51 protein-coding genes and 1 pseudogene are annotated in these 43,722 nt (G+C 60.9%); 14 read left to right on the forward strand and 38 right to left on the reverse strand.

From position 1 onward, the window contains the following. Window positions 1–470 precede the first annotated feature (470 nt). The 6 genes from BMY36_RS12720 to BMY36_RS12745 are packed head-to-tail and all read right to left on the reverse strand — an operon-like array spanning window position 471 to window position 6,185. Window positions 471–1,637 (reverse strand): hypothetical protein, encoded by a 1,167-nt coding sequence (locus tag BMY36_RS12720; protein WP_050519533.1) that lies wholly within the window; start codon window positions 1,635–1,637, stop codon window positions 471–473. Further along, window positions 1,630–4,107 (reverse strand): phage tail tape measure protein, encoded by a 2,478-nt coding sequence (locus BMY36_RS12725; protein ID WP_050519534.1) that lies wholly within the window; start codon window positions 4,105–4,107, stop codon window positions 1,630–1,632. Before BMY36_RS12725 ends, BMY36_RS12720 begins: the two co-directional genes overlap by 8 nt. 14 nt (window positions 4,108–4,121) lie before the next feature. Further along, window positions 4,122–4,448, reverse strand: a complete 327-nt coding sequence (locus BMY36_RS20960; RefSeq protein ID WP_419186867.1) for a DUF7697 family protein — start codon at window positions 4,446–4,448, stop codon at window positions 4,122–4,124. After that, on the reverse strand, window positions 4,358–4,795 hold the full coding sequence (locus BMY36_RS12735) for a phage-derived protein YdaY family protein (protein WP_050519536.1): 438 nt from the start codon (window positions 4,793–4,795) through the stop codon (window positions 4,358–4,360). The genes BMY36_RS20960 and BMY36_RS12735 overlap by 91 nt, the downstream gene beginning before the upstream one ends. A gap of 3 nt (window positions 4,796–4,798) precedes the next feature. After that, window positions 4,799–5,737 (reverse strand): phage tail tube protein, encoded by a 939-nt coding sequence (locus BMY36_RS12740; protein WP_050519537.1) that lies wholly within the window; start codon window positions 5,735–5,737, stop codon window positions 4,799–4,801. Between the two features lie 25 nt (window positions 5,738–5,762). Beyond that, complete coding sequence (locus tag BMY36_RS12745; protein WP_050519538.1) at window positions 5,763–6,185, reverse strand: hypothetical protein; 423 nt, start codon at window positions 6,183–6,185, stop codon at window positions 5,763–5,765. Window positions 6,186–6,336: 151 nt separating this feature from the next. Between BMY36_RS12745 and BMY36_RS12750 the strand changes: the two genes are divergently transcribed. Continuing rightward, a complete protein-coding gene (locus tag BMY36_RS12750) occupies window positions 6,337–7,566 on the forward strand; it encodes an MFS transporter (RefSeq protein WP_050519539.1) in 1,230 nt (409 codons plus the stop codon). A gap of 84 nt (window positions 7,567–7,650) precedes the next feature. On the opposite strand, the gene BMY36_RS12755 is transcribed toward BMY36_RS12750, so the two are convergent. From BMY36_RS12755 to BMY36_RS12785, 7 genes are read right to left on the reverse strand one after another with little or no spacing between them, the layout of a single operon-like run. Next, window positions 7,651–8,283, reverse strand: coding sequence for a DUF6441 family protein (locus tag BMY36_RS12755; protein ID WP_050519540.1), 633 nt, complete (start codon window positions 8,281–8,283; stop codon window positions 7,651–7,653). Then, complete coding sequence (locus tag BMY36_RS12760; RefSeq protein ID WP_050519580.1) at window positions 8,280–8,591, reverse strand: head-tail joining protein; 312 nt, start codon at window positions 8,589–8,591, stop codon at window positions 8,280–8,282. Before BMY36_RS12760 ends, BMY36_RS12755 begins: the two co-directional genes overlap by 4 nt. Then, window positions 8,591–9,604 carry a major capsid protein gene (locus BMY36_RS12765; RefSeq protein ID WP_050519541.1) on the reverse strand — a complete coding sequence of 338 codons (1,014 nt, stop codon included), beginning with the start codon at window positions 9,602–9,604 and terminating at the stop codon, window positions 8,591–8,593. The genes BMY36_RS12760 and BMY36_RS12765 overlap by 1 nt, the downstream gene beginning before the upstream one ends. A gap of 47 nt (window positions 9,605–9,651) precedes the next feature. After that, entirely contained in the window at window positions 9,652–10,023 is a 372-nt protein-coding gene (locus BMY36_RS12770) for a head decoration protein (RefSeq protein ID WP_050519542.1), read from the reverse strand. Between the two features lie 6 nt (window positions 10,024–10,029). Further along, window positions 10,030–11,232 carry a head maturation protease, ClpP-related gene (locus BMY36_RS12775; protein WP_082224831.1) on the reverse strand — a complete coding sequence of 401 codons (1,203 nt, stop codon included), beginning with the start codon at window positions 11,230–11,232 and terminating at the stop codon, window positions 10,030–10,032. Continuing rightward, window positions 11,162–12,715: a phage portal protein gene (locus BMY36_RS12780; protein WP_050519544.1), complete on the reverse strand. Its 1,554-nt coding sequence runs from the start codon at window positions 12,713–12,715 to the stop codon at window positions 11,162–11,164. Before BMY36_RS12780 ends, BMY36_RS12775 begins: the two co-directional genes overlap by 71 nt. A gap of 3 nt (window positions 12,716–12,718) precedes the next feature. Continuing rightward, on the reverse strand, window positions 12,719–12,934 hold the full coding sequence (locus tag BMY36_RS12785; RefSeq protein ID WP_050519545.1) for a phage head-tail joining protein: 216 nt from the start codon (window positions 12,932–12,934) through the stop codon (window positions 12,719–12,721). Window positions 12,935–12,999: 65 nt separating this feature from the next. On the opposite strand from BMY36_RS12785, the gene BMY36_RS12790 reads away from it, so the two are divergent. Beyond that, window positions 13,000–13,893, forward strand: a complete 894-nt coding sequence (locus BMY36_RS12790; RefSeq protein WP_139194042.1) for a DUF1186 domain-containing protein — start codon at window positions 13,000–13,002, stop codon at window positions 13,891–13,893. 22 nt (window positions 13,894–13,915) lie between these two features. On the opposite strand, the gene BMY36_RS12795 is transcribed toward BMY36_RS12790, so the two are convergent. Then, complete coding sequence (locus BMY36_RS12795; RefSeq protein WP_050519547.1) at window positions 13,916–15,919, reverse strand: phage terminase large subunit family protein; 2,004 nt, start codon at window positions 15,917–15,919, stop codon at window positions 13,916–13,918. Next, complete coding sequence (locus BMY36_RS12800; protein ID WP_050519581.1) at window positions 15,867–16,469, reverse strand: hypothetical protein; 603 nt, start codon at window positions 16,467–16,469, stop codon at window positions 15,867–15,869. Before BMY36_RS12800 ends, BMY36_RS12795 begins: the two co-directional genes overlap by 53 nt. Window positions 16,470–16,582: 113 nt before the next feature. On the opposite strand from BMY36_RS12800, the gene BMY36_RS12805 reads away from it, so the two are divergent. The 4 genes from BMY36_RS12805 (at window position 16,583) to BMY36_RS12820 (ending at window position 18,039) form a co-directional block, all read left to right on the forward strand. After that, window positions 16,583–16,801, forward strand: coding sequence for a hypothetical protein (locus tag BMY36_RS12805; RefSeq protein WP_050519548.1), 219 nt, complete (start codon window positions 16,583–16,585; stop codon window positions 16,799–16,801). 11 nt (window positions 16,802–16,812) lie between these two features. After that, on the forward strand, window positions 16,813–17,127 hold the full coding sequence (locus tag BMY36_RS12810; RefSeq protein ID WP_050519549.1) for a hypothetical protein: 315 nt from the start codon (window positions 16,813–16,815) through the stop codon (window positions 17,125–17,127). A gap of 72 nt (window positions 17,128–17,199) precedes the next feature. Next, window positions 17,200–17,424, forward strand: coding sequence for a hypothetical protein (locus BMY36_RS12815; RefSeq protein ID WP_050519550.1), 225 nt, complete (start codon window positions 17,200–17,202; stop codon window positions 17,422–17,424). A gap of 99 nt (window positions 17,425–17,523) precedes the next feature. Continuing rightward, a complete protein-coding gene (locus BMY36_RS12820; RefSeq protein WP_050519551.1) occupies window positions 17,524–18,039 on the forward strand; it encodes a DUF3489 domain-containing protein in 516 nt (171 codons plus the stop codon). A gap of 25 nt (window positions 18,040–18,064) precedes the next feature. On the opposite strand, the gene BMY36_RS12825 is transcribed toward BMY36_RS12820, so the two are convergent. From BMY36_RS12825 to BMY36_RS12920, 21 genes and pseudogenes are all read right to left on the reverse strand, one after another. Then, window positions 18,065–18,508: a hypothetical protein gene (locus BMY36_RS12825; RefSeq protein ID WP_050519582.1), complete on the reverse strand. Its 444-nt coding sequence runs from the start codon at window positions 18,506–18,508 to the stop codon at window positions 18,065–18,067. 122 nt (window positions 18,509–18,630) lie between these two features. Then, window positions 18,631–18,999, reverse strand: a complete 369-nt coding sequence (locus BMY36_RS19960; protein ID WP_050519552.1) for a hypothetical protein — start codon at window positions 18,997–18,999, stop codon at window positions 18,631–18,633. Then, a complete protein-coding gene (locus BMY36_RS12835; protein WP_050519553.1) occupies window positions 18,986–19,237 on the reverse strand; it encodes a DUF7220 family protein in 252 nt (83 codons plus the stop codon). Before BMY36_RS12835 ends, BMY36_RS19960 begins: the two co-directional genes overlap by 14 nt. Further along, entirely contained in the window at window positions 19,234–19,716 is a 483-nt protein-coding gene (locus BMY36_RS20475) for a hypothetical protein (RefSeq protein ID WP_050519554.1), read from the reverse strand. The genes BMY36_RS12835 and BMY36_RS20475 overlap by 4 nt, the downstream gene beginning before the upstream one ends. Window positions 19,717–19,924: 208 nt before the next feature. Beyond that, a pseudogene (locus tag BMY36_RS20480) lies at window positions 19,925–20,428 on the reverse strand (DNA cytosine methyltransferase); the annotation flags it as partial. Window positions 20,429–20,431: 3 nt separating this feature from the next. After that, complete coding sequence (locus tag BMY36_RS12845; protein ID WP_050519555.1) at window positions 20,432–21,685, reverse strand: site-specific DNA-methyltransferase; 1,254 nt, start codon at window positions 21,683–21,685, stop codon at window positions 20,432–20,434. 634 nt (window positions 21,686–22,319) lie between these two features. Beyond that, entirely contained in the window at window positions 22,320–22,748 is a 429-nt protein-coding gene (locus tag BMY36_RS12850) for a DUF6362 family protein (protein WP_050519556.1), read from the reverse strand. After that, a complete protein-coding gene (locus BMY36_RS12855) occupies window positions 22,741–22,950 on the reverse strand; it encodes a hypothetical protein (protein ID WP_139194043.1) in 210 nt (69 codons plus the stop codon). The genes BMY36_RS12850 and BMY36_RS12855 overlap by 8 nt, the downstream gene beginning before the upstream one ends. After that, window positions 22,947–23,900 carry a crossover junction endodeoxyribonuclease RuvC gene (locus BMY36_RS21025; protein WP_462498439.1) on the reverse strand — a complete coding sequence of 318 codons (954 nt, stop codon included), beginning with the start codon at window positions 23,898–23,900 and terminating at the stop codon, window positions 22,947–22,949. Before BMY36_RS21025 ends, BMY36_RS12855 begins: the two co-directional genes overlap by 4 nt. Beyond that, on the reverse strand, window positions 23,897–26,200 hold the full coding sequence (locus BMY36_RS12865; protein ID WP_050519557.1) for an AAA family ATPase: 2,304 nt from the start codon (window positions 26,198–26,200) through the stop codon (window positions 23,897–23,899). Before BMY36_RS12865 ends, BMY36_RS21025 begins: the two co-directional genes overlap by 4 nt. Beyond that, on the reverse strand, window positions 26,197–26,964 hold the full coding sequence (locus BMY36_RS12870) for a PD-(D/E)XK nuclease family protein (protein WP_050519558.1): 768 nt from the start codon (window positions 26,962–26,964) through the stop codon (window positions 26,197–26,199). Before BMY36_RS12870 ends, BMY36_RS12865 begins: the two co-directional genes overlap by 4 nt. Further along, window positions 26,964–27,164 carry a DUF6511 domain-containing protein gene (locus BMY36_RS12875; protein ID WP_050519559.1) on the reverse strand — a complete coding sequence of 67 codons (201 nt, stop codon included), beginning with the start codon at window positions 27,162–27,164 and terminating at the stop codon, window positions 26,964–26,966. Before BMY36_RS12875 ends, BMY36_RS12870 begins: the two co-directional genes overlap by 1 nt. Before the next feature lie 224 nt (window positions 27,165–27,388). Beyond that, complete coding sequence (locus BMY36_RS12880) at window positions 27,389–29,080, reverse strand: DEAD/DEAH box helicase (protein WP_050519560.1); 1,692 nt, start codon at window positions 29,078–29,080, stop codon at window positions 27,389–27,391. A 12-nt stretch (window positions 29,081–29,092) separates the two neighbouring features. Next, the gene (locus BMY36_RS12885) at window positions 29,093–29,764 is read right to left on the reverse strand and encodes a hypothetical protein (RefSeq protein ID WP_050519561.1); all 672 of its coding nucleotides are present in this window, start codon (window positions 29,762–29,764) and stop codon (window positions 29,093–29,095) included. A gap of 13 nt (window positions 29,765–29,777) precedes the next feature. After that, a complete protein-coding gene (locus BMY36_RS12890; RefSeq protein WP_050519562.1) occupies window positions 29,778–30,665 on the reverse strand; it encodes an ATP-binding protein in 888 nt (295 codons plus the stop codon). Next, entirely contained in the window at window positions 30,662–31,144 is a 483-nt protein-coding gene (locus tag BMY36_RS12895) for a hypothetical protein (RefSeq protein WP_050519563.1), read from the reverse strand. The genes BMY36_RS12890 and BMY36_RS12895 overlap by 4 nt, the downstream gene beginning before the upstream one ends. Further along, window positions 31,137–31,907, reverse strand: coding sequence for a hypothetical protein (locus tag BMY36_RS12900; RefSeq protein WP_050519564.1), 771 nt, complete (start codon window positions 31,905–31,907; stop codon window positions 31,137–31,139). Before BMY36_RS12900 ends, BMY36_RS12895 begins: the two co-directional genes overlap by 8 nt. Further along, window positions 31,904–32,392: a hypothetical protein gene (locus tag BMY36_RS12905; RefSeq protein WP_050519565.1), complete on the reverse strand. Its 489-nt coding sequence runs from the start codon at window positions 32,390–32,392 to the stop codon at window positions 31,904–31,906. The genes BMY36_RS12900 and BMY36_RS12905 overlap by 4 nt, the downstream gene beginning before the upstream one ends. A 29-nt stretch (window positions 32,393–32,421) precedes the next feature. Next, window positions 32,422–32,766: a hypothetical protein gene (locus BMY36_RS12910; protein WP_050519585.1), complete on the reverse strand. Its 345-nt coding sequence runs from the start codon at window positions 32,764–32,766 to the stop codon at window positions 32,422–32,424. Further along, window positions 32,766–32,978 carry a helix-turn-helix transcriptional regulator gene (locus tag BMY36_RS12915; RefSeq protein ID WP_050519566.1) on the reverse strand — a complete coding sequence of 71 codons (213 nt, stop codon included), beginning with the start codon at window positions 32,976–32,978 and terminating at the stop codon, window positions 32,766–32,768. The genes BMY36_RS12910 and BMY36_RS12915 overlap by 1 nt, the downstream gene beginning before the upstream one ends. Window positions 32,979–33,176: 198 nt before the next feature. Continuing rightward, a complete protein-coding gene (locus tag BMY36_RS12920) occupies window positions 33,177–33,860 on the reverse strand; it encodes a hypothetical protein (protein WP_074818795.1) in 684 nt (227 codons plus the stop codon). A 108-nt stretch (window positions 33,861–33,968) separates the two neighbouring features. On the opposite strand from BMY36_RS12920, the gene BMY36_RS12925 reads away from it, so the two are divergent. Both BMY36_RS12925 and BMY36_RS12930 read left to right on the forward strand, forming a co-directional pair. Beyond that, window positions 33,969–34,646 (forward strand): LexA family transcriptional regulator, encoded by a 678-nt coding sequence (locus BMY36_RS12925; RefSeq protein WP_050519586.1) that lies wholly within the window; start codon window positions 33,969–33,971, stop codon window positions 34,644–34,646. A gap of 4 nt (window positions 34,647–34,650) precedes the next feature. Beyond that, window positions 34,651–34,896, forward strand: coding sequence for a hypothetical protein (locus BMY36_RS12930; protein ID WP_050519568.1), 246 nt, complete (start codon window positions 34,651–34,653; stop codon window positions 34,894–34,896). 393 nt (window positions 34,897–35,289) lie between these two features. Here the strand turns inward: BMY36_RS12930 and BMY36_RS12940 are convergent, their stop codons facing one another. Next, window positions 35,290–36,183, reverse strand: coding sequence for a LysR family transcriptional regulator (locus BMY36_RS12940; RefSeq protein WP_050519569.1), 894 nt, complete (start codon window positions 36,181–36,183; stop codon window positions 35,290–35,292). Between the two features lie 88 nt (window positions 36,184–36,271). Between BMY36_RS12940 and BMY36_RS12945 the strand changes: the two genes are divergently transcribed. The 6 genes from BMY36_RS12945 to BMY36_RS12970 are packed head-to-tail and all read left to right on the forward strand — an operon-like array spanning window position 36,272 to window position 43,149. Continuing rightward, window positions 36,272–37,723 carry an aldehyde dehydrogenase family protein gene (locus tag BMY36_RS12945; protein ID WP_050519570.1) on the forward strand — a complete coding sequence of 484 codons (1,452 nt, stop codon included), beginning with the start codon at window positions 36,272–36,274 and terminating at the stop codon, window positions 37,721–37,723. After that, window positions 37,720–38,733, forward strand: coding sequence for a membrane dipeptidase (locus tag BMY36_RS12950; RefSeq protein WP_050519571.1), 1,014 nt, complete (start codon window positions 37,720–37,722; stop codon window positions 38,731–38,733). Before BMY36_RS12945 ends, BMY36_RS12950 begins: the two co-directional genes overlap by 4 nt. Before the next feature lie 34 nt (window positions 38,734–38,767). Beyond that, on the forward strand, window positions 38,768–40,357 hold the full coding sequence (locus BMY36_RS12955) for a BCCT family transporter (RefSeq protein ID WP_050519572.1): 1,590 nt from the start codon (window positions 38,768–38,770) through the stop codon (window positions 40,355–40,357). A gap of 23 nt (window positions 40,358–40,380) precedes the next feature. Next, window positions 40,381–42,057 (forward strand): hypothetical protein, encoded by a 1,677-nt coding sequence (locus BMY36_RS12960; RefSeq protein ID WP_050519573.1) that lies wholly within the window; start codon window positions 40,381–40,383, stop codon window positions 42,055–42,057. Beyond that, complete coding sequence (locus BMY36_RS12965) at window positions 42,054–42,773, forward strand: DUF3726 domain-containing protein (RefSeq protein WP_050519574.1); 720 nt, start codon at window positions 42,054–42,056, stop codon at window positions 42,771–42,773. Before BMY36_RS12960 ends, BMY36_RS12965 begins: the two co-directional genes overlap by 4 nt. A 16-nt stretch (window positions 42,774–42,789) precedes the next feature. Further along, on the forward strand, window positions 42,790–43,149 hold the full coding sequence (locus BMY36_RS12970) for a RidA family protein (RefSeq protein ID WP_050519575.1): 360 nt from the start codon (window positions 42,790–42,792) through the stop codon (window positions 43,147–43,149). A 190-nt stretch (window positions 43,150–43,339) separates the two neighbouring features. On the opposite strand, the gene BMY36_RS12975 is transcribed toward BMY36_RS12970, so the two are convergent. Next, on the reverse strand, window positions 43,340–43,722 hold a 383-nt coding region (locus BMY36_RS12975), incomplete at its 5' end, for an integrase core domain-containing protein (protein WP_139194044.1).

Here is a 43,722-nt window from a genome sequence, read left to right on the forward strand (position 1 = left end):
AATTATCAGCCAACGTTCAGTTTTAAGGGTGCGTAAACTCAAAAAGCCTTGAGCTGCTCTGAATTCCAGCAGAGTCGAGTAGGCTAAAAATGGCTTTGCTACAGGTTCCAAAAACGCTCGTATGGGCCGATGACACAAACGTTGGATTCTGACCTGATTGTTCATTACGGACCTTGGCTGCGGTGTAAAACGCTAGCTTTTTGAGGCGCAAGCTCTTGAGTTTTCACTCGCTACCAGCAGTCGTTAAACCGCATCTATCTTGGGACAATCACCTCATCAACGTTTGATTGCGGAAGCGGACCTTGGTCCGCTGTGCAGCATCGGTCAGATTGGGCTCGAACCTGCCGTTAGCCGCACCGTCCACGAAGGTCCGAATTGGAAGCCGCGGCGCTGTGTGCAGACACGCCTAAGACCCTTTTTATCGAACGAATCTCGTATTGTTCCGCTTCCTTCCAGACGGTTACTGGACCTCACCCTGCAACCTCCACAACCGGCAGGGTCACTTCGCTCGCCACCGCCGCATGCCTGATCTCCATCCTGTCAGCGTCAGAGCGGACCAGCGTCAGGAAATGCACTTTTGTGCCTAATGGAACCGGCTCACCGAGGCTGGAGGAGATCGTCAGGCGGTGGTCGATCCCGTCGGCGACGGCTGAAGTGATCGTCCGGAACCGCAGCGCCCCGGGCATCTCCAGCAAGATCGGCCGTCCCACATAGCCAGCCAGTGCCGCGACAGGCGCCACGCGCATCAGCGTCGATCCCGAGGTCATCGCGGCCCGCAGCTGCAGCTCGCGCCCCCAGGTTGGCAGCCAGAAGCTCGATTGGCGGCCACGCAACGACCAGAGCCAACGGCGCTGCGCCCAGCGCGCGGACGCGCCTTGGGCCTTTAGCGTGATCGCCTCACCGCGCTCAAACACATCGCGCAAGGGCTCGACCACAACGGGGCCGAAACCATTGTCGACATATTCCACTGCACGGCGGAAGCTGGCGCTGAGCGGGCTGCGCACAAGGCTGGGGTTGGTCTGGACCGGGCGACCGAGATAGCTCGGCAACACGGGGGCCGTGAGGTCGGAGGCATCCCGCAGCAGGAAGGTCGCTGTGACCATGCTATCACTCTGGCGACGCCGCGTGATCTCGATGGCAGCGGCGAGAGCGCCCTGCCGTACAGGGGCGACGGCGATGCGCGCAGCAGCGACAGATGGTGCGGGCAGCTGCGTGCCCAGCGGTTCTTCCAGAAAGATACGATCCGCCGCCACGCTGGCAATCTCGACCAGAACGGCTTCGCGCCCATCGATGGCAATGGCTGCAAACTCTGCCGCCCGCAAATCCGACACAGTGGTATCGAACAGGATCTCGGTTGCCCCCTGTGCGAGATCAGCGGTCGGCTGCAGGGCCATATGCCAAAGCGGCACCCGCCAATCGGCTGCAAACCCCGCGCGGGCCAATTCCGCGGCGCGTGCCATGCCAAGGGCATCACAGCGATGTTGGAGCGTGATGATCTCGCGCGGCCGAGGCCGCAGCGCGATGCGCTGTTCGCCCGCCTGCGCTGACAAGATATCGGTGCGCCATTCCAGAACTTCGGTAATTTGCGTCGCTGCGGGGAAGGCCCAGAGCGGTGGTCGGTCATACAGCTCAGGCATTGATGGCCCCACGATTGCGGCGGATGACGTTCAGGATGGCGCGTTCCCCTGAGGGCGTGGCGAGATAATCGCCAACGACGCTGGGGTCGAGCACGTTGATGATGCGCGTGGACATCTGGGCTGCGGGGGCCGCTCCATCGCCATTCATCTCGACGCCAAGCCGTCCGCCACGCCCGCGCTTCAACGGCATGATGGCCTCTGGCCCGGCCTCGCCCATCAGCCCGATGCCCGACGCAAAGGGAAACACCGTGGGTCGGTTGACGACCCCACCACGCGCGAAGGCGGTCATCTCTGAGCCGCCCGCAAACACCCCACCCTTCGCAAATCCAAAGAGGCTCGCAAGAAAGCCACCGCCGCCGCTACCACCCCCGCCAGAAAACGCATTGATCAGCGCGTTCTCGATCGGCTTGAAGGCCAGATCGATTAGCCGGGTGGCGAGGTTTTGGGCGATGCGCGAGATTGCCCCTGCAAATGTCTCCCAGGTGAACTCGCCGGATTTGAGCGCGTCTTTGATTGGGCCAGTGATATCTTGTGCCAGACCTTGCGCGATCTCGCGGGACCGTTCTTGTGCCGCGCGGACAGCCTCGGACGTGGCCTCCCAGGCGTTCTTCGCGCTGTCGGCAGCGTCACGCAGCGCATTGCCTGCAGCACGGCCTGCACCTCCGGCACCCGCAGCGGCCTCGCTTGCGCCATCCAGTGCAGTCTTGAGACCCGTCGTCGCGCTCTGCGCCGCCGTGAGGCCGGTTGCCGCCTCAGCCGTTCCCGCAGCAACCGCCGTGCGCAAGGCCGCCACAGATTGCAGGGGCGCTGTCGCCGCCGTCGCAACCTCGCCCATCATCTCTCTGAGGCGCGCCGCCTCGCTCCTGGCCGTCTCGGCGGCGGCGGTGAGCCCCAGATCAGGTGGCGCAATCGGATCATTTGAGAACGCGGCCTGAAACGCCGCGCGCGCCTCGGCACCGGCATTCGCCGCCGCTCCGGCAAAGGGATTCTCTATCCCGCCGAGTTCGATCGTGCCGATAAGGGGCACACGCTTCTCGATGCCAAGGACATCAAGACCGGCATTGATCCCCTCCAAAAACCCGTCGATCCGCTGAGCTACGCCGTTCAGCATGGCTTCGACACCACCGATCATTGCGTTGGCAGCGCCATAAGCAAATTCCCCGATAGTTGCGGGCAGTGCACCCCAGAGCACTTTGATCGCATCAAAAGCCCCTTGGAATGTGTTCAGCGTGGCATTGCCAAAGCCGACCACGGCTTCAAGCCCGGTTTGCAAGGCGGCAGCGATGCTCGCGCTGATCTCTGCCCAGCCTGATACAATGGCGAGGCCTAAGGCCACCATGCCAAGACGCATGCGATCCCAGACCTCGCGGGCAAGATCCCCCAGAAGGCCGAGAGCGGCCCCCACGCTGCCTGCGCCTTGCACCAGGCGCCCAAACTGAAATACCAACTCGCCCGCGCCAACGATCAGCGCGCCGATCCCGGTTCGGATGAGCGCGCCTCGAAGGATCACAAGGGCGGTCGCAAGGCCTCGGACGGATAGGGCGGCAGCCGCCAGCCCTGCGACCCAGCGCCCCGCCATGAGACTGGCGAAGGCCGCGGCGTAGGAGGCCAATCGCCCCATATTGGAACTCAACGCCTCAAGGGCAGTCCGGAGCGCGCCGCCGTCGCCTGCCAGTGCCACGAAGACTTCGGCCAGCCAAGTCACCGCCGGGGCCACGGCCACAGCGATCTGGTTGCGCAGCCCATCGAACACCATCGACAGGCTGCCCAGCGCAATCTGCGTCTGGCGCAGGGAGGCCAGCGCCTCACCGTCCAGAACAGCGCCGACCGCGCGGGCCTGATCGCCAAAGCGCGTCATCTCGGCCCCGCCGTCGCGCAGGATGGGCAAAAGGCGGGTGGCATCCGAGGCCATGGCTTCGAGATAGTAGGTCATCTCTTGCTGGCTCAGACCGGCGCGGTCGAGAGAGGTCACATAGAGCTGCAGGGCTTCTGGCCCCGAAAGTCGGGCGAACTGATCGGCTGTGACGCCTACGCGGGGGGCCACCTGTTCGAAGAAATCCTTCATCGGCCCGCCGCCCGTCTGCAAGAAATCCCCAACCCGGTCGTTCACGTCCTTCAGGATATCTGCGAGCTTTTCCTGCTCGACCCCGACCGTGCGCGCGCCTGCCGCCCAGCGCTGGAAGCTCTCGGGTGTGGCATTGGCCACTTGTGCGAACAGCCGGATTTGATCTGCGCTCTCGGCGGCATTGCGCACAATGATCCCGAGCCCTGCGGTTGCGGCAGACGCTGCCGCCGCCATCGCGATGCCAGCCCGCCGCGCAAAAACGGCAAGCCGGGTGTTGGCCGCATCCATCTCGCGCGACAGACGCCCAAAACCCCGTTTGCCCGCGTCGCCAATGCCCTCCAGCTCTGCACGCACCTGGCGGCCGCCGACTGCTGCGAGGCGGACAGAGACGCGTTTTTCTGCCATGGTGGGATGTCCTTTTAATCGCCAGATATATCAGCCTGGCTGTTTTGTTTTGTCACGCCGCGCACCATCGCGGCCTCGATCACGGGCAGAAGCTCAACGACCGCCCGCGGAGAAATGCCCAGCGCGGTTGCCATGGCCAAAGCTGCGGTCATGTCCCAGCCAAGGATGGCACCGGGTATTGCGCGGATTTGGCCGCCAAGACGTTGTGCCAGGTCCCAGACCTGCCAGCCTTCGTGGGTATGGGGGGCGTTCAGGATTTGCGGGCAGTCTTCGCAATGCCCTTCGCAGGCTGCACAGTAGCGCTCGCCCCCACCGAAGACCCAATCGGCAAGGGCGGTGATCCGTTTTTTTCGGCCTCGAGCTCCAGACCCTTGGCGACATAGGCTGTCTGGAACTTCTCAAAGATCGGCCAGAGGTCCAAAAGGGCGTCGATGGCCTCAGGGCTTGCGGGGATAGGAACACCGTTCTCGTCCCCCACGCCCTCCCAATCGACAATGGCGTGGGTGGCGATGGATTTGGCAAAGACCACCGCGATGCTATCGTCGGGGGTGCCGGGGGCAATATTGCGCACCCGGGGATCGGTGCGGGCGGCGACCATGATCGCCGTCGTGAGGGGCTCGACCTTGATGCGCACGCCAAGGGCCAGATCGAGCCACTCGGCTTTACGGGTGAGGTTCAGGCGCAGCATGGATCAATACTCCTCAATGTCGTTGATAAGGGTGGCGGTGCACATCCGGCCCAATGTGGTGTCACGGGCCGCTTGCCAATCAAAACTGGCCTGTACGCCCTGCGGACCAGAAATCTCAATCCGAGGGCGCGGCAGATAGACGGCATGGGCGGTGAAGGTGAAACTCTCGCCGGAGGGCAGGACGTAAGCAAACTCGAGCGCACAGGGATCGCCTGCGATGGCCTGGTTGACCAGCACCTGATCGGCGAAGCGCACCTCGATCTTGCCGGTCAGGGCCGCGATGGACGGGTCGGCCCCGTCGATCCGCCCGTCCGAGCGGATGGTCTCAATCCGGTCGAGGCTGTTGGCGTAAGTGATCTCGGCGGAGACGATATTGCCCAAGCTCGCGCCATTGCGCGTGATGGCTCCGTTGAAATGCCCGAACCGCTTCAGGGCAAGTTCGGACAGCGCGCCCGCAGCAGACGTGCTGGCGACGGCTTCGCCCTGTGCCACAAGGCTTGCCGTCGCGGTCAGCAGCCCAGAACGCTGCATTTGCCAGTTGAGCGTGTCGAGCACGCAGCCCGAATACATGGCAAATCGGGGCACCTCGGGCATGCCGGTCTCGATCGACAGGCTGGGCAGCGTCCAGCCCCCGGAGCGGAACTCATGGGTCCAAGGGCCGGTGCCGGTGGTCACAGGTTGGCCGAAGGCCGCCTTTAGCCAGAATCCAAAGGTCGCGGCGTCGATCGGCAGGACGACATTGCCGTCCGCCGTCACCGCGTCCTTGATTGGCGCCAGCGGATCGCGGCCATAGCCCAGAAGCTCGCTGTTCAAGAGCGGCTGCTCAGACCCCAGCGTGGTGCTGGCAAAGGGCATCTTGGTGAAACCGCCAGCAGGCGGGGTGCCGTAAACCGTCTCGAACGCAAGCGCCATCTGCGCCCGCGCGCCTTGCGCACGTGCCATGGGGGTCTCCTTTTGTGGTGGGATGTCAGGCCAGCGGGTCTGAGGTGGAATAATGCAGGACGATGGTGATGATCGCAGCCTTCAGGCTCGCCGCGCCCTCGATGGGCAGATCGACCGGGCGCGGCGCTTCCGCCTCAATCCAATCGCAGAGGCCACCAAGTGTGTGGTCGGCCGAGATCACAGCGCCAATCTGGCCGCAGAGCGTGGCAAAAGTCGCATCACGGCCCACACCCTGTACAATGATCTCCAGCTCCGCGCGGTGCTGGAAGTGATATAGGAGCGGTGACAGCGTCACCGACGGATCGCCCGGATCGCCATCACGTAGAATCAGCAGGCCTGCAGCTGGCACGCGTTCAGGCAGGACCTCGCCGCGCAGAACCGGGACGAACGGGATCAGCCGCAAGAGATCCGCAAGGGCGGTTAGAATGGTTTCGCGGGTGGTGGGCATATGTTAATCCAAGACTGATGGTTTCGTCGGCGGCGGCTTCAAAGGGCAAGTGCTTCAACCTGCACCGATAACCTTTTCATGCTTCGGTTTGCTTCATTTGACAGCATAAGAAATGACTGGGCACTAACACGGCCTCGAAAGAACGCACTTTATGATCACTTCTCGCTCGACAACATCAGTTACTATTGTCGCAATACTAAGTTGCGCTGCGCTCCTGTTTGCCGGCAATGGGCTTTTCCAGACGTTGTTACCTATCCGTGCGACACAGGAAGGCTATTCTAGCGCACTCATCGGTTGGCTTGGCACCGCATATTTCGGCGGTTTCACAATCGGGTGCTTTCTCGGTCCCAAGATCATCATGAGTGTAGGTCACGCCCGAACGTTTGCTGGTATCACGGCGTTGCTGACGGCGACGATCCTCGCGTTTCCATTATTTGTTGATCTTCTATTTTGGGGTGTCCTGCGCGTCTTGAGCGGTGCGTGTTTGGCGATGCTCTATATTGTCGTTGAAAGTTGGTTAAACGACAGCGCAAGCAACGCAAACCGAGGTCGCACGCTGTCCATCTACATCATTGTGAGCAACATCGTCACCATGGCTGGACAGCTATTGGTCAATTCGTTTGATACTTTGGATGCGACCTTGTTCATCCTGGTCGCCATCCTGATCTGCCTGTCTATTGTGCCGATCAGTTTGACACCGACGCCTGCGCCGTCTCCGGTCCCTTCTGCAAGGCTTGATCTCAAGGCACTTTACAGGTTGTCGCCTGTGGGCGTTGTAGGTTGTTTGCTTGCTGGTATCGTCGAAGGAGCCTTTTGGTCACTTGGCCCTGTTTTTGCGCAAGGTCGCGGCATGGGGACGGCCGATGTTGCGCTGTTGATGGCAGCGTTTGTATTGGGCGGAACTATATCGCAATGGCCTTTGGGTTGGGCATCTGATCGGATTGATCGACGGATTGTTATTTCAATGGCAGCATTTGGCACTGTCGTAACAGGTCTCGTGATAGGCTTCGATATTGTCCCACAAGGTCTGGCAACCTTTTTCGTAGCAGGTTGCCACGGCGCGTTGATGATACCAATTTACGCCCTTTGCATTTCTCACGCAAACGACGTTGTTCCAAACGAGCGCATGGTGGAGACAAGCGGGGGCTTGCTGTTGTCATTCTCGATTGGCGCAACTGCGGGGCCGATCACGGCATCACTGTTTATGAGCGATAATCAGCCGGGTGGTCTCTTTATCTTTATAGGCGCAATTCTGTGCCTATTGGGCATGTTTGTGATCTTTCGGTTCTTGACTGAAAAGCGCGAAAAACCGCTTAAGAAGGGCCAGTTCACCCAAACGTCAGCGGCGTCGCACGTGGTATTTCCGACTGACGCTGATTAGTTATAGGGGCGAGTGCAGTAAACCGCTAAAACCAGCCGCTCGTCTTGCCCCCGCCAAGGTCGGTTTTGCCCCGCATTACAGGCGTCAGCCCAGGTGTACCTCCAGCCAGTTCGTCACTATCAGGCCCGGCACACCGTCCACCGCCCGATCTGCATCCCGCGCCAAGTCCAGCCGTTTCCGCAACTTGACCTGCGGCACCAGCAGGAAGATCGGCACGGTTGCAACGCCGCGCCCGGTTTTCGATCTGCTCGCCACAGCCCGGCCTTTGGTATTCAACCGCCCCTCGGCCACCAGCAGACTTGGACCCCGGCGACGGTAGATGAAGCGCAGGCGCAACCCAGCGCGGCGCTCCCATTCACCAGGGGTAATCCGCCCACCCTTGCTGCTTTTGCCAGCGGCCGCTGTCGGGATCGCAAGCCAAAACCCATTCTTGGACCGGATCAGTGGTCCGGTGTTATGCGCGCCAACGATGACCGGCGCATTTGACCAGACCAATGCTGCCGCGCTCAGACTGTCGCCGGATTTGGGAAAGCTGGCGAGGCGGATAGAATTGGCAAGCCGGGTGCCCAGCCCAGCGCCGGTGATCTGTGTCCGCCAAGCGGATTTCAGGCCCGTTCCGGCCTCGCGCATGGCGGCAGTCACGGCGCGTTCGCCTGCGGCCACCTCGGCCGCCATCATGGCGACGATGTCAGGATCAATGGCGAGCTTCAGTTTCATGCAGGGCGCAAATCCAAGGTCCAGACCAGCCGCTCGCGGTCACGGACGGGCTCGCCCTGAATGAGGAAGGCATCGCCATCAATCTCGATCCTGTCGCCGGGGCGCGGGTTCGGCACTTCGGCCACCTGCAAATCAACGCGGGTCGTTTCCGACCAGAGCCGGGCATCGCCGAACTCGGTGACGTCATCGGCGCGTCGGGCAATGAGGCGCACCAGAACCGGTGCGCCTCCGTCGGCGATATAGACGGCATCGCGCCCGATGTTGCCATCGACGAAAAGCGCACCGACAGCAGCAGCAAAGGCCGTCATCATGTCCGCCGTGCTGAGCGCAGCACCTGTGGCCGAGTGCAGATCGGCAGCGGATTACTCTCAATCTCGAGGCGCACCCACTCGTCGCGATCCCGGTCGGGGATCATCCGCGCGTAGAGTGGCTGGCCCAGCGTGTTCACCGTCTCGAAGGTATCAGCGGGGGCGTAATAGATCTCGAACAGCCCCTCGACGCCTTCAGGATAGAAATAGGCCTTGTCGGTCGGCACACCAAATCCAAGGCCGCCGCGGTAGCGGTGGAAGCTGATGCCACCAAAGCTGACCGCTTCCCCCACACGGCCCCGCAGATCAGCCGCAGCCGCCGTATTCAGGTAGGTCTCCCGCACTTCCTTGTGGGCGACCAAATCGGCAAAGAAGGCAGAGCCGCATTCAGCGCGAAGTTGCACCTGTCCAGCGGCGAGTCCGCCAAGACTGTCCTCAACAGTTTCGATCAGGGCTTGGCAGCGTTTGCGCAGCGCCCCCGAGCCAGGGGTGGCATTGTCGAGGTCAAAATCCACTTCCACCGCAGGCGTGATGCCAAACTCGGTGTAGTAGTTGATCACCGTCGCCCCGTCCTTGGGGTCTTTCACCACCCCTTGGATACCGTTGAAGAGGTGGAACTCGAAGGTGGCCTCAGCGTCGTTCCTAAGCCGCCCCATCTTGCGCGCGACCTCTGCCTGCACCTGTTGGGTTGCGGTTTCCGAGCCAAAGTCACGGATGCCTTGGATCTCTGAGGCCCAGAGCACATCCTGCTTTTTAAACTGTCGGCAGACAAAGGCCCGCATGTCGCGCCGTTCGGGGACCTGTTGTTCGTAAGCCGAGCCACGCTCCGAGAACGGGATCAACGACAGCGTGCCATTGCGGCTCTCAATCATAATCGTGCGCGCCCGCACGCCGCGCGCGCCAAACAGGTTTGCCCCTGACAAGATTGCAGGTTTGAAGGGGATGTTTTCGAGCGCGCGGGTCAGCTCGATAATGCTGAAGGCGTCGCCTTCAAAGATGTCCATGGTGGCCATGAGCCGACCTCCTATTCAGTTGGGGATGATGGGTCTGCGCCGATCGCTCAGCGCAAAATGATGCCAAGGGCTGCCAATGCCGTGATGGCAGCAGTGATCTGCGCCTCAGTGGCGGCCTCGGGCAGGATGATCTCAGCGCGGTTCACGATGGCAGGGCCGCGCAAGATCACCACGCTGGCCTTGTCGGCATCCGTGGCATCGACAGCGGCCCACAGAATGCCGGCCGCGTTTTGGCTGCCATTTGTAGCTGCAGGTGCGAGACCGGCATATTTACCACCCGTGGTGATTTTGCCGAGCACTGTGCCCGGGGCAAGTTTGCCCGCGCCAGAGGCGACTGTGATGGTTTCGCGGGTATAATCGCGCAGCACTTCCCAGACGAGGAAGCCGCCTGGATGTGGGCCTTCGGTGAGCGTGGTCATGCAAATTTATCCTTTCAACTTGAAGGTGCGGGCGATGACATCGCCCCAGGGGTGAGTGGAACTTGCCAAGCCCGGTTGGGCATGGGCGCTGCTGATATCAGGATCGGTATCTGCCTTGGTGGCCAGAAGGGCTGCGCGAATGTCCTCAAGGCCCCTGCCCGCTTCCAAAAACCTCCCCGCCATTTGCGGCTGACCAGCGAGGCTGCAGAGATCAATCACAGCGCACGCATGCGCGATGGCTTCTGCGCGGATGGCGCTGGCGTCGGGAGCAGTGTTGGCAACCCCAACAGTGCTCTGTCCATCAGAGGGGGGAGCTGGTTCTGGACCCCGATCAAAAGTCTTGTCAGCCGCAAGAGTTTCTGGACCAGGCGCGGGTTCCGCGTCTGGACCTGCTTCAAGGTCAGCCTCGGCAGCTTCGACGCTCTCCTCACGCGATGGCGGATCGCTGATCAGAATACCGTCGTGACTGTCAACAGTTTCACCCACTCCAACCTCTGCCGCCTCGACGGCCTCGACAAGCACTGGCGGTGCATTGCGGAAGCGCCCGATGTCGAAGCTGGCGGCAATACGGACTGGCTCTGCCATGCGCGTGGCCAGCCCCAGATCTACCGCGTCCTGCGCATCGAACCATGTCTCTGCCGCCATCAGGACCGCAATCTCCGTCTCAGGTTTGCCAGATTTGGCGGCATACCCTCGCGTCATGCTGCCTGCGATCTTGTCCATTGTTTCGGCCATCTCGCGCATGTCAGTGGCCGTGCCCATGACAAGGCCAGAAGGATCATGGATCATCAGGAAAGCGTTCTCGGGCATGATGATCTCGTCACCTGCCATAGCGATATAGCTGGCAGCTGAAGCCGCAATGCCGTCTATCCAGACCGTGACGGTGCCGGTATGACGCTTCAGCGCGTTGTAGATCGCCACTGCATCAAACACCGACCCCCCCGGACTGTTGATCCGCAAGGCCAGCGGCGTGCCATCCGGCAGCGCGCCCAGCTCCGCCAGAAACCCCTTGGCCGAGACGCCATAAGCTCCGATTTCGTCGTAGATCAGCACCTCCGCGCCCATCGCTTGGGCTTGGGTTTGGGTTTGGGCTTGGGTTTGGGTTTGGGCCCGGATCGTGTACCAGCTGTTCATGATGTTACTCCTGTTGTGTGGCGGGATCGGACGCCGTTGCGCCATCGTCACCGTCACCGTCATTGCCGTTGCCATCACCGTTGCCCTTGCCCGGGTTCGGACGGGTGGCGGGCGTGGCCCGCGCGCCCTGCGTCTCGCCAGGGCTGGTGCGGTACTGAAGGCCCAGTGCTTTCACGCGCGCCGCGTCGGCTGCGTTTTCGCGGTCTATTTCCTCGACGTCGTAGCCCGTGGCCTCGACAACCTTGCGGCGCGAGACAATCCCTGCCTCCATCGCCAGCACCTGCGCCTGGATGTCTTTCAGCGGATCGACCCAATCCCAGCGTGGCGGGATCCAATTCACCGCGCGGTACCGCGCAGGCGAGCCTGCATAGTCTGGCAAGTCCAAGGCGCCCGACAGCACCGCCGTCTCTAACCAGCGGGCCCAAACCCTGCGACAAAGCTGATGCGCGACAACACCGTGCTGCAGCTGTTCGACCCTTCGGCGGAACTCGACCAATTCAGCGCGCAGGCTGGAATAGTTCGCTTGGCGCACATCGCCGGTTACCAAGTGATACGGCAGGCCCAAGGACGCTGAGACCGATAGCAGTGTCCGGTATTGAAACGCCTCATAGCCGCCGCCAACATCGGCAGGGCTGGAGAATTTCACATCCTCCCCCGGAAGCAGCACCTGCAGCGTGCCGGGCTCCAGACTGACCGTAGCGCCGCTGTCATCGGTCGCCTCAATCTCGCCCATCAGCTGCTCTTCTGGTGCTGTCTTGGTGATGAAGCCCGCGAACATCGCAGCCGTTTTCTTGCGGTCCAGTTCGGCGTCATCATATTGGTCGAGCAAAAACAGCCGCACCATGGCAGGCGCCATGTGGGGCAACCCCCGGATTTGCCCCGCGTCAATGGGGCGGTAGATGTGCAGTACGTCCTCGGCTGGAACGCGGGTCGTCAGCGGCACTGGCAGGGTCTGGTCCGTGCTGTCGCCGGGGTGACGGCGCCGGAAGTGATACGCCACACGCCGTCCAATCAGGTCAAACTCAATCCCGCAGCGGATTGGGTTGCCGTTGGCGGCAACCTCGGTTTTCTCAAAGGGCAGCATTTCAGACTGCAATAGCTGCAGCTGGATCGGCACCAGCAGGCCATCCTCGGACCGGCGCGGGCGCATCCGCACAAAGCATTCGCCAGCAACGAACATCTCGCGCGCCACCATCGCTTGCAACCCGTAGAAGTCGGTCAGACCGTCAGCATCCGCCTCATCGGTCCAGGCAAGCCACAACCGCTGCACCTGATCACGCAGAGCCGGGTCCTCAATCAGCGACGACGGCTTTATCCCGTCGCCCACCAGGTTCGACGCAAAAGCCTCACAGGCATTTGCCGCATAGCCATTGGTCACCACCAACTCACGCGACCGCGCCAAAAGACGCGGGCCGCCCGAGGCGACCAGCGAGTTGATATTCTCCAAGGGCGGTTGCCAGCCCCGCAAGCGCCGCTGCGACATTGCTCCTTCCAGTCGCCCACGCACGTCTTTTGGGCCGCCAGTTCCCCGGCGGCGAAAGCCATCAAGCCAGCCCATGCGTTACAGCCCTTTGCTGGTGATCACACGCACTTGGCGGATAATCTTGCGCCCCTCGGCCGCTGCGATCTCGCGGTCCAGTACCTCGATGGCTCGGTCGATTTCGGCGATGCTGCGGTAATCGACGGTCTTGCCGTCGTAACTGACCCGTGCCACGCCGGAGGAACGCTGTGCCGACAGTGCCTCACGGCGGGTTTTAAGGTCGGTGATTGTCGGCATATGAATTGACCCTTGGGTTAAAAGTGCTTCAGTTGATTGGCCTGCCCTCCATTGAAAGCGAACCCATGACCCCCTCCGAAATCATGCGCGACCTCGCGCGGGACGACATTTTCCCAAAGGCCGCCATGGCCGCTGCAGGCGAGCAGCGCGAAGCAATAACGCCGATCTTCCTTGAACTGGTTGCGAGGCTCGGACGCCAACACGTGTCCGCCATGCGCGGCGCTGATCTGATGGCCCTTATCCCGGTCTTCTATCTGCTAGGCGAATGGCGGGTTATTCATGCCTATCGCCCCTTGCTTCACATGCTGCGCCGTCCGACCAGAACCCTCGATCACACCCTTGGCGATGCGGTGACGGAAGTCAGCTTTCGCGTCATCGCGGGCACCTTTGACGGCGATCTGCAGCCCTTGTTCGAGGCCATTCTTGATCTGCAAGCCGACGATTTCGCGCGCAGCTCCCTGATGAATGCGCTTGTCCTGATCGCAGACATCCATCCTGACCAGCGGCCCGCGATTGAGGATTTCATCCGGACCTTCCGGAGGCGCCACCCCAAGGCATCGACAGATGTGCTGTCAGGGTGGACCGAGACAGTTTCCGATCTTGGTCTTGATGACATGGCCGAAGCAGTTCGCGAGCTTTTCGACAAAGGCCTGATCCCCAAAGATTACTGCGACTTCTCACATTTCCTCGAAGATCTGCAGGCGACGCGTGATGCGAACGGTGCCCCAGGCAACCCCCGTTACGGCGAGGGACTGATCACCGATTCCATCGCTGAGCTGTCGAAATGGCACTGCTACACAGATGCATTCTTCGAGCAGCAAAAGATGCGCAAGGTCAGCAACGACCTGCGCGTGGCGCCTTGGACCGAGTTCTTCAAGAATCCAGCACCCCCGGTCGGCCGCAACGACCCATGTCTCTGCGGCAGCGGCAAGAAGTTCAAGAAATGCTGTTTGCAATGAAGCAGCGCTAAGCTTGGACCAATCACCGCATATAATTTGACGCCACAGACCTGCGCCGCGCCGGACTGCGCACAGCACGAATGGATCCTGCTGCGGCCACCTTATCTTGTGACTCGTCACCGTTGCCGTTGCCGTCCCCGGCCACCTGCGTCTCCAGATCAACCCAGCGCGCCTCTGACCAGCGATCAGCCCCGACAATCCAGGCGGCGGCGCGGGCGTAGACCCGGCAATCCAGCGCCTCGTTGCGTTCGCGCAGCTTTTGCCATTCAAGCCGGGCAAAGCCGCGTTTGGTGCGTACCGTGACCAATTCCTCGGCCACCAGCTGCTTCAGCCATTCGCTATCCACCCAATCAGGTAGATGCACCGTGCCCGGCGGATGCGTTGCCCCCTCGGCAAGTTCCTCCTTCGTCGGGCGCGGCAGGCCGAGATGGCGATAGGTTTCAGCCTTGAAGGTGGACACCGCCACCGTCCAGAGCCGCGCGCCCCGGCGCAGGCGTTTGCCAGCGTCCGTCACATCGACATAGGTCGGGCCCGAAACCGGGCTGGAACGATTGAACCCTTCGACGCCCTTGACCGGAGCAACCTGCGCCACCCCTTGCCGCCGCGACCAGCCATAAACGGCCGGAGCCTCATAGCCGGTATCAATGGCGAGCTTGGCCAGCCGCAACTGCGGACCGTTTTGGTGGATCCAAGTTCGGTCCAGTAGCTTTGTCAGCTCGGCCCACGCACCCTGATGATCGGGGCCGCCCTCAATCACGATGTGATCGACCAGCCAGCTTGTGCCGCCCCGACCCCAGGCCCAGACGTCAACCTCGATCCGGTCCTTCTGCACATCGGCCCCAGCGGTCAGGAACAGACCGCCTGCAGGCACAATGCCCGGCTTCCATGTTTCGCGGCGATCATAGAGCCGCGACCAGTCCGGTGCTTCGCCGGTTTCCACCCATGTTTCGCCCAGGATGGTGTTCTTGAACGCCCGGATCGCTTCATCCGAGCCTTGCGCTGCCTCCCATGCCCGCACGATCCGCTCCCAGCTGAGCCAGCCGATCGGCGAATACAGCGCCGAGAGGTGATAGCCGACGGTGCCGGGATCAGAGGCGACAGCAGTTGCCCGCCATTCGCCCGCCTCCAACAACGCCGTCTTGTGATGTTCGGCGATGGCGCGGTCGCAGCCCTCGCAATGGTATGCCGCCGCCTCAGGCCGCCCCTTGTCCCAGCGCAGCCGCTCGAACTTCAGCCACTGGAACTGGCTACAATGCGGGCACGGCACGAAGAACCGGCGTTGATCGCTGGCCTCATATTCCCGTTCGATCCGGCTCAGCCCCCGGATCGTGGGGGTCGAGACCAGGAAGATCTTGCGCCGGTGTGCGAAGGTCAGTGACCGCGCTTCGGCAAGGCTGACTGGATCGCCCTCATCATCGGCCGAGGCCGGATAGGCATCAACCTCATCGAGAAAAATGTAGCGCGCTGGCGTGGAGCGCAGCCCGACCGCCGAGTTTGCCCCGGTCATGATCAGGATGCCGCCCGCGAATTCCTTCGACAGCATGGTGTTGCCCGCATCCCGCGACCGCGCTGGTTTAACCAGTTCGCGCAGTGCCACGCTTTCCTCGATCAGCGGATCGATCCGCTGGCGCGAGTTGCGTTTTGCCAGTTCCACCGTCGGCTGCACCGCCAGCATTGGTCCCGGCGCATGGTGGATGGCAAAGCCGATCCAGTTGTTCCCAGCTTCAGTCGCACCAACCTGTGCCGCCTTCATGAACACAATGCGCTGGACGGCAGAACTCGGCGACAGCGCATCCATGATCTCGCGCATATAAGGCGTGCGCGCCGTGCGGTAGCGTCCTGGCTCAGCGCTGGCACGTGATCCCAGCATCCGGTGCGCATCGGCCCACTCCGACACCGTCAGATCGGCATCGGGTTGGAGGCCCCGGCCCCAGCTGCGCAGCAGTTGATCAGAACCATCGAAGGGTTCTGTCTCAACGAAGGTCGATGCGGACCTCGGCGAGGGTGTCGAGTTGGGCAAGGACATAGGCTTCCAGCACCTTCTGCATCATGACGGGCTCAAGACTTCCCTGATCCGCAATCATCACCCCCAATTCTGACGCCATCAGCGCCGCTGCGCGCGCGGGCCAGGTCACCCATGCGTCGCGCTCCTCACGGGCCAGCCGGAACACCAGCCCCACCGCGCGGTCGCGGTCGATCAGCTCACCCTTTAATTTGGCCAGCTTCAGCTTGCGCTCCTGCGCCTTCAGCACCTCGTTGGCGGTCTTGGCCTGCAGGAAGGTTGTGCCGCCGCCTGTGACTGGTGGCACCAGACCGTTCTCGCGCAGAGTGTCACCAACCGCCGATACCGCGGTGTCGGGAACCGGCTTTAGCTTGGATGCGGGTGGCGGGGCGGGAGATGTTTTGCCACGCTGCTTTGCCGGATCCGTCATCGCGGCGCGGTGCAGGTCAGAGGCTGCGGCATCAATCGAGCCATCGGCATGCAGGACCAGCCGCCCGGTCTCCTTGGCCTTCTGGATCGCGCCCCGCGACAGGCCGACATGGGCCGCGTATTGGCGCTCGCTCATGCCCTGCATCTCGAACCCCGTATCCTTCATAAAGCAATGATATTGCTTTGAAATGAGTTGATTACACCCTGCGATGGAGCGATTCTGGGATCAGGAAATCACCCCGGATCGGAGACCAGATCATGACCGCAATTACAACCATCCGCATAGACCACGCAGCGCTTCCCGCACCCTTCGACCGCTCGCATCCGAACGCCGTCGCCGAGGCCATAGAGGCCGCGCTGCGCGAAGACGGGATCATCGCCGAAGCCTCGGACGTGATCTCGCATCTCAAGATTGAGCTGCCGACCACCCAGCTTGCTGCCGCCAGCGCGGTGCTGGCCAGCTTGCACCTGATCTGAGGGGAATGACCATGAGCACCCGCGCGCAGATTGCTATCCAAATCGGTCCCGACGCTTGGGCCCATGTTTATTGCCATTATGATGGCTACCCCAGCCACATGCTGCCTGCACTGGCGCGCTGGACGCCCGAGGACATCCTCGCCGCCAAAGAAATCCGGCAAGTCCGGGCAGACGCCCTCGACTGTTTTGATCCACCGCGCGCGCCGCAAATCCTGCCACATCCGACCTGCCAGCTGTGCCACCTTTATCTCTGGCAAGACGGTGGCTGGGTGGATGCCACCGACCGCGCCAAGGGACCTAAAAGCAATATTATTGCACTGAATTGACTACGATAATCACCCCATCAGAGCGATGATTGTCTCAACAAAACGATACGACTCGCTCAAGGAGCTAACCCTATGACCCGCCGCGCCACCGACAATTCAAAAGCCCTCAACGCCTTCCTCGCTGCCAAGGTCGAGATCGACACCATGCTCGAACGCCTGAAAGCCCTCAGCGCAGACCATTTCGACGCCCACCCTGACGAGATCAAGTGGGGCCATGTCGGAACCCTGAACCATTACGCGGGACTGCTGCGCCAGATCAGCGACAGCGCCTTCTGCGAGGGCGAACACGCAACGTGATCTTTTGCCCCCGACACAACACAAGGTCAGCCCGCCACTGGCGGGCTTCACCCGGTAGAAGGTGACGCATGTCGCGTCGCCTGTTAACCGGAGACCGTCATGACCCAAATTCATCTGTCCGATGCCCAATCCGTCATTCTGTCCGCAGCCTGCGCCCGCGAAGACGGGATGGTGTTCCCCGTCACCGCCAGCCTCAAGGGCGGCGCTGTGGGCAATGTCTGCAAGAGCCTGCTCAAGCGCGGGTTGATCGAGGAGATCGTCGCCGCTGATCCCGACACGGTCTGGCGCCACGATGCGGATCGCGGGCCGATTACATTGCGAACAGCATTGCATGGGTATGTGGTGCTTGGCATCACCAACGCGCCTGCGCCCGAAGGGATTGCCGCCAATCCCGCATGGGAACCTCTCCGCAGACGCACCGGCAGCAAGCAGGACACATTGATAGCGATGCTTCAGGCCGAGCGGGGTGCAAGCATCGATGAAATCGCCACCACCCTTGACTGGCAACATCACACAACGCGTGGCGTAATTTCAGGCGTTTTGAAGAAAAAGCTTGGCCTGAAAATCACCTCCGAGAAGGTCGACGAGAGAGGGCGGGTGTACCGCTTGTCTTGACTTGGAAACGTCATGGCGCCGATGTCTAGCTTCCGATCTGACGCTGCTCCAATGTCTCGTCGTCACCATCTGATTTCATGACATTCCCAATCAGGTGCTCCACCATTTCGCTGAAATACCCGGTCAACTCACGGTGTAGGCTTTGGAACTCTGCGGCAATCGTACGTTCAAATTCGCTTTTGCGCACCCGAACCATAACCGTGGTGCGCCGCTGTCGAGGATAGCGATAAGGCTTTATTTCATGTTTCCGACACAGCGCTACAAACAATTTGACCGCCCAGACGTCGGGAAGAGAATATTGCAGCTCAATCTCCGGTTCCGCTGCCGCTTTGCCACCCAAATCCAGCCGGGCTTGCATACGCTCGAGCGCAGCACCCGCCGCAGCGCGCTCTCCCTCTGTCGCACCACGGGCGAAGAGCGCTTCCAACTTGGCAAGCCGATCGCGTATATCCTGCTGTGGTATCGTCATCATCGGCTCCCTTATTTACGCGGAGCATAAATCACTGAGGTCGTTTTAGGTCAACCCGCAGAACGGCCAAACCGGACAACTCCCGTTGGAGCAACCTGACTGTCCTGCCCAGCGACAGATTGTCATTGCTGGGCCAATACCGCCCGGATTGCAGCGAGGCTGATGCCAAACTGCTTTGACAGCACGGATGGTTTGACCCCTGCCTCAATCGATGACCGCACCAGGCTGACCTGAGATCGTGTCAGATCATGGGCCGTACTATCGACCTTACCTATCCGCCGCTTATCAGGGGCCACCGGGTCTGCTTTCTGAGGTAGGTTCCGGCGCATCATTTCTTGGAGCACAGCATCCCGAAGCTTTTCCAAATCATCATCTGACGCGTATTGAAGTGACAGGCCGAGGTTACTCGGCAAAAGCCGACGAGGCTCGTCCGCTACCACGATCGGCCTCGCAGGGTTCAGTTTTTTCGCTGGCTCATCAGATGCTGTCATCCTTTGAATTATGCCGCGTAACGCCAACCACCGCAATTGTGTCAAACAGCCGCCGCAGTGCATAAGATCTGGCCAAGGATATGATCACAAAGATCAGTCCTATCACCAGATGTTCATGCAGCGTGACCTCAATACTAAACCAAGGAAACACCAGCAGCTGGGTGGCGATCGCCAGCACATAACCGACCACGACATTCGTTGCGGCCTCAACCAGCGACATGGTCCGCGACTGTTTCACCCCGCCACCTCATCCATCGGCCAGCAGTTCAGCTGCCAGAGCTCGCAGCGCATGCGCTGCAACCAAGGGGACCACACCGTTGCCACAGAGGCGAAGCCGGTCCACCCGGTGGGCCAGCCCATCAGCGCCTCGACGAACAGCGGGTTCAAGGTCCGGCGCACATCGGAGGTATCGCTCCCAGCCACCTTCATCACCAGGACCTGGCGGCCAAGCAGGCCGTTGACCGGCGTGTTCGCCAATGTCGTCGCCCCGTCCTTGTGGTCGCGCGCCGTCGGCGTCATCCACATACGGCTGGCGTGGGTCAGATCGGCCGTCCGGCGGTTGCCCGCGCTCGGCTTGCAGCCGTCGTTCGCCATAGGCGTCGGCCAGTCGCGCGCCATCTGGTCCAGACCCTTCTCGTCGCGCCTCTCGCCACCCCGGCTGCGGAAACTGTCGGTCTGCGGCGTCGGCCACATCGCGGCGCTCGTTGCCAGGTTCATCCCGTGTTTGCCCGCTTCCTGTGATGGCGTTGGTTTCGTCTGCCGGTTCTCGTTTGCACTCGCCCTCGGCGTCGGCCACAGCCGCATCATTTCCGTCCGGTTCCCGCCACTCGACCGGATCCCAGAGCAGGCGCGCGGGGTCGGCCAGCGCGTCACCCTCGCGGATAGCGAGGATGAACAGCCGCTCGCGCCGATGGGGCGCACCGACTTCCGCCGCCGTAAAGAGGCCTGCCGCAAGGCGGTAGCCCATGCTGACCAGTCCGCTGGCGACTTCGGGGAAGCCGAGGCGGAGATGATGTGCGACATTCTCAAGGAAGACGAAGGGCGGTTTGATCTCACCGATGATGCGGGCGACATGTGGCCAGAGATGGCGTGGGTCATCTGCGCCAAGCCGTTTGCCTGCGATCGAAAATGGCTGGCATGGATATCCTGCACTGAGGATATCCACAGCGCCGCGCCACGGTCGGCCGTCGAAGGTTCCAACGTCGTCCCAGACAACAGCCTGATCCAAGGCCGCGTCTTCCATCCGCGCCACGAGAGTGGCTGCAGCAAAGGTTTCCCGCTCGACATAGCCCACAGTTCGATATCCGGGGATGGCGATGGTGAGCCCGAGGTCGAGACCGCTTGCGCCGGAACAGAGAGACAGGCCGAAGAGGCATGCGTCTGCGGTTCCAGCAACGCGGCCAGAGGGATGTACAGCCAGGTCATTCATGCCTCAATCGTCTTTGTTCTTGATTTTGTTGAAGGTCTTGTCCGAGCCGGACAGAACGGCGTTCTGGCCCGTAAATGCCTGCCACCGCTTCACGGCGACATCGACATAGGCTGGGTTTAATTCGATCCCAAAGCACACTCGCCCGGTCGTTTCCGCCGCGATCAGCGTCGTGCCCGATCCCATGAAGGGCTCGTAGACGGCTTGCCCGGGGCTCGAGTTGTTCAGGATGGGCCGGCGCATACATTCGACCGGCTTTTGCGTCCCATGAACAGTTTCTGCATCCTGATCCTTGTTTGCGATCTGCCAGAGCGTCGTCTGCTTGCGGTCGCCCGCCCAGTGGCCCTTGCCGGTCTTTTTCACGGCATAGAGGCACGGCTCGTGCTGCCAGTGATAATCGCCGCGGCTTAGCACCAGACGGTCTTTTGCCCAGATGATTTGCGAGCGGATGTTAAAGCCTGAGGCAATCAGGCTGTCGGCGACCGTGGTCGCGTGCAGTGCTCCGTGCCAGACATAGGCGACATCGCCTGGGAACAGCGCCCAGGCCTCGCGCCAGTCAGCGCGGTCATCATTCAGCACCTTTCCGGTACGCTTGGTCGCAGCGGCACCTGCCTTGTTCCGCCAGCCAGGATCGTATTCGACGCCGTAAGGCGGATCGGTGACCATCAACAGGGGCTGCACATTGCCCAGCAGGCGTTCCACATCAGTGGCCACTGTCGCATCACCGCAGAGAAGCCGATGCTTGCCAAGCACCCAGAGATCACCGGACCGGCTAATCGGGGTTTCAGGCACCTCTGGAACGTCGTCTTCGCCGTCACGGGATGCGGCTTCGGGATCACCCCCACCCGCCAACAAGGCTTCAAGTTCATCATCCTCAAACCCGATAAGCGACAGGTCGTAATCTTCAGCCAGCAGATCGTTCAACTCAGCCGACAGCAGCGCCTCGTCCCATGCGCCGAGTTCGGTCAATTTATTATCCGCAATGCGGTAGGCGCGCCGCTGGGCCTCGGTCAGATGCCCCAAAACGATCACCGGCGCTTCGGTCAGCCCGAGTTGCGTTGCCGCCAGCACCCGACCATGGCCCGCTATCAACTCGCCGTCTTCCGCGACCAGGCACGGCACCGTCCAGCCAAACTCCGCCATGCTGGCGGCAATCTTGGCAACCTGATCCGCGCCATGCGTTTTGGCATTACGGGCATAGGGCTGCAAGCGCACGAGCGGCCATTGCTCGATGCGCTCCGGGGCGAAGCTGAGGGTCATGAAAAAATCCTATTTTTTATTCGCTTGCACAGAATCACAAAACCGTGATGTCTTTGCCCATCGTTCTGGAAGCCCAAGCTCAGAATGGTGAGGGAGATCCAGCTTCGCCTGTGAGCAGGCAAAGCTTGGACCTATCCGCTCTTCGCAGAGCGAGTTTGGCGGCGTGTTTGGGAGGAGACGCCGCCGAACTGAGCCCTGCTGGCTGGACTCCTCCAAGTCGGAATCCACTGGCTTCAAGCTGGATTCCGGAGTCCAGGGCATCAACCCCGGAGTCCACCAGACAAGTGTCTGTTTTATTGTGCTATTTCAGGGTTTTCAGGTGGACTTCACGAGGGGTGGACTCCCAAAAAAATCGCCCTGACGCTAGCGATATGCCGCTCTGCGCCCCCCCGTATACCGTTCTGGCACGAAGGGACCCGCAAAACTACGCTGCGACCCTAGCTCGGCTTGCTGGACCCCGAACTGGACCCCGGTTCGGACTCTGGGGTCCACCACGGTATCCACCCGAAGATCGTTTGCACGGGCAGTCTTCTACACGCGCCTCTCCCGAGTATATCCAATTCATACCCTCGGGAGCCGGTTTATGTCCATTCGAAAAGTGTCCGGCGGACACTTTCCTATCCCGCACGATCCCCTACGCCGCACCTGCCAGTTTGATTACCTTCTGCTTCGACAGGTTGCGATTGAACCGACGGTTGTTAAGGCGCAGCGCAATCACGGACAGCCCAAAAAGCCAGTGCTGATTGGCAGCGGATCGCTGCAAACCCACTGTCCAGCAGATCTCCTTCCACCGCGTTCCATAGGCACGCAGCCAGATGATCTTGCCGTCGACCGGGTCAAGGCCCACCGTCCAGGTCAGCGTCTCCTCCATTCGGCTGATGGCTTTGGGCGATGGCAGGACGCGCATGAGCTTGGGTTCCTGTTCGACCTTGTCCGCAAAGCTGTAGGCGAACTCGGGCCAGGTGCTGAAGTAACCCGACAGGCGTGGCTCGGGCAGGCGCTTGAGAACCCATGCGGCTTCGGCCAGCCGGGCTTCGACGATGCTTGGGGTCCAGTCAGCCATGGCGCACCCCCTGCCCTTCGGGCCGCTTGCCATAGAGTTTTTCGCCAAGCTGGCGAATGAGCTCTCGCTCAGGCCAGGTCAGCCGGTCATCGTCGATGGCGACAGCCAGCAATCCCTGTTCCTTCCAGCCCTCTCGCTTGACCTCGTCAGGCTGGCGGCGGTGCCCGCCGTAGCCCTTGGGCGTGAAGCGCATGCCGGTCATCGCGCACCTCCGTGGGTTTCCAGTGCCCACAGCAGGATGGCGATGGCATCAGCCTCGTTGTCGTCGGCCGGGCTGAAGCCCCGCGAACGGGCCGATGCGATCATGGCCAACTTGTCGGCATTGCCACGGCCAGTGGCATGTTTTTTGATCGTGCCCACAGGCACGCCCTGATAAGGCACGCCCCGCAGCTCGGCCCATGAGGTCAGGGTCGCCATCAGGCCGCCGTAGACGTGGGCTGCGTCAGTGCCGGTGTGGCGCCGGACCTCTTCGAACCAGATTGACCCTATCGGTCCAGACAGGCGGTCCAGCTCACCCAGCCAGTTGGTGAAGCGCAGGTAGCGCATGCCGCCACCGTCGAAGCGGCCGGGCCGGAAGCTGACGGTCCCGCTGGTGATCAGCCCGTCATAGCCGCGCAGAGCCCAGCCGGTTGTGGTGCCGAGGTCGAGGGCAAGGATTGTACGGGCCGTTTGCGGCGGCAGTGGCGATTCAGGTCTTGCGCCTCGGATCGTGGCGCGTTGAGGTAGGTCAGCCATGGGCGGTTTCCTTTTTGGGTGGATTGCTCGGGTGGAAGACGACGGCGGTTGATGCTTGGCGGTACTGGCCGCCGTCGTCGGATTTGGGTTCGGTCCAAGACTTGGGTCCCAGAACGATGCCCAGGGGTAGGTGGTGATCCTCCCGCGTTTAGCGGGGAGGTCACCTACCCCCTTAGGGGTACTTTTTTTGAAATTTGAAATTTGGCATAAGGTATTGAAATTATTCGTGTATTTCAAATTTCTCATCAGATTTGGCCGGCCCCCCAGAGAAATTTGAAATTGACCCTTTAAGACATTGAAACCAGACGTAAAAAGCCAGATTTCAAATTTGTTAAAGAGTTCAAATTTGGCCCAAAAAGTCCAAATTTGGCTCCAAGTGGTCCAAATTTCGCATGTGGTTCTGAGGGAAATAGTCATGGATTTGCGCCCTCCGCATAGACCCAAACGGCCGGGTTTTCGACTGGCAGGACAGCTCCGGTTTGAGCGCATTTGTAATGGCTGGGCAGGATTTGGATTGCCTCGGGCAGCACTTCTCCAGTGTCCGCATCGACGGTCTCCACCCCGCTTGCGAGGATCATATGCTCCACGCAAAGGTAGCCGTATTTGCTGTTATCGGGCGGCAGCCCAATTTCGGTAGCCGCATCAGCTTTTACAAACTTTACGACGCCCTTGGTCGTGAGCACGTTCAACCGGGCGCGAATTCCTGATGCGCCGCTGAGGCTCGCCTTATTCTCAAAGCCCTCGGCAAACTGGGTCATGGTGTACATTTTGCCCTGCATGGCTTCGTTCATAAGAATGGTGACAATCACCTCACCTTTTCGATCCCGCTCGGCATCGTGTTTTGCTCCAAGATCGACCCGAACCAGCCGCTCGTTAATTGGATTGATCTCCACCCATTCCCCGTGGACTTTGTCGATCAGCTTCGGTGCCAAGGCAGGCCCATTGCGCAGTTCGATCTCCAGTTTGCGCTGGGGGCTTTCCTCGTCAGGACGGTGCAGGATCAGGCCAGAGGTATAGAAGCCGCGCAGCGCACTGGCTCCGGAGAGCGCCAGAAAAGGATCGTCCTTGACCTGCAGCTTGCTGAGCTTTTTGGTGTGGTGGGCGAGGATGACACCGCAGTCGGGGTTGATATGATCGCGCAGAACCTCGACCCGCTCCTTGAGGAAGAACATCATGGCAGTGTTGTCGTTTTCACCGCCGCCGTCGGGTCCGCCGTCAAAGATATTGCGAATTGGATCGATGCAGATGATGTCGACCGGATCGGCAGGGAAGGCACGCCGAATGGCCTCGGCCACGCGCATGCTGCCTTCCGTATCGAGCAGCATCTTCAGCTTCGGTGTCGCGACCAGGTTGTCGCGCGCGCCAGCCAAAACCCTTTGCGGCAGCGAAATCTGCTTCATCCGTTCGCGCAGATAATGATACTGGATTTCGGCCTGCAGGTAGAACACGCGCAGGGGACGCGGCGGTGTGAAGTCGAGAAACGGCACGCCAGCGGCCATATGGACAAGCCAGGAGACCAGCAGGTCACTCTTGCCGACCTTGGGTGCCCCGCCCAGCACCAGAAGCCCACCGGGCGTCAGCACGCGCGGAGCGATGATATCAGCGGGCATCGGGCTCTGGTCGTCCAGCAGTGCACCTAGCGAGAAGGCTGGCACGTCTTGTGGGCCCGGTGCGTTGTTGACCAGCCTGAGCAGCGGCGGGCCATTCTTCTCAATGTGCTTGGCCCAGAGGCGCTCGGATTCCGCCTTCAGGCGCTCTTCTGGCCAGCTGGGGCGAAGGGCGGCGGCATTGTAGCCGCGGATTGCCTCCCAGCCCTCATCAGGCGACATACGACCTTCATGGACCATGCGCAGAAAATGCCCAATGGCGGCACTGGCTCCGGTGAAGCGGCTCCACTCATCCTGATCGCCTTCGCGCACCGGCGTGGTCAGCACCGCGTCCAGCGTCGGCTTACCGGAAGCGGCAGTCCCGGTGCTGGCCATCCCCGCGCCCGGTATTGGCGGCATCTCCGCCACACGCACGGCAAATTCGTCGAGGTCGACTTCAGTGCTGTGGTGCTCACGGATTTGCACCAGGCGCTGATGCCCGTGCTTGTGATAAACTGAACCCGCTACCCGGATCGGCTGATGCGCGGAGCGAAAATGCGTGTCGCCGCCGACCTTGAGGGCGATCTCACCCCGCAGGCGGCAAAGCTCGGCCAGCGCCGTTCCCTCGGCAGATTCGGTCATGCGCCACCAGACATGCAGCTTGCTGGCACCTTCTGAGGTGCGCCCGCCGCTTTCGATGATCAGGGTGGGCTGGCCAAGATGGTGCAGCAGGTGGTCAAGTTTGGCAGGGATATCACCTGCGTCGAGATCGACGACCAACGCCTGCATCTGCAGCACATCGGCGGATTTGGCCTGTCCGGCTGCCGTGACTGTGCCAGGGATCACATAGACGGCCGCGCCTTCGCGCCACGCCCAATTGGCGAAAGTCGCGAGCTTGGTTTGCGCGGTGGCATCGGCGTCGATCCAGATATTGTGAGGTCGACCCTCTTTGCCTTGACCCATGTCGACAAAGCCCCGGACCGGGATCAGGCCCTCGGAGTAGCCGAAGACGACGTCAATGAAGGTTTCGATCTGGGCGGGATCCGGCTCGACGCCGAACGGGTCCTCGATCAAGGGTGCGTCGTTGAAATCCTGCCAAGGGTTGAAGTGGATGATGTTGTCGTCGCTCATGCGGGCATCCCCCAGCAGCGCTCAGCCCATGGGCAGAAGCGGCATTCAAAGAAGTCGCGCTTCTGGGCTATGCGCGGCAGCAGCTCGCCCGCGTCGGTGGCCTGCAGAATCCGCACACCGCGATCAGACATCCGCTGCGCCAAATCGGCATCGAACGGCACCAACTCGTGGTGCATCTCGGCTGTATCCTTGTTGATTGCGGTGAACAGCGCTGGCGCGGCGCTAATGCCGGGGACTGTCGCGTCCATATAGGCCTGGTAGACCGCGATCTGGGCTGCATAGACCGGTTTGGATTTGGTGACCCCGTCCTTGACGCAAGCACGCCAGTTCTTCGCGTTCATCGTCTTGCATTCCCAGAGTGCGGGAATGGCTAACCCAAAGCCTTCTGGCCCTGCGGCGATGATGCCATCGACATGGCCACGAATGCGCCCACCAGCGATAGAAAAGCCAAACTGGCCGCCGTCAGGGCGATTGCCCTTGCGGGTGTAGAGATCAAAGCCAGCCTGCCGCAGCCAAGCCACCGCCAGATCCTCAAGGACATGCCCGATGGCGAAGATGCGCAGCAACTGGCCACTGAACTCCTGGCCCTCATCCTTGGCCGCATGCGTAAACTCAAACTGCAGCGCGCGTTCGCAGGCATGGCCAAGGCGCGAGCCACCAAGATAATCGCGCGGGGTGCGGGCGGCATTGTCAGCGGTCAGGGTTGCGTCGACTGCGGCGTTCACCTTGTCGGCAAAGCTGGGGCGGGAATTGTAGTCCAGCATCAGAACGGCGCCTCCTGGGATTTTGCGATGCGCGACATCTCGGCGCCGTAGCCTTCGAGCACCTCTTCGATCAGGGCGGTCACGTCTGTCTCGTTCAGATCGCACAGGCGTTTGCTCCAGCCGATCTGGTCCATGGTCTGTCCAAGGCGCTTCATCACGAGCGCGATGGCGAGACGTTCTTCGTCGGTCGTTCCAATCATATTCAGTCCTCTTTTGAAGCGCATGGCGAAGACCCCCTGGCAGGGCATGGAGCAAAACCAGCGGCGGGTTCGGTGCGAGCGCGGCTGATGGGGATCGAACCAACCAAAGCCCTGTGTGGGAGATGTGCAGACAGCGCAAAGGCTTGGGCGCAGATGCCCGTTGCGCGCAGGCAGCGGTCGATCCTCAGCCGCTGTGGGCGGGGATGGGATTTGCGCGACATGGCTCATGCTGCCCTGCGCGCATCAGGAGCCGCCGCCATAATCAGCTGGCGGATCGCCCGCTTGTTGAAAGTGAAGGTCATCAGTGCCGAGGCATGATAGCGCGTCAGGCCATAATCCTGCCGATAGGCGGGGGCCAAATATTGCAGCTGCTTTTCGGTAGCGGCTTGGTTCAGCCAGCTGCGCGTCTTGAAGGCGCTTTCATCGGTCTCGACCTCGTTCAGCCAATCATCGGCTTGCGCGAGGCAGACGGTCCGCTCACCAATGCCCAGCAACCGGGGGCTTTGGCCCTTTGCGCCGCCGACCGCATGCCAGCGTCCTTCGAGGAAAAAGATGCCGCCCCAGGCGTTGAACCCGTTGGCCATCAGCGCGTCATCGGCCCCGAAAAGATCGATCCAGGCGAAACTGGAGCGCTTCAGAAGGTCGATCTCCGTCATGATGAAGCCGGTCAACTCGGCGCGCCTCGGCGCATCGGCGTCGCCGTCGTCATCAGCGCCAAGAACCTCGCCGCAGAGCGGGCATTCGAAACAGGCCAGAGGAATGTTAGCCCCACAGGCCGGGCACGCCTTGGTCGGGGCTTCGCCAGTCTCGGTCTTGCCGTCGAGATCGACTTCCTGTTCCAGCGTGCCGTGGATCAGACTCGAAGTGCCAAAATCCATCACGACGCAGTCGGTCTTTATGACGCCGGGGTGTTCCTCCGGATCAATGGTCCGCAGCCCGCGCCCGACCATCTGGATCATGGTGGATTTGTAGGATGAGGGGCGCAGCAGCACGACGCAGGAGGTCGGCGGGTGATCCCAGCCTTCGGTCAGTACCGCCACGTTGACGATGACGCGAATATCCCCGGCGGCATAGCGGGCAAGAATATCGCGGCGCGCTTCACTCGGCAGATCGCCGTGGATCAGCCCCGCCGGTACATCTGCGGCGTTGAATGCTGCCGCAACATGTTCGGCATGGGCGACAGTGGAACAGAACACCACGGTCTGACGGTCACTCGCTTTCTCCTTCCAGTGCCGGATGACCTCGTCGGTGACCGGAGCACGGTCCATGATCGACGCGACCTCTGCCATGTCGAAATCCGCCAGCGATTTGCGCACAGTGCGCAGCTTATCCTGCACACCGACATCAATCACGAAGGTGCGCGGTGGCACCAGATGGCCCGAAGCGATCAACTCGCCCAGCCGCACCTGATCGGCGACATTGTCGAACACCTCGCGCAGGCCTTGTCTGTCCCCCCGGTTCGGGGTGGCGGTGACACCGAAGATGCGGGCGTCAGGATTGGCATTGCGAACATGGTCGATGATGCGGCGGTAGCTTGCCGCCACCGCATGATGCGCCTCGTCGATCACCAGCAAGTCCAGCTTCGGCATTCCCGCCAGATTGCCGATCCGGGCCAGAGTCGGAACCATGGCGAAGGTCACCTGACCCGCCCAAGATTTGGCTTTGGCATCGACAACCGACGTGGTCATGCCCGGATTGACCCGGGCAAACTTGCCCCGGTTCTGATCAGTCAGCTCATCGCGGTGGGCCAGCACGCAGGCCTTGGCGGCGCTGTCGCCGATCACCTCACCGGTGACCGCCGACAGCATGATCGTCTTGCCAGCACCCGTCGGCGCGATGCCCAGCGTGTTGCCATGGGCGTTGAGCGCAGCAAGGCTGCGCTCAACAAAGGTTTTCTGACGGGGACGCAGCCGCATGATTGCTCCCCCTCACTCAGCCCAGCTGGGACGCCCGGAAAAACCGGGGGCCGCAGGGGCTTGTGGCGTCTGGGGTTGCGGTTGTTGAGCAGGTGCTGCGTAGGCCGGAGCCGGGACGGCATAACCCTGCTGAGGCGCACCCGTTACCGGGGGTTGGCCGTAACCCTGCATCGGAGCTGCCCCGCCACGCCCCATCAGCTGCGCATAATCGCGGTGGCTGGGCGTGACGGCTGAGCGGACCTCGTTTTTGTCTTCGCCGTTGGTGTCAGAACCGATATCCATCCGAGCGATGAATTCGATCCCGTCCAACTCCGCAAAGCCACTGATCCGGCGTTTGGCCTGTGCCTGCGCCGAGTTGTCCTTGTCATCGAGCCCATGCGCTGAGTTCAGGATGCCCTTGATCAGGCCCCGCCCGGCATTGCCCCAATCGGGGCCCTTCGGGCTGTAAAGCCCGATCAGTGACCAGATCTTGCGCTTGGCGTAAAGCCCTTCAACCACGGTATATTCGGCGTCGAGATAAACCGCGCCGGTAGCGCCGCGTTTGGCATAGCCGCCGGTCCAACCCTGCGACGGGTCGTCGAAACCACCCGGGCGGATGGTCAGGCGCACCTTGGCAAGCGTGCCCTTGGGGATCACGTTGCTGCTTGATTGCGCAGAGTTAAAATCGTTCCAGAGTCCGGTCATCGGATTTATCCTTTCAATTGACGTGGGAGGGGTTAGCGGCAGCCTCTATTGGCTGGTCCTGCACAGCGGCCGAATAGGTCAGACGCGCTGCTGCGGGGCGTACTGGGCCGTGGATCTTGGCCATCAGCTGGCCGAGATGGGGTACCTCGATCATGTCGAGCCGCCCGGAGCGGTCCTTGGCCGGAAAGCCGAAGCGGTTCAACGTTTGGCAAACGAAAGCGCGCGCAGGCTGCCCATCAGCACCGGCAATCTCCGCCATGGTGATCACCTGATCGACGATCCCGGGCAGCTCCAACCCGGTTTTGGCGCCATCAATCTGGGGCGAGAACACCTTACGATTGAAGTCATCGAGCTTCTCGTCGAGGATGCCAACGAACCAGATGTTCTTGCCGCGGGTGTGCTGCAGATGCGTAAGCCAAGCGATCATTTCGCGGCCATGCAACCCGTAAGCCCCCCGGACATCCGGCTTACCGGTTTTTTCCGAGAACGCCTCAGGCTGGCCCTTGCACCATTGAAAGCACAGCCGCCCGGCAACGGTAATCGAGTCCACGAACAGCGTCTCGTAGCGTTCCAGCACGGCGGGGTCGCCGAACTTCTGGCAAACGGCGGCGTGATGCGCCGGGCTGTAGGCCTGATCGTCGCGCAAGCTGGGGTTCGGGCCACCGATGAACACGGCGAAATCACGGCAATCCATCCAGGTACGCGGCCGGATCGTGTCGCCCTGCCAGCCCTCGATGGCGAGATCGCCCGCTTCAAGATCCATGAACAGGGTCGTCGTGGCATTCAGCGACCACAAAAGACTGGTCTTGCCGATGCCGGATTTCCCGAAGATGCAGCCCTTGATCCCTCGAGGCTTGGCCAACCGCTGATCAGCGGTGATGATGGGAAGCGCGCCGATCATGCCAGCACCTCCGGCGCTGCAGCAGATGCATCAGCACCATTACAGGTCACCGCCACGTAGAGCGCATCAAGACGGTCGGCCTCGTCCAAGCATTCCTTGCCCTTGCGCCGCATAAAGCGGCGTGCGTCATCCAGCAGATCCGGCTCGGCGATCAGACCAGAGATCGAGACATATTCCTCAGCACTTTCGACAAAGTAGGACTTTGAGCGCAGGTCTTGGACAAGAGGTGCAAAGTTCTCGCTCAACTCGGAGAAATCTGACTGGCCCAGAACGTCGCTCCGGTTGCGTAGGGTGCGTTTTACCTCCGTGATGACGCCGATGCGCAGCATCCGCAGCGCCCCTTCCTGCCGCGCCTGCGTACAGGTGAGTGGAAACGCAGTTTCCATCATGTCATCGGCGATTTTTGGGGCGTTGTTTCCAAGCTGGGAGGCCACCTCCCAGACACGTTCGGCAAATGCCGCTGATTGACTATCAAGCATCAGACCACTCCTTGATTGTTGTGAAAGCAGTAGACCCCTGGGCGATGGCCTTGGCGTCGAGAGCGTGAAATGGGGTATCGCTCGCCTCCCGCATGCCCTTGCGTGCAAGGGCAAGGTTCTCGTCGGTGGCCCATTCGGCAAATGCGCGGAATATCCCAGTGACATGCCGCCAGGCGGCCTGTTCACGCGTGGGTGCCACATAGAGCGGATTGCAACGATTGGGGCGGCGCTGCGGTCGCATCCCGCGCATGGCAGCATCGACAACCATTTTGCGCAAAGCCGACCGAGTGGGTTCCTCGCCCCGCGCGAGGCGATCATCCAAAGTGCGGCGTACGATGCCGGGGTCATTCGCCTCAGCGTCACGAAGCTGTCTGGCATCATAAATCTGGTCGCGGCGCAGTCCGATATCTGAAGCGGACGCAGTGTTGCGGTCTTCAACAGTGCTGCGGTTGCCACCGTTACGCTTAACCTCGCCCCGCCCTTGCGCAGAATCGTATTCATCAGCAAGTCGGCGCTTGGCTAGGGCCTCGATTTCAAGTGCATCAGCCTGGGCACGGTGTGCCGCAGCGACCAGATCATCATGCGCCGCTTTTGCCCGGCCAAGGCGTGCGGCCCCTTTGGCAGTATCGTAGGCGAGACCCGCCGCTTCGCGGGCTTCGAGAACCTCAGCTGCGCACTTTGCACCCGCAAGCATGGTTGCGGCTCGGTCAATCAAGCTTGGAAGGTCCTGACAATAGGTCGAAATGGGGGCAAGCACTGTCATCGCCGGACCTCATTCGGCTCGAGCATGACCTTCAGCGTGCCGGTCCGCACCGTGCGCGCGGGCTCGAAACCCTGACGAATGGCATCGGGCCAGGCGACATAGTTGCGTTCCGGCACCTTGAAGCTGATCTCGACATATTCGGCGGGGTCATCACCTGCGGCGCGGATGCGCTCGACCATGGCGGCAAGCCGGTTTTGATCCCAATCCACTCGTTTAGGCAGATCGGCGACGATGGTGAATTCACCCTCGTCAAAGCGCACCGTGCCGGTGTCTTTGCCCAAAGCGCTGCGCTCTTTCGCGGCGCGCGTGGCGAACCGAACCTCCAGCGCGGTGTTGAAGCGCGTGGTCACGGCCTTCATCTGTTTGGCGGCCGCGTCGATCTCGCGCTGCAGGACGGCGAGCAGGTCCACGGGCAGCAGAGCGATTTCACCCACGGGCAGATTGATCAGCTCGTTGATGTCGGGAGTGTTGTCAGGAAAAGGCATTTGGGTTTCCTTGTCGGGGAATGGGGGGATCAGGCGGCCTCAAGCAGGCGCATCGAAAGGGAGGCGCCGGCCTTGTGGGGCTTGCGCCGGGCAACGGCGATGTAGGCGAACTGGTCAGGGCCGATCCGGGCTTGAACGAGGTGGACCAGATCCTGCTCGGCGGCGCGCAGCGCGGCATCGGCGGTCCGACGCAGGGTTGAGCGGCGTTCGGGCGAAAGAGGCGAGGCCGAGCCAAAGGTATCGACGGCGAGAAAGCCGCGATGGTAGACCAGCGTCTCGCCGGGCGCGGCTTGTGCCACCCATGCGCAGAAGGCTATCTCGTCGGTCGATGCGTGGATCGGCGCTACATGAGCAGGCCTGAAACTTGCCATCATCATGCTGCCCCTGCCCCGGCGACCGAGGTCGTGTTCTGGCGCAACTGCGCTTGCTCAAAGGCAAGAATGTCGTCGAGACGGTAAACCACCCGCCCGCCGATCTTCATGTAAACGGGGCCTTCCCCGACCCAACGCCAGCGCTCCAGCGTGCGGTGCGAAATCGTCCAGCGCCGCGCAAGTTCCTTTTGGGTGAGGCAGGTTTGGTGCTGCATCGCGTTCTCCTCTGATGGCTACAGAGCGAAGATGCAAAATACTGATGTGGGATGTCGTCGGGATCGGCGGTGGATGCAGAGGGGGATGGGAGCAGCCTTGAAATTAATAGAAAAAATGAAAGAAGGGGATGAGCATCCACCGCTCATCCCCTTCACAACCCCCCACACTCGTCCCCCACCAAGGGCATATGAAAGTGCCTAGTCGACGTTCAGGCAGTAATTTCCACGCCTGTCGGACCGAATCAGTTCTCGCCAGTTTTCCTTGGACTTGAAAACATCCGCCATCTTGAGGCTCTTTGATCCGGCCGCCCCCAAGATCAGCTTCCCGTTCTGAAAAGGCTGCCCAGCCTCGGCCGCCGCGTGCAGCGCCCGAACGACCTCGGCTTGGATGGGGCCCAGCTGGAACAGGTGCCCGTTGCAGCGCACCTCTTTGTAACCATGCGAAGCAATAAAAGTACGCTCTGGCGCATTTCTAATTCCCGCATGAAAGCCTGACTTTACTTCATAGATATCCCGTTCTGCTCGCCGCAGAAGAAGGTCACCAATAACCACATATTGGGGTATCTGAGCATCCTGAAGGCAGGCATAACCGCACCGATCATACCGAAACTCGCTGAGATGGATCTCTCCAGCCCGAAACAGATGAAAAACATCGCAGGCGTGCAGATCCAAAAGCCCGCTAAAGCTCTTCCGCTCATGGGGTACGCGAAACAGTGCCCCATCGATGTCTGCATCGTAGTCGCCAAACTCCAGAAATAGATTGAAGACGCGAATCGAAAGCCGAACATTGTTATTCTCGGCGAGATAAATCAGATCATCCTCAGCAATGGACCAACGATTTAGAACCTCGGGCAGCGAAAAATAAGCCTTTTCAATATCCATCTTCCCCCCAAATCTTACGTGCATTCGTTCCACTTATGTTCTAGCGCCTTGACGATCATCACGCAATCCTATCTTATCCTTTCTAATCCACAGGCCCTTGGGGATAACATGACCGAACACCATACGATTTCTGACCGACTGCACGCACGCTCGAGCCAGCTTGGACTAAGCCCCGCGCATGTCGCAGAGATGGCCGGCGTAAACCGCTCCTTCGTATATGATATCCTGCGTGGCCGCTCGACGCGGCCTGGCATTGATCGGCTGGGGGAAGTTGCCCGCGTTCTAAAGGTGGAGCTTGAATGGTTGATCCACGGCATCGGTGATGTGGAGGGAACATCGCCGTTCATCGGAAATCCAGATGACACGTTCGTTTCCATTACCCATGCTGGCATCCGCCCATCAATGGGCGGCGGGTCTGTCGCCCTTGAAGAACACGAAGCGCCTGGGCGCGCCTACCACTTCCGAAGATCCTGGATCAAAAATGGGCTGAGAGCTTCGCCATCACAGCTGCGCATCATGACTGTAGAAGGTGATAGCATGGAGCCAACCCTCTTGGACGGTGACACCGTGCTTGTCGACATGACCCGCCAGTCCCCGAACCCGCCAGGCATCTTCGTGCTCGACGATGGCATCGGACTGGTCGCCAAGCGACTGCAGCATGTGCCAAACAGCGATCCGCCCGCTGTGCGGGTCATCTCGGACAACAAGCACTACCCCGAATATGAACGTACCGCAGAAGAGGTCAACATTATCGGGCGTATTCGCTGGTTTGCACGGGAGATATGAAAAAATGGCCTATGTTATCATCCGCGGCAATAATGGCCGGCGCCATGAAGTCGACTTTGAAAATGCTGAAATCAAAGTTGAAGTTCACATCAACGAAGAAAATGTAGAATTGGTGATTGAGGCGTTGGATGAGGATCGTCCAAGAGAAAAAAAGCGGTTTACTTTGGTTAATCTTCCGAGGTCAGCCTTTGACAAAGCGATGGCAGAAATGGCGCGATCCAAGGGCATAGCCATCAAAGCAGTCGATTGACAAACAGCGCTTCACAAACGCGGTATTGGTGGACCCCGCTTAAAGGGTGACATTCCATAGTAACGAGATCGGCTTCTGAGTCGTTCGCGTCAAGGCGCGCGGGCACCGGAATCTTGTCACCACCATCGGCCTTGCCCTGTTTTAGTTCCGGTCTCTTCCGAGCAATTTTTACAGATGCTCAGGCATGGGTGAAATCCTTCGCCAATTGGTATAACGGCGAGCATCTGCACAGCGCCATCCGCTTCGTAACTTTCACAAGACTGCGCCCCCGCAAGGGCCTGCGGCGAGGCGCGGTTGACAGGCGATGACCTGCTGGTTGAGATTATCATCATCGCGGCGGTGGGTTGACGGGGGTGCCACCCAAGGCCCATCGCTGTTTGCATCCACATGGTGTTAACTGGGGCAACAGCCCCCCCGAGTGCCGTCCAGCAATGCCCAAAATGCCTCCAACGGTGGGTTGGGCCGCCCGCCTTCTTGCCGCACTTTGCGCAACTCTCTGCGGGCAATCGGGCGGGAAGGCACAAAAAACTCTACTCCCTCGGGCTGGCCCGCGATGGCATCATAGGGCAGAATGCTGGCCCCCAAGCCGCTGCGGACAAAGGACAGAATGGCCGTGGTATTGCGCGCGGCCAGATTGCTGGCAGCAAGCAGGGTGCGGATGCCCGGGTCATCCACCAGCAAACACAGCGGATTGGCGATCAGCGGCTCATGGACCATCACATCCCAGCTTGATGTGCCACCCTGTGCCAGATGAGCGCGGTGAATGGCACCGCCTTCGCGGCACACGATCCCCAGATCATCGCTCAGGATCAGTTCTCCCTCTGCCCTATTTCCGGGGCGTGCAGAAAGAATCCCAATATCGGCCTCATCGCGCTGCACCCGGCGGCGCACGGCCGCGCTGTCAACATCGCTGATCTCCACCCGGACATCCGGCCACGCGCCGCGAAACGCTGTCAGCACGCCAGGCAAAACGGAAACCGTGGCCGAAGGCACCGCCGCGATCCGCACAATGCCACCTGTGGACAGCGCGTGGCGCGAAATCGCCTTAACGCTGCGGTCAAACACATCCGTGGCGCGGCAGCTTTCATCCAGAACCAATTGGCCCAAGGGGGTCAAACGGTTCTTTCGGTCCGTCTCAAACAGCGGCGCGCCGATCTGCGCCTCCAGCTGCGCCAACATCATCGACACCGCCGAGGGCGTGCGCCCCAAAGCATCGGCGGCCAGTGCAAGCGTGCCCTTTTCCGCCACCGTGCGAAACACCCGCAACATTTCCAGCTTCACTGACATTAAGATTTCCTGAAATTATATTAAGTTTTTCAAGAGTGACTGAATGCACACCCAAAGTCTATCGTCACTAAAATTCACGGAGGCTTTTATGACACAGCGCACTGGCATTTACATCGACGGCCATTGGACCACTGGCACATCGCAGGTGGAAAACCGCAACCCGTCCGATACGACCGACCTGATTGGCATGTATGCCCAAGCGGATGCGGCCCAGTTGGATACGGCGATTACTGCCGCCCGGCGCGCGCAGCCAATCTGGTGGGCCGCAGGCGTGCAAAAGCGCCATGATGTGCTGATGGCGATTGGCACCGAGATGATGGCACGCGCCGAGGAAATTGGCCGCATCATCGCCCGCGAGGAAGGTAAACCCGCCACCGAGGGCAAGGGCGAGGTTTACCGCGCCGGCCAGTTCTTCACCTATTTCGCAGCGGAAACCTTACGCAATCAGGGCGATTTGGCAGAATCGGTGCGCCCCGGTATTGAAATTGACGTGCGCCGCGAACCCGTGGGTGTGGTGGCGATCGTCAGCCCGTGGAACTTTCCGGTGGCAACGCCGGCTTGGAAAATCGCGCCCGCGCTGGCGTTCGGCAACGCGGTGGTGTGGAAACCTGCCAACCTGACGCCCGCCAGTGCCGTGGCCCTGACCGAGATTATCGCCAAGCAAGATATCCCTGCAGGCCTGTTCAATATGGTGCTGGGCTCGGGGCGCGATGTGGGCCAGCGGCTGGTGGAAAGCCGCGGCATTGACGCGATCAGCTTTACCGGCTCGGTTCCTGTCGGGCGCGGGATTGCGGCGGCGGCGATCCAGAATATGACCAAGATCCAGATGGAGATGGGTTCCAAAAACCCGTTGATCGTGATGGAAGACTGCGATCTTGATTTGGCCGTGACCCATGCCGCCAATTCGGCCTTTGGTGGCACGGGTCAAAAATGCACCGCCGCCAGCCGCTTGATCGTGCATGCGGCAGTGCATGATCAGTTTGTGGAAAAGCTGGTTGCAGCGGCGCAGGCGTTCAAGGTCGGTCACGCGCTGGAGGATGGCACCCAAATCGGACCCGTCGTCAGCGCAGGCCAGCTAAAGGGCAACCTTGACTATATCGACATTGGCCGCGCCGAGGGAGCAGAGCTTTTGTGCGGAGGCACCCGCCTTGACCGCGCCACCGACGGCTATTTCATGGCCCCCACGGTGTTTGCAAGCACCACCAACGCTATGCGCCTGAACCGCGAGGAAATGTTTGCCCCCGTCACCTGCGTCCAGCGCGCGGGCAGCTATGCCGAGGCGCTGGCGCTTGCTAATGACAGCGACTTTGGCCTGACCGCGGGGATAATGACGCGCAGCCTGTCGCGCGCCAGCCATTTTCGCAGCAATATGCGGGCGGGCTGCGTGATGGTGAACCTGCCAACGGCGGGCACCGATTACCATGTGCCATTTGGCGGGCGCGGGGCGTCCAGCTATGGGCCGCGCGAACAGGGCCGCTATGCCGCCGAATTCTACACGAGCGTAAAAACCGCCTATGTCGCGGCGGGGGCGCCAGAATGAAGCCCCTGATCGACGGCCTGCAATACGCCAACTGGTCGGAAAAAATCTTCCGCCAGATGCGCGCGGGTGGGGTTGATGCGGTGCATGTGACCGTCACATACCACGAAACCTTCCGTGAAACCGTCGCGGTGATCGAGGCATGGAACCGCTGGTTTGAACGCCACCCTGACCTGATTTTTCAGGGCCGCACGGCGGCGGATGTGCAGCTTGCGCGCGACACAGGGCGTACTGCGATCTTTTTCGGCAGTCAAAACCCATCCTGCATCGAAGATGATATTGGCCTTGTTCAGGTGCTCCACACCCTTGGCCTGCGCTTCATGCAGTTGACCTATAACAACCAATCCCTGCTGGCTTGCGGCTGTTATGAGGCCGAGGACAGCGGCATGACCCGCATGGGCCGCGCCGTGGTGGCCGAGATGAACCGCGTCGGCATGGTCATCGACATGAGCCATTCGGGCGAGCGTTCCACCCTTGATGCCATCGCCCGTTCCAGTCGCCCCATCACCATCAGCCATGCCAATCCGCACAGCTGGCACGCTGCGTTGCGCAACAAATCCGACCATTTGCTGCGCGCCCTTGGGGAAAGCGGTGGTTTTCTGGGCCTGTCCGCCTATCCGCATCACCTGAAAGGCGGCAGCGCCTGCACCTTGCAAGACTGGTGCGATATGGCAGCACTTGCCTGCGATCTGGTTGGCCCTCGCCAAGTCGGGATCGGCACCGATCTGTGCCAAGACCAGCCCGACAGCATCGTCGAATGGATGCGCGTGGGCCGCTGGACCAAAGAGATTGATTACGGCGAAGGCAGCGCCACAAACGCAGGCTTTCCGCCAATGTGCGACTGGTTCCACGACAACCGCGATTTCGCCAAAATCCGTGCCGGCCTGCTCGCCAGCGGCATGGATGCCACCACCGTTGACGGTGTGATGGGCGCCAACTGGCACGCCTTTTTCGACAAAAGTTTTGGCCCGCAGCTTGCAGCCAATCGCCAACACCGCCGCGCCGCTGAATAGCGCGCCTTAAAATTCGTTCGGGGAGGAACGTAATATGACCAACACCACACCAAAACCAAAAGACCCGCAGGGCGGCTCGTGGCTGGGCAATGTCGACAAGCCACTGTTCGCCATCTCGGGCGGCTTTATTGCGTTGTTTTGCCTTTATGCGCTGATTGATATTGAAGGGCTGTCGGCCCTTGTGGATGCAGGCTTTGCCTTTGCCGCCAAGTATTTCGGCCTTTACTGGCAAATTTTGCTGCTTGCGACCTTTCTGATCGGTCTGGTCCTGTGCGTTTTGCCGGGCGGCCGCGCTGTTCTCGGCGGGCTTGCCAAGCCCGAGTTCAAGACCTTTAACTGGGCCTCGATGATCATGTGTACGCTGCTGGCAGGCGGCGGCGTGTTCTGGGCTGCGGGAGAGCCGATTGCGCATTTCCTATCCACCCCACCCCTGTTTGGCGATGCGCCCGCCGATATGCAGGCCCGCGCCAACATCGCATTGGCGCAAAGTTTCCTGCATTGGGGCTTTTTGGCTTGGGCGATCCTTGGGTCGCTGACCACCGTGATGCTGATGCATTACCACTATGACAAAGGCCTGCCACTGGCACCGCGCACTTTGCTCTATCCGGTGTTCGGTGATCGGGCGATCAAGGGTCCGATTGGCACCATTGCCGATGCTGCGTGCATCGTTGCCGTGGTTGCGGGCACCGTGGGGCCAATCGGGTTTCTGGGCTTGCAGATGTCCTACGGCTTGAATGCGCTGTTGGGGGTGCCAGACACATTCGCCACTCAAGCCGTCGTGATCATGGGGCTGGTGGCGCTTTATACCCTGTCGGCGATCAGCGGCCTTTCCAAAGGCATCCAGCTTCTCTCCACCATCAACGTGGCGCTTGCGCTTGGCCTACTGGCCTTCTTGCTGGTGTTTGGCCCAACTGCTGCCATCCTGACCGGATTTTTCGGCGGCATGGGCGTGTATCTGGAAAATTTCTTCCAGATGGCGATGTATCGCGGCGAAGCTGGTGTGTTTGGTGAGCCGGGCTGGCTGGGCTGGTGGACCGTGTTCTTCTGGGGCTGGTTCATGGGCTATGGTCCCCTGATGGCGATCTTTATTGCCCGCATCAGCCGGGGCCGATCGATCCGCCAGATCATCATCATGCTGTCAATCGCTGCACCCTTGATCACCAACTTCTGGTTCACCATCATCGGCGGCTCGGGCATTGCGTTTGAAATTGCAACGCCAGGCGTCATCTCTGGCCCGTTTGAAGGGTTCAACCTGCCCGCCGGATTGCTGGCCATCACCCAAGCCATGCCATCGGGGCTGATCCTATCGGTGCTGTTTCTGATCCTGACCATGCTGTTCGTGGCCACCACCAGCGACTCGATGAGCTATGTCATCTCCACCTCCATGTCCAAGGGTGAACCCTCAACCCCTCTGCGTGCCTTTTGGGGCTTGTCGATGGGGGTAATGGCCTTGATCCTGATTTCCACAGGCGCAGGTGGTATTGGCAAATTGCAAAGCTTTATCGTGGTGACGGCGGTGCCCGTGTCCTTGATCTTGCTGCCCTCGCTTTGGGACGCCCTGCGCATCACCTTGATGTTGGGCAAACAGCAAAAGGCCACGATTCAGCCAAATCCCGCCGAATAGCTGCACATACAGGAGCATTTGAGATGACCAATCCCGCCCCCCAAATTTCCAGCGCGGCCGCCCCGTTTCGCCGTGATCCGGCAAATGTCATGCGCCTTGCGCGGATGGGGGCGGGGCACCCTACCCGCTTGTCATTCCTGCGCGTGCTGCTGCGCCGAATTGAGACCGAAGGCTGGCAATGTGACCGCCCCGTCTGGCAGGTCGACGACAAAGGCGTCGGCCACGCCGTTTACCGCGTGCAGGGGCCGGGGTGCTGCTACAGCCTTGTGGCCTTTGCCCATGATCTGCCCGATGATATGCGGTCGGACCGGGTTATAGCCACCGCTTGGGATGCCACCTTCACCCTGTTTGACGGCGATCCAACCCCTGCCGATATTGACCGCCTGCGCGCCAATGTGCCTTTTCAGGAGGCTGGCCGCATCACCCCGCGCGAGCTGACCCTTGCCCGTGCCAACCGTTCCGTCCGTCTGTTCGCCCATGTTGTCGATGCCCTGTCGCAAGGCCGCCAACCCGACGAGGCCGAGATTGCCGCCGTGGGCTATCTCATGCGCACCACCGCCGTTTACGGATCGGGCAAGTTCGGCGCGTCAGACCGCGCCCGCATCGCCACCCGCGCTGAATTGAACGGCCCGTTTCAAGTGGAGATGCTGACCGTTTGGCTGATCCGCGCCTTTACCGTTGATATCGTTGAACATATGGCGCGGCTTAACGGCGGCGCGCGCGCCATCCGTCTGGACCCTGCCCTGCGCCGCAGCCTTGGCGTGGGCAATTCCACCGGGCTGGGCATGGCCCCCTTTGTGGTGCGCCACCCGACCTTGCTGAACAACTGGACCATTGCCCGAGAGGAGGCATTGGCCCGCGTTCGCGCGCAGCCGGGTGCCACCCAGCAGGCCATAGCAGACCTTCACAGCGCGCTGGACGCCGCCATCCTGAACGCCCGGGCGTGGCATTCCGATCACCCTGTTCAAATCCCCCGTCTGGCCGATTTGCGCCGTGATCTTGCCCTTGTCAAAGCCACCCTGCCCGGCTGGGATTGGACCGCCCCAACCCCTTGGGACGCGCTGTGGCACTGGGGCGAGGCGCACCTGTCGCTGGAAGGGCAAGAGGCGCTTTTATCCTTGGTGCTGGAACCCCACGGCGCGTTGATCGACGATCTGGCACAAACCATGGGCGCGGATGAGGAGGTGTCCTTCCGCCTGAACGGTGCCATGCGCGTGTCTGAGTTGCACGCGATCTTGCAGCAACACTACGCCTGGGCGCTGGCGATTGACTTCGATTTGCCGGAGAATATTGCGCGGTTCTGGTATGTGTCGGAGGAGAAGTTGGAACCTCGTCTGGGAGAGCGCGCACGCGAGGACGGTGGTTCGCTGGAACAACCTTTGTGCATCGCCCGCCTTGCTTCCCTTCTGGCCGCATCGTTGGAAGGCTTGGACGGGGATACCCCCGTGGCAACCCTGCTGCTGGCCCATCCCGACCACCGCTTTATGGTGCGGCGCGCCCAAATGGCCGCAACCCATCCTTATGCCGAGATTCGTGACAACCTGATTGGTATCGATATGCTACCCATCGACATGATGCGCTGCAAGCTGGCGTTTTTCGGGGCGGATCGCTTTGACCCACGCTCGGACCGCTGGATCAGGATTAGCCTGTTCCAAGGCGCTGCGTTCCCGGATGAGATAGTATTGGGGCCACGCGCATGACCCAGCAGCCAAGTGATCAAACGCGCGGCGATTCCACTGCCTTTTTCAGCGGCGATCAATCGGCGCAAATGTCACAAAACGAAGTAACCGCCCTTTGCCTGAAAGCCGCGCGCGGGGCGGGTATGAGTTGGGGGCTGGCCGAGGAGGCAGGCTTTGCCGCAAGCTGGTTGACAGCGCGCGGCATTGACGGCCCGCGGCACCTTTTGTCGCATTTGACGGCCGCACAAGGCCGCGCATGGGGCGATTTGTGCCCCAAAGTCGCCCCCGGTGCATGGCAGGCGGCTACGGGCAAAACCCTTTGCCCCGTGGTTTTGGGCGCAACCCTAAGCGATCATGCAACCTTGCCCGGTGGCTTGACCAGTGGCGCCATTCTGACCGGGCCTGTTGACCATCCCATCTTACTATGTCCGTTCCTAAGCGTGATCGCCGAGGCTGCGGGCGGGATTGTCACGCTGGAATGGGACGGTAGGCGCTTGGACATTGATGCAAATGGCGCAACATCGCCTGCGGCGTTTGCTGCTCTTGAAGGACAAACAGCTGTGGCGCTGCGTCTGTCCATCCGGCCGGGCTTGGCGGTACATCATCCCCAAACCCCATCACCCGCCATCGCGGCAAATACGGTTACAGCCCTAAATGCCTTTGCCTTGCGCACCACGGTTCCCGCATCCGACGCCTCACGCGCGGGTGCGGGTGCCGCCTCAAATGACAATGATTGAAAGAACAGGAAACACCATGACTCTCTCCCGACTAAACCCCGGCGCCCGCATGTCTGAAGCTGTCTGTATCGGAAACATCGCCTTTCTGGCGGGCCAAGTCCCCAATGATCTGACCGCAGATATCACCGATCAGACCGCCCAAGTGCTTGCCAATGTCGATAAGGTGGTCGCCTCGCTTGGTGGCAAGAAATCTGATATCGCCTCGGTGCAGGTCTGGCTTGCTGATATGGCCGATTTTGCGGGGATGAATTCGGTTTGGGATGCTTGGGTGGACCGCGATGCGCCGCCTGCCCGCGCCACAGGTGGCGTTGCACTGGCGCGGGCTGGGATGCGGGTGGAAATGATTGTCGTTATGGCGCTGGGGTCAGCAGACTAAATATCCGCAATAAAAAGCCAATGGTACTGGCCGCCGTAATATCGGCGCCCAGCCACCCTTTACCCTAGAATCCTAAACTCAGGCTATTGCAAACATCCGTGGCCACCGTTGTCTGTCGTCGATATGGCGGCAAATCATGGCAAACAAACCTCAATCAACAGCGAGAAAATCAGTGTTCCGTATTCATTGATCAGGGCGAGCGTCGCTTCCAAACAAGAAAATCCTTTGAGGTATCATAGGTGTCACATCCCGGCAGGTAATATGGGTGCTTCTTGAACAGTTGCGGTTTGAGTTTGTGCCAGTCTTTCATCGCTTGCAATGGGGTTTTGCTTCCCAAGGCTGATTGTGGAAGCTGCTGGTTGTAAAGCAGCACATAGCGGTGCAGCGTGGTTTCCAATTCTTCTCCGGAGCGGAAGTGATGGCTTTGCAGAACTTCCTCGATCCGGCCGTTGAAACGCTCAACCATGCCATTGGTCTGCGGATGATGCGGCGGGGCCAGGCGGTGTTCGATGTCCAGATCGTGGCACAAGGCATCGAACTCGTGCTTGCCGGTGGCAGCGCGCTTGCGCAGAC

Source organism: Pseudorhodobacter antarcticus (assembly GCF_900110135.1).
Classification (GTDB): Bacteria; Pseudomonadota; Alphaproteobacteria; order Rhodobacterales; family Rhodobacteraceae; genus Pseudorhodobacter; species Pseudorhodobacter antarcticus.

Excerpts from the sequence above, each read along its gene's own strand:
- BMY36_RS12950 (WP_050519571.1), top strand. The coding sequence starts at position 37,720 with ATGAAGCCCCTGATCGACGGCCTGCAATACGCCAACTGGTCGGAAAAA.
- BMY36_RS12760 (WP_050519580.1), bottom strand. The coding sequence starts at position 8,591 with ATGACGGCCTTTGCTGCTGCTGTCGGTGCGCTTTTCGTCGATGGCAAC.
- BMY36_RS12720 (WP_050519533.1), bottom strand. The coding sequence starts at position 1,637 with ATGCCTGAGCTGTATGACCGACCACCGCTCTGGGCCTTCCCCGCAGCG.
- BMY36_RS12750 (WP_050519539.1), top strand. The coding sequence starts at position 6,337 with ATGATCACTTCTCGCTCGACAACATCAGTTACTATTGTCGCAATACTA.
- BMY36_RS12930 (WP_050519568.1), top strand. The coding sequence starts at position 34,651 with ATGGCCTATGTTATCATCCGCGGCAATAATGGCCGGCGCCATGAAGTC.
- BMY36_RS12965 (WP_050519574.1), top strand. The coding sequence starts at position 42,054 with ATGACCCAGCAGCCAAGTGATCAAACGCGCGGCGATTCCACTGCCTTT.
- BMY36_RS12795 (WP_050519547.1), bottom strand. The coding sequence starts at position 15,919 with ATGTCCTTGCCCAACTCGACACCCTCGCCGAGGTCCGCATCGACCTTC.
- BMY36_RS20475 (WP_050519554.1), bottom strand. The coding sequence starts at position 19,716 with ATGAACCTGGCAACGAGCGCCGCGATGTGGCCGACGCCGCAGACCGAC.
- BMY36_RS12870 (WP_050519558.1), bottom strand. The coding sequence starts at position 26,964 with ATGCTGGACTACAATTCCCGCCCCAGCTTTGCCGACAAGGTGAACGCC.
- BMY36_RS12780 (WP_050519544.1), bottom strand. The coding sequence starts at position 12,715 with ATGGGCTGGCTTGATGGCTTTCGCCGCCGGGGAACTGGCGGCCCAAAA.
- BMY36_RS12970 (WP_050519575.1), top strand. The coding sequence starts at position 42,790 with ATGACTCTCTCCCGACTAAACCCCGGCGCCCGCATGTCTGAAGCTGTC.
- BMY36_RS12850 (WP_050519556.1), bottom strand. The coding sequence starts at position 22,748 with ATGGCTGACTGGACCCCAAGCATCGTCGAAGCCCGGCTGGCCGAAGCC.
- BMY36_RS12905 (WP_050519565.1), bottom strand. The coding sequence starts at position 32,392 with ATGCCTTTTCCTGACAACACTCCCGACATCAACGAGCTGATCAATCTG.
- BMY36_RS12845 (WP_050519555.1), bottom strand. The coding sequence starts at position 21,685 with ATGACCCTCAGCTTCGCCCCGGAGCGCATCGAGCAATGGCCGCTCGTG.
- BMY36_RS12725 (WP_050519534.1), bottom strand. The coding sequence starts at position 4,107 with ATGGCAGAAAAACGCGTCTCTGTCCGCCTCGCAGCAGTCGGCGGCCGC.
- BMY36_RS12815 (WP_050519550.1), top strand. The coding sequence starts at position 17,200 with ATGACCCGCCGCGCCACCGACAATTCAAAAGCCCTCAACGCCTTCCTC.
- BMY36_RS12745 (WP_050519538.1), bottom strand. The coding sequence starts at position 6,185 with ATGCCCACCACCCGCGAAACCATTCTAACCGCCCTTGCGGATCTCTTG.
- BMY36_RS12790 (WP_139194042.1), top strand. The coding sequence starts at position 13,000 with ATGACCCCCTCCGAAATCATGCGCGACCTCGCGCGGGACGACATTTTC.
- BMY36_RS12890 (WP_050519562.1), bottom strand. The coding sequence starts at position 30,665 with ATGATCGGCGCGCTTCCCATCATCACCGCTGATCAGCGGTTGGCCAAG.
- BMY36_RS12875 (WP_050519559.1), bottom strand. The coding sequence starts at position 27,164 with ATGATTGGAACGACCGACGAAGAACGTCTCGCCATCGCGCTCGTGATG.
- BMY36_RS12810 (WP_050519549.1), top strand. The coding sequence starts at position 16,813 with ATGAGCACCCGCGCGCAGATTGCTATCCAAATCGGTCCCGACGCTTGG.
- BMY36_RS19960 (WP_050519552.1), bottom strand. The coding sequence starts at position 18,999 with ATGACAGCATCTGATGAGCCAGCGAAAAAACTGAACCCTGCGAGGCCG.
- BMY36_RS12785 (WP_050519545.1), bottom strand. The coding sequence starts at position 12,934 with ATGCCGACAATCACCGACCTTAAAACCCGCCGTGAGGCACTGTCGGCA.
- BMY36_RS12765 (WP_050519541.1), bottom strand. The coding sequence starts at position 9,604 with ATGGCCACCATGGACATCTTTGAAGGCGACGCCTTCAGCATTATCGAG.
- BMY36_RS12740 (WP_050519537.1), bottom strand. The coding sequence starts at position 5,737 with ATGGCACGTGCGCAAGGCGCGCGGGCGCAGATGGCGCTTGCGTTCGAG.
- BMY36_RS12955 (WP_050519572.1), top strand. The coding sequence starts at position 38,768 with ATGACCAACACCACACCAAAACCAAAAGACCCGCAGGGCGGCTCGTGG.
- BMY36_RS12900 (WP_050519564.1), bottom strand. The coding sequence starts at position 31,907 with ATGACAGTGCTTGCCCCCATTTCGACCTATTGTCAGGACCTTCCAAGC.
- BMY36_RS12945 (WP_050519570.1), top strand. The coding sequence starts at position 36,272 with ATGACACAGCGCACTGGCATTTACATCGACGGCCATTGGACCACTGGC.
- BMY36_RS12755 (WP_050519540.1), bottom strand. The coding sequence starts at position 8,283 with ATGAAACTGAAGCTCGCCATTGATCCTGACATCGTCGCCATGATGGCG.
- BMY36_RS12775 (WP_082224831.1), bottom strand. The coding sequence starts at position 11,232 with ATGGCAACGGCAATGACGGTGACGGTGACGATGGCGCAACGGCGTCCG.
- BMY36_RS12735 (WP_050519536.1), bottom strand. The coding sequence starts at position 4,795 with ATGCTGCGCCTGAACCTCACCCGTAAAGCCGAGTGGCTCGATCTGGCC.
- BMY36_RS12915 (WP_050519566.1), bottom strand. The coding sequence starts at position 32,978 with ATGCAGCACCAAACCTGCCTCACCCAAAAGGAACTTGCGCGGCGCTGG.
- BMY36_RS12885 (WP_050519561.1), bottom strand. The coding sequence starts at position 29,764 with ATGACCGGACTCTGGAACGATTTTAACTCTGCGCAATCAAGCAGCAAC.
- BMY36_RS12880 (WP_050519560.1), bottom strand. The coding sequence starts at position 29,080 with ATGCGGCTGCGTCCCCGTCAGAAAACCTTTGTTGAGCGCAGCCTTGCT.
- BMY36_RS12805 (WP_050519548.1), top strand. The coding sequence starts at position 16,583 with ATGACCGCAATTACAACCATCCGCATAGACCACGCAGCGCTTCCCGCA.
- BMY36_RS12940 (WP_050519569.1), bottom strand. The coding sequence starts at position 36,183 with ATGTCAGTGAAGCTGGAAATGTTGCGGGTGTTTCGCACGGTGGCGGAA.
- BMY36_RS12800 (WP_050519581.1), bottom strand. The coding sequence starts at position 16,469 with ATGCAGGGCATGAGCGAGCGCCAATACGCGGCCCATGTCGGCCTGTCG.
- BMY36_RS12960 (WP_050519573.1), top strand. The coding sequence starts at position 40,381 with ATGACCAATCCCGCCCCCCAAATTTCCAGCGCGGCCGCCCCGTTTCGC.
- BMY36_RS12895 (WP_050519563.1), bottom strand. The coding sequence starts at position 31,144 with ATGCTTGATAGTCAATCAGCGGCATTTGCCGAACGTGTCTGGGAGGTG.
- BMY36_RS21025 (WP_462498439.1), bottom strand. The coding sequence starts at position 23,900 with ATGACTATTTCCCTCAGAACCACATGCGAAATTTGGACCACTTGGAGC.
- BMY36_RS12770 (WP_050519542.1), bottom strand. The coding sequence starts at position 10,023 with ATGACCACGCTCACCGAAGGCCCACATCCAGGCGGCTTCCTCGTCTGG.
- BMY36_RS12925 (WP_050519586.1), top strand. The coding sequence starts at position 33,969 with ATGACCGAACACCATACGATTTCTGACCGACTGCACGCACGCTCGAGC.
- BMY36_RS12865 (WP_050519557.1), bottom strand. The coding sequence starts at position 26,200 with ATGAGCGACGACAACATCATCCACTTCAACCCTTGGCAGGATTTCAAC.
- BMY36_RS12855 (WP_139194043.1), bottom strand. The coding sequence starts at position 22,950 with ATGACCGGCATGCGCTTCACGCCCAAGGGCTACGGCGGGCACCGCCGC.
- BMY36_RS12920 (WP_074818795.1), bottom strand. The coding sequence starts at position 33,860 with ATGGATATTGAAAAGGCTTATTTTTCGCTGCCCGAGGTTCTAAATCGT.
- BMY36_RS12825 (WP_050519582.1), bottom strand. The coding sequence starts at position 18,508 with ATGACGATACCACAGCAGGATATACGCGATCGGCTTGCCAAGTTGGAA.
- BMY36_RS12820 (WP_050519551.1), top strand. The coding sequence starts at position 17,524 with ATGACCCAAATTCATCTGTCCGATGCCCAATCCGTCATTCTGTCCGCA.
- BMY36_RS12910 (WP_050519585.1), bottom strand. The coding sequence starts at position 32,766 with ATGATGGCAAGTTTCAGGCCTGCTCATGTAGCGCCGATCCACGCATCG.